The organism is Leifsonia sp. 71-9 (assembly GCF_001898805.1).
Lineage (GTDB): Bacteria > Actinomycetota > Actinomycetes > Actinomycetales > Microbacteriaceae > Leifsonia.
Map to the genome: position 1 here is coordinate 158231 of NZ_MKVJ01000020.1, position 54846 is coordinate 213076.

Genomic DNA, 54846 nt, shown 5'->3' on the forward strand with positions numbered 1-54846 from the left:
ACGCGGCGTTCGACCTGGTGACGAGCCGGCATCCCGCCACGATCTGGTGGGACGAGATCGCGCGCGTGCTCCGGCCGGGCGGCACGTATTTCGCGCAGCACGTGGGCCCGGCGAGCGCGTTCGAGCTGATCGAGTTCTTCCTCGGCCCGCAGCCGGAGGCGCGGCGCGGCCGGCACCCGGACGACGAGACGGCCGCGGCCCGGGCGGCGGGTCTCGAGATCGTGGACCTTCGCACGGCGCGCCTGCGGATCGAGATCTTCGACGTCTCGGCCGTGGTCTACCTGCTGCGCAAGGTGATCTGGTGGGTGCCGGGGTTCGAGGTGGAGCCGTACCGCGACGCGCTGCGGCAGTTGCACGAGCGCATCGCGGCCGAGGACCCGTTCATCGCGCACTCGACCCGGCACCTCATCGAGGCCCGGCGTCGGTGACCGCCCGTACGATGACAGCCATGACCCAGAGCGCCCCCGAACCGTTCGTCGTCGCCGACGCCGCCGCGTGGCGCGCGTGGCTCGACCGCCACGAAGGCGACTCCGACGGGGTCTGGCTCGTGCTGGCGAAGAAGGGCACGACCGAGCCGACGACGCTGACGTACGCCGAGGCGCTGGACGAGGCCCTGTGCAGCGGCTGGATCGACGGGCAGAAGCGCAGCCTCGACGCCGCCACCTTCCTGCAGCGGTTCACCCCGCGACGCACGGCCTCCCTCTGGTCGGAGCGCAACATCGGGCTCGTCGCGGCGCTGACCGCCGACGGCCGGATGCGACCGCGCGGGCAGGCCGAGATCGACCGGGCGAAGGCGGACGGCCGGTGGGAGCGCGCGTATGCGGGCGCCTCCTCCGCCCAGGTGCCGGACGACCTCGCCGCCGCGCTCTCGGTCTCGCCGTCGGCCGCGGCGCTGTTCGCGACGCTCAACGGGACCAACCGCTACGCCGTGCTGCACCGGATCATGACGGCCTCCAACGCCACCACCCGCGCCAACCGGCTCGCGAAGCTGGTCACGATGCTCGAGCGCGGCGAGACCCCGTACCCGCAGTAGGCCACGAGCGGAACGCGAGCTCGAGGGAGGGGAGCCGCTCCCGCGCGAACACCGCGGTGAGGATGCGGTCGCCCAAGTCGACGCCGAGCCCGTAGACGTGCGCATCCGTGTCGACGCGCATGCCCGGCCGGTCCACGCCGTCGACGCTGACCGGGATACCGTGCTCGATCGACCGGTCGGTCGCGGCCCCGAGCAGCTCGCCCGGGAACTCGTCCGGCGCCGCGCGCACCCTCTCGTCGCGGAAGGCGTTCATCAGGATGTAGTTCACGTGCTCGACGAGCGCGAAGGCCGGCGTGAGCCACCGGACCTCCGCCGGATCGACGACGTGGGTGGTGCGGACCGCATCCCACAGCAGGGGGTATCGCATGCGCTCGCGTGCCCGCAGCATCCACTCGGGGAGCGGGCGCACCGGAGGGGCGTCGAGATCGGCCCGCACGGCGTCGGGGAGGTCGGCGAGGTTGGCGGGGTCGGACCGGTCGGCGGGATTGCGCCAGAACGTGTACGAGAAGGTGGCCTCGGTCAGCGTGGTGGCCCCGTCCATGGTGTGCGACGTGGTGCTGACGGCGGTCTCGTCGATCGCGTCCTGCGGCACCAGGGTGAGCAGCGGCACGGGGAACGCGCGCGCGATCTCGTCGGGGCCGGGAGGCTCGGGCAGGTCGAGCGGATCGATGCTGTCGTCGAAGTACACCCGTCCAGTCTGTCGGCGGCGAGGCTCGGAGGGCAGATCCGGCGGGATCGTCCACGCGTGTAGGAACGGTGCTAGCATCCCGTATCACGGATCGTATACAGCGCTGTCCCGAATCCGAGTGAGGTGCTCCTCGTGCTCAGCAGTCCCGTACCCGCGACGCCCGGCCCCGCCCGTGAGCCCAATCGCGTGACGACTTCCATCGCGCGCACGTTCAGCGACTTCCGGCAGGCGGTCTCCGACTCGTTCGTGCCGCTGGAGGTGACCAGCTCGCGGCCCGATCCGTTCTGGGGGAGGATCCGGCGGGCCGGTGCCGACGAGGTGCACGTCTATGAGGTGAGCGCGGGCGAGCACGTCGTCGAGCGGACGCCCGAGCTGATCGCCGGCTCCGACCGGCACTACTACAAGCTGAGCCTGATGCTCTCGGGCACCGGCCTGCTGATCCAGGACGACCGGGAGGCCACCCTCCAACCCGGCGACCTCGCCGTGTACGACACGAACCGGCCGTACTCGCTGGTGTTCGACGACGACTTCCGCACGATGGTCGTGATGTTCCCGAAGCACCTCATCGCCCTGCCGCCGGACGTCGTCGCCCAGCTCACGGCCGTGCAGATGAGCGGGCGGAGCGGCGTCGGAGGCATCATCGCGCCGTTCCTCGCCCAGCTCGCCGGCAACCTGGAGCAGCTCTCGGGGCCGACCGGCGCGCGGCTCGCGCACACCGCCCTCGACCTCGTCACCACGATGTTCGCCAACGAACTGGACCTGACCGGTGCGCTCGACCCGCACCAGGCGCTGATGCAGCGCATCCGCACCTACATCGACGCGAACCTCGCCTCCACCGACCTGGGGCCCGCGCAAATCGCGGCCGTGCACTTCATCTCGACCCGGCACCTGCACGGCTTGTTCCGGGAGCAGGGGACGACGGTGTCGTCGTGGATCCGCTCCCGGCGGCTCGACCGCTGCCGGCGCGACCTGGTCAACCCGATCTACGGCGACCGGCCGGTCGCGGCGATCGCGGCGCGCTGGGGCTTCGTGGATGCGGCGCACTTCAGCCGGGTGTTCAAGGCGGCGTATGCGGAGTCGCCGAGCGACCTGCGAGCAGCGGCGGCGGCCGGGACGCACCTGGGCTGACCCGGGGTCGAGCCCGCCTCGCGTTGCCGCGGAGCCCGCCTCGCGTTGTCGCGGAGGGAAGGGCGCTTGACGCCCAGAGCACGATCCCGCCCGCGGCATTGAGGCGCCCGCCCGGGCGCACGCACGATGGGGTCGGCCCGGGCGATGCGGCACGGGCGGAGACGGAGACCCGATGCCCGGCAGCGCCCTTCCCCCGATGGACCTCCCTGCGGTCAGCAGACAGGTGGTCTTCTCCGCCCGCGGTGTGATCGAGACGGCCGAGCAGACCGTCCCGGCGCTCGGCCCCGGCGACCTCCTGCTGCGGGTCGCCCTCGTGGGGGTGTGCGCCACCGACCTGCACCTCCTCGCCGGTCACATCGGCGACCCGTTCCCGCTCGTGCCCGGGCACGAGTTCGTGGGCGAGGTCGCGGCGATCGGGGACTCCGCCGCCGCCGGACGCGGGCTCGCCGTCGGCGACCACGTCGCGGTCGAGATGCTGCTGCCGTGCCGCTCCTGCGCGCGCTGCCGGGAGGGCCAGTACAACCTCTGCGAGGCCGACGACCCCGCGAACGGGCGGCCGCACGGGCGCCAGCTGGGCGTCAACATCCCGCGCACCGTCGCCCCGGGGATGTGGGGCGGCTACGCCGAGCACCTGTTCGTCCCGGCCGAGGCCGTCGTGCACCGCCTGCCCGCGGCGATGCCGTGGCAGCGCGCCGTGCTGGTCGAACCGCTCGCGGTCGCCTGCCGCGCCATCGCGCGTGGGCGGGTTGCGCTCGGCGAGAGCGTCGTGGTGATCGGGCCGGGACCCGTCGGCATCCTCGCCGCCGCGGCCGCACGCTCGGCGGGAGCCGGGCGGGTGATCGTGGTCGGGACGCGCGCGAACCGGCTCGAGCTCGCCCGCGCGTTCGGCGCCGACGCCGTCGTGAACTCCCGCGAGACCGACGCGGTCGAGGCGGTCCGGGAGGCGCTGGGCGGCTCCCTGGCCGACGTCGTGATCGAGATCGCCGGTGCGACGGCGGCACAGGAGCAGGCCGTGCGGCTCGTGCGCCGCGGCGGCCGGGTGGTGCTCGCCGGCGCCTGCGGAGCCGACGCGCCCGTGACCTTCCGCGCCGACGAGGACCTGCTGACCCGGGAGATCGACGTGCTGCCCTCGTTCCTCTCGGCCGGCGGCTTCGAGCCCGCCATCCGGCTCCTCGAGCGCGGCGACTACGACTACGCATCCCTGGTGACCCACCGGTTCGGCCTCGACGAGGTGCGCACCGCCTACGACACGATCGAGAGCAGGGACGACGGGGTGCTGAAGGCCGTCATCGACCCCGCCGTCGGGGTGGCGGCGCGATGACCGGCGCGACGAACGCTCGGGAGCGCTTCGCCGGGCGGGTGGCCGCCGTCACCGGCACGACCAGCGGGATCGGGCGCGGGATCGCGTCCGCGCTCGCCGCGGAGGGGGCCCTCGTGTTCGGGCTCGACGTCGAGCCGGGCGGCATCGGCGAGCACATCCCGTGCGATGTCTCGGACGCGGAGAGCGTCGCCCACGCGGCGGCCGACCTCTTGGCGCTCAGCGGAGGACGGATCGACCACCTCGTCGCGAACGCCGGCATCCGCGGCTCGAACACGGCCGCCGAGGACGTGCCGATCGGCGCGTTCGACGCCGTGCTCGCCGTGAACCTGCGCGGCGTCTTCCTCACGCTGCAGGCGTTCGCGCCGGCGATGCTCGCGGCCGGGAGCGGCAGCATGGTGGCCGTCGCGTCGATGTCGGGCAACCGCGTCGTCAACGTGCCGCAGCGCACGGTCGCCTACAACACGGCGAAGGCCGGTGTGACCGCGATGGCGCGCACGCTCGCCGTCGAGTGGGGGCCGCGCGGGGTGCGCGTCAACACCGTGTCGCCCGGATACGTCTCGACGCCCCTGCTGGAGGCGGACTCCGCCCTCCACGGACAGTGGCTCCCGAACACCGTCCCCGGCCGCTTCGCGACGGTGGACGAGATCGCGGCGGGCACGCTCTACCTGCTCTCCGACGACGCCGGCTACTGCCACGGCACCGACCTGCTCATCGACGGCGGCTACTCGCTGCGCTGACCCGCCCACGCCCCTCCACGAAAGGAACACCATGACCGACACCACGACGAACGACCTCCACGACCCCGCGACCGACGAGTGGCGCACGTACGACGAGTTCGCCGCCGGCATCGACACCTACCGGCTGCCGAACACCGACCTGACCGGGACCTCCCTGGTGCTCACCCTCGACGACGGCTCGACGCTGTCGCTGGCGTTCGAGGCTGACGCGGTGGTCTGGTCGGCCAGCGCCGCTCTCGGTGTGGGCGCGACGGAGGGCCGCGACCCGTACGACGCGGTGGCGGCGCGGGACGATGTCGTGTTCGTGAACCTGCCGCTGACCAGCGTGGAGCGCGAGGCGATCACGGTCGTGTACTCGACCGCCAGCCACCGCGCGCTGGTCGCGCACTCCGTGATCGGCGAGGAGGAGGTGGAGGGCACGCCCCGCGTGCGCCAGACCTTTCACGCCGCGGTCACCGACGGCGGAGACCCGACCGGAGAAGTGCCCGCACCCTCCCGCGACCTGATCGGCAAGCGCAACGTCTACCGCTACAGCCCGCACCACCTCTACGAGCACGTCTACGTGTCGTCGCAGCGTTACGCCTGGCAGTGCCTGGAGGGCGTGCAGCGCGGCCACGGCGACATGGACCTCTCGACGGTGTGGAAGTTCGCCGACGGCCTCTACCTGTTCTGCTTCCGCGAGTTCCGCATCGCGGTCGCCAGCGTCTGGCTGCACGACCTCGGCTACGACCTGCGCACGACCGGGATCTTCCTCGGCCTGAACGGGGCGGGGGAGTCGGAGCACTCCCGCGCCGGCGGCCACATCTACCCGCTCGGCTCCGTGTCGTACCCCGACGCGCAGCCGGTCTGACCTGCACCGCCCGCCCCGAACCGGAAGACGACCATGACCTCCAACCGCGACATCATCGCCGCCCACTACGCCGCCAGCGACCGCGGCGACCTCGAGGGGATGCTGGCCCCGCTCGCCCCCGACGCCCGCTGGACCGAGATGGCCGGGTTCCCGTACGCGGGCACCTACATCGGCCCCGAGGAGGTCGCCGCCGGCGTCTTCGCGCGCATCGCGGCGGAGTGGGAGGGCTACACGGCCGCGATCACCGAGCTCGTCGACGGCGGGGACACCATCGTCGGCCTCGGCACGTACAGCGGTACCCACCGCGAGACCGGCCGGTATTTCGAGGCACGGGTGGCGCACGTCTGGCGGCTCGCGGACGGCCGCGTCGTCGCGTTCGAGCAGTTCACCGACACCGCGAAGGTGCGAGAGGCCCTCTCCTGAGCGCCGGATCCGGCCGCGGCAGCCGCCGGGCGAGCACTGACGGGCAAGAAGGGTGCCGGGACAGGCAACTCGCCGGGTAGCGCCCGGCCATAGGTTTCACACCGAGATGCCACGACGAAGTGGTCGTGGCGCAACCCGAGAGGCAGGGAAGCGCATGAGGAAACACCTGTTCTACGCCGCAGCGGCGGTCGCGGCATCCGCGGCACTGGTGCTGAGCGGCTGCAGCGGCGGCGGGGGAGGCGACGCGTCGTCCCCGATCGTGGTCGGCTCCGTCAACACCAAGAGCGGCCCGGCGACCTTCCCCGAGGCGGCGCAGGCCGCAGCGGCCGTCTTCGCCGCCCAGAACGCCAAGGGCGGGATCAACGGCCACAAGATCGACTACAAGGCGCTCGACGACAAGGGCGACCCGGCCACGGCCTCCGCCAACGCCCGCGAGATCGTGGGCAGCGACGAGGCGGTCGCGATGGTCGGCTCGGCGAGCCTGATCGAGTGCGAGATCAACGCCAAGTACTACGAGCAGCAGAAGATCCTCTCCATCCCGGGCGTCGGGGTGGACACCGGCTGCTTCGACAGCCCCAACATCTCGCCGGCCAACGTCGGCCCGTTCAACGACATGACCCTCACCCTGTACTGGGGCTCGGAGGTCGCCAAGCTCGACAACATCTGCGTCCTCCTCGAGATCGCCGGCAGCACCCGTCCCGCCTACCAGAAGGCGATCGACAAGTGGACCGCGATCACGGGCAAGAAGCCGCTCTACATCGACGACACCGTGCCGTACGGCGCCAGCGACTACACGCCGTACATCGTCAAGGCCAAGGACGCGGGCTGCAAGGCCCTCGCGATCAACCCGGTCGAGCCGGACGCCATCGCCCAGGTCAAGGCGGCGAACGCGCAGGGCTGGAACGACGTCACCTGGCTCTACCTGACCAGCGTCTACAGCGACAACTTCGCCAAGGCGGTCAGCGACGCCGGCGCCGGGATCTACGTGCCGGCCGAGTTCTACCCGTTCACCGACGCGTCCAGCGACATCAACAAGGACTGGCGCGACCTGATGACGAAGAACAAGATCCCGCTCACGTCGTTCTCGCAGGGCGGCTACCTGGCGGCGAAGTACTTCATCCAGGTCGCCGAGGGCATCAAGGGCGACATCACCCGCGAATCGGTGACCAAGGCGCTGCACGACATGAGCGCGATCACCAACCCGATGGTCGGAACGCCGTACACGTTCGGCACCGCCACGGTGCACGACGGCAACACCGCCGGCTGGCCGATCAAGCTCGTCACGGGCACGAACGCCTGGGAGCTGAACGGCGACGACTGGATCACCATCCCCAAGAAGTGACCCCGGTGGGGCCCGCCGACCGGGCGGGCCCCATCCCGCGTCGTCGCCATCCCCCCGCCCCCGACCCGAAAGGAGCCCCGATGCTGCAGGGCGCCCTCGCCGGCCTCGCCGCCGGCGGACTGTACGCCGTGCTCGCGGTGTGCCTCACCCTCATGGCCCGCCTCGTGCGCGTCGTGAACTTCTCGCAGGCCGCGACCGGCATGTTCGGCGGCTTCGTGGCCGTGTGGCTGGTCAGTCAGGCCGGCTGGCCGATCTGGCTCGGCTCGCTGGTCGGCGTGCTGATCGGCGGCGCGCTGAGCGCCCTGATCGGCCTCATCATCGCCACCTGGCTGCCGGAGGCCGACATCACGACGCGCTCGGCCGTCACGGTCGGCCCGCTGCTGATGCTGATCTCCCTCTCGTTCATCCTGTTCGGCAACAAGCCGCAGCCGTTCAGCCCGATCCTCTCCGGGCCGGCCTTCTCGGTCGGCGGAGTGGTGGTGAGCCAGGTCACGGTCGTGACGGTGGTGCTCGCCGTCGTGGTGGCCGTCGCCTGCCGGATCGTGCTGGTGCGCACCTCCATCGGCACCAAGCTGCGGGCGCTCAGCGAGCGGCCCACCACGGCCGAGCTGATCGGCATCCCGGCCCGCCCGTTGAGCGTCGCCGTGTGGGCGGTGACCGGGCTGATCTCGGCGCTGGTCATCATCATCGTGGCGCCGTCGCAGTCCAACGACGCGACGAGCCTGTCGATGCTCATCGTCCCGGCCTCCGCGGCCGCGCTGCTCGGCGCGTTCCGCCGGCTCGACCTCGCGGTGGTCGGCGGCCTCGTGCTCGGGTTGCTGAGCGGCCTGGTGGCGCAGATCGACGCGGTGTCGTTCGTCCGCAACTTCCTGCCGTTCCTGTTCATCGTCGGATTCCTGCTGTGGATGCAGCGCAAGGAGGTGTGGGATGCGGCGCGTTAGCGGCATTCCGGCAGCGCGGATCGCCCTGCCGTTCATCGTCGGGGCCGTCGGCCTGGCCGCGGGCTACCTGCTGAGCGTCGGTCTCTCCGGCTACTTCGTCTTCCTCGCCGTCAGCGCCGTCGTCGCGGCCATCGCGATCCTCGGCCTCGGCATTGTCACCGGCAGTGCCGGGATGATCGCCCTCTGCCAGCTGACCTTCGCCGCCGTCGGCGCGTGGATCGTCTCCCTGCTGAACACGTTGGAGGCGCCGGGCGGGTTCATCGTCTGGCTGATCCTCGGCGGTCTCGCCGCGGGCGTCGTCGGCGTGCTGGTCGGCCTCCCCGCCCTCCGCCTGCGCGGCGTCAACCTCGCGGTGGTCACTCTCGGCTTCGCGGCCGCCGCCGATGTCACGCTGGTGCAGATCCAGTTCCCCGGCTCGACCGACGGCATCTCGGTGCTGCGGCCGGACGCGTTCAGCGACGACCGGTCGTACTTCTTCTTCAGCGTCGTGGTGCTCGTCATCTGCGGCATCGCCGTCTACTTCCTGCAGAACGGCCGGTGGGGCTCCAGCTGGAAGTCTGTCGCGTTCTCGGAGCGCGGCACGGCCTCGGTCGGCGCGAGCGTGCGCGGCGCCAAGCTCACGGCCTTCGCCGTCAGCGCCACGCTCGGCGGCATCAGCGGCGGCCTCATCGCCGGCCAGGTGGGGCTGCCGTTCGCGAGCAGCTTCACGCCCATCCAGTCGCTCGCCCTCTACGTGCTCGCGATCATGTCGGGCGCGTACCTGATCGACATGGCGATCTTCGGCGGCATCGTCTGGATCGCCGTGCCCGAGCTGCTCAAGCGCTGGGGCATCCCGCAGGACTGGGGCTTCGTGATCTTCGGCGTGCTCGGGGTGCAGGCGCTGACCAGCGGCTCGAACCTCGGCCAGGGGATCCGCAACGCGTGGTGGAAGCGGCAGGCGGCCAGACGTCCCGTCGTCGCCGCGGCCGCCGCCGTCGAACCCGAGCCCGCGTCGCCCGTCGCACCGGCTGCCTCCACCCCTCCTTCGTCGGGAGCGCCGGTGCTGGTCGTCGAGGACCTCGGCGTCGCCTTCGGCCAGGTGAAGGCGCTGAACGGCGTGAGCCTGGAGGTGCGCGAGAACACCATCATGGGGCTCATCGGCCCGAACGGCGCGGGCAAGTCGACCTTCGTCGACGCGGTCACCGGCTTCCTCCCGCAGCACACCGGCACGGTCAGCCTCGACGGGCGCGACCTCGGCGGGCTCTCCGCGAGCAAGCGCGCGCGGCTGGGTCTGCGGCGCACCTTCCAGCAGGACCGCGTGCCGCCGACGCTGACGGTCGAGGCGTACGTGCGGTTCGTCGCGCGCCGCCGGCTCACCGCCGCCGAGATCGACGAGACCCTCGCCTTCTTCGGCTGCCCCGCCTCCCGCACGCGGCTGCAGAGCGTCGACGTCGGCACCCGGCGGCTCGTGGAGGTCGCGGCCAACGTGCTCGCGCAACCCCGCATCCTGGTGCTCGACGAGCCGGCCGCCGGCCTCTCGCACGAGGAGCACGTCGAGCTCGGCGAGCGCCTGCTGCAGGCGCCCGAGCGGTTCGGGATGTCGATCGTGCTGATCGAGCACGACCTCGACCTCGTGCGGTCGGTGTGCTCCAGCCTCACGGTGCTGGACTTCGGTGAGGTGCTGGCCAGCGGCCCGCAGGCGGAGGTGCTCGCCGACCCCGCCGTCATGAAGGCGTACATGGGTGAAACGGAGATGCTGTGAACGCGCTCGTCCTGGATTCCGTCGCGGTCAGCCGCGGAGCGGGCCCCGTCATCAGCGGCGTCAGCCTGCGCGTCGAGCCGGGCCGCATCACGGCCCTGGTCGGTCCGAACGGCGCGGGCAAGACCAGCCTGCTCGAGTCGATCTCCGGTGTCGTCGCGCCCAGCGCCGGCACGATCAGCGTCGACGGCGAGTCGATCGCGAAGCTCTCCCGCGTGCAGCGCGCCCGCCGCGGCATCGTGCACATCGAGCAGGGCCGGGCGATCTTCCCGTCCCTCACCGTGCAGGAGAACATCCGGCTCACCGCGGGCTCGCAGCAGGGCGTGGATGAGGCGCTCGCGCAGTTCCCGGAGCTCGAGAAGCGGCGCACGAGCGCCTCCGGCCTGCTGTCGGGCGGCGAGCAGCAGATGGTCGTGCTCGCGCGCGCCTTCGCCTCGAAACCACGGTTCCTGCTGATCGACGAGATGTCGCTCGGCCTGGCGCCGGTGGTGTTCATGCGCCTGCTGCCGATGATCCGGCAGTTCAGCGAGTCGGGGGTGGGAGTGCTGCTCGTCGAGCAGTTCACCCACCTGGCCCTCGGCGTGGCGACGGACGCCCTGGTCGTCGCCGGCGGACGGGTCACCTTCGAGGGCGAGGCGTCGGCGCTGCAGGCGTCGCCCGAGGTGCTGCACCGCGCGTACCTCGGGGGCTGAGCGGGGGAAGAGCTGAGCGGGCCGCGTCTCCCCGGGCGCGGCCCGCTCGTGTTTCAGGCGTCCAGCGCGATGGTCGGCACGTCCACGATGTGGGCGCCGCCGTCGGCGACGATCGTCGCGCCGGTGATGTAGGACGACTCGGCCGAGCCGAGGAAGCGGATGACGGAGGCGATCTCCTCGGGGTGTGCGGGGCGGCCGAGCGGCACGGCGGCGGTGACGATCCGATACCCCTCCTCGCGGCTGGACAGCCCGGCGGCGCGGGCGAAGTCGTCCATCTCCTCGTCCGCCATCGGCGTCTGCACCCAGCCCGGGCAGACCGCGTTCACGCGCACGCCGAAGCGGCCGTAGTCGCGGGCGAGGGAGCGGGTGAGGCCGATCAGGGCGTGCTTGCCCACGGTGTAGCCGGCGACGCCCGGTCCGGCGAAGAGTCCCGCGAGCGAGGAGACGACGACGATCTGCCCGTGCGACTCGACCAGAGGCGTCAGCGCGGCGCGGGCGAGGACGAAGGCGGTGGTCACGTTGGTGCGGAACGACAGCTCCCACGCGGCGTCGTCGGTCTCGTCGACCGTGCCGAGGCCGTGGCCGCCCGCGTTCGCGACGACCACGTCGATGCGTCCGAGCTCGGTCACGATGCGGTGCACGGCGGCCTCCGCATCCTCCCGCACGCTCGCGTCCGCGACCACGGCGAGACCGCCGGTCTCTGCGGCCACCGCTTCCAGGGGGCCGGGCCGGCGGCCGACGAGCACGACGCGCGCCCCCTCGGCGGCATAGCGGCGGGCGGTCGCGGCGCCGATGCCGGTGCCCCCGCCGGTGATGACGACGACCTTGCCGTCGACGGATGCTCCGCGTGAGGACACGGCGGCCTGCTTTCTCTCGGTGATCGGTGGGCTCGGGTCAGGCGGGGAAGGAGGAGCGGGCCAGGTAGCCGAAGTCGGAGACCAGCGCGTGCCCGTTCACGGGACGCGACGCCGGTGAGGCGAGGTACAGCACGTGCCGCGCCACCTCGTCCGCGGTCTGCACGGGGAAGTCGGCACCGGCGAAGCCGCCCGGCCCGACCTCGAGATCGGCGCGCGCCATCGGGGTGTCCACGATCGAGGGGCAGACCGCGTTCACGCGCACGCCGTCGCCGGCGAGGTCGACCGAGAGCGCCCGCATGAGCTGCAGCACGGCGCCCTTCGAGGCGTTGTACGGCACCATCCCGGGCGCCGCGACGAAGCTGGAGTCGGAGGCCAGCAGCACGATCGCCGGCGCGGCCGAGCGGCGCAGCTGGGGGAGGGCGTGCTTGACGAGGAGGAACGGGCCGGTCACGTTGACCGCGAGCACGGCGTTCCACGCGTCCAGCGCGATCTCGTCGACGGGGGAGCCGAAGGGGCCGGAGACGCCGGCGCAGGCGACGACGACATCCACCCCGTCGAGGGCGGCGGACGCCTCCGTCACGGCCGCCTGCACGGAGGGCTCGTCCGTGACGTCGACGACGAGCGCCACGGCCCCGTCGATCCCGGAGGCGCGCAGTTCGGCCTGCACCGCGCTCAGCCCCTGCTCGTCTCGGTCGAGCAGCGCGACGCGGGCGCCCTCGCGCGCGAACGCCAGCGCGGTCGCCCGGCCGATGCCGCTGGCCGCGCCGGTCACGATCACCGACCGGCCGGCGAGTCCCAGCTCCATCGTCGTCCCCCGTCCCGTGTCGCGGTCACTCGCCGGCGAGGAGGAAGGCGGCGGCCTTCTCACCGATGAGCACGCTCGGGGCGTTCGTGTTGCCGGTCGTCACGCGCGGCATGATCGACGCGTCGGCGACCCGCACCCCGCCGACGCCGTGCACACGAAGGCGCGGGGTCACGACCGCCAGGTCGCCGACGCCCATCGCGCAGGTGCCGACCTGGTGGTGGTAGGTGACGACGGTCGAGCGCACGTAGTCCTCCAGCTCGTCGTCCCCGACCTCCGGGCCCGGGTAGAGCTCGGTCGCGCCCCAGGCCGCGAGCGCGGGGCGGGTGCCGATGCTGCGGCACTGACGCACGGAGGCGACGAGCGACGCGACGTCGTCGGCGTGGCCGAGCGCGTCCAGGTCGATCAGCAGCGGGTCGTGCGGGCCGGGGCCCGACAGGGTCACGCTGCCGCGCGCCTTCGGCGAGACGATGCCCGCCATCAGCGAGAAGCCGTCGGCCGGGCCGGTCATGCCCTCCTGGTACATCGGCACGGAGAAGTGGATGGGCTGGGTGTCGGGCACCTCCCTGTCGGGGGTGCTCTTCCAGAACAGGTGCGACTGCGTCACCGAGACGCCCTCGCGCGGTGCGCCGACCTCCTTCTCGGTGGTGAAGATCACCGGCGAGAGGAGGTGGTCGTGCAGGTTCTTGCCGACGCCCGGGAGGTCCGCCACCGGGGCGATGCCGAGCGCCTCCAGCTCGGCGGCCGGGCCGATGCCGGAGCGCAACAGGATGCGGGGCGAATCGAGGGCACCGGCGCACAGGATCACCTCGTCGGCGCGCAGCTGCTGCACCTCCCCGCCCTGCTCGAACTCGACGCCCACGACGCGCGGGGCTCCGTCGTCGCCGGGCTCGATCAGGAGGCGGTGCACCCAGCAGCCGGTGCGCACGTCGACGCGGTCGCGCACGGGCTTGAGGTACGCGAGGTAGGTGTTCAGCCGCTGGCCGTCGCGCACGGTGATCTGCTGCTGCGAGACGCCGTCGAGGTGGTCGCCGTTGTAGTCGGGGTTGTGCTCGAGGCCCTCCTCGACGGCCGCGGCGATGATCGACTCCTGGATGGGGTCGAGCGGATAGTCGTCGGTCACGTCGAGCAGACCCTCGGCGCCGTGCAGTTCGGAGGCGCCGCCGGAGAACCGCTCGATGGCGCGGTAGACGGGCAGCACGTCGTCCCAGCTCCAGCCGTCGTTGCCGAGCGCCGCCCAGTGATCGAAGTCGGCGGGCGCGCAACGCACCCAGATCATGGCGTTCAGCGAGTGCGAGCCGCCGAGCACCTTGCCGCGCGGCAGGTGCAATTGTCGGCCGGCCGCATGCTCCTGAGGGACGGTGAAGTAGTCCCAGTCGTCCGGGCTGTGCCACAGCTCGCCCATGCGGCTCGGGTCGTGGATGGCGGGGTTCGTGTCCTCGCCGCCGGCCTCAAGCACGGTCACCGCGATCCCGGCGTCGGCCAGCCTCCGGGCGACGACGGAACCCGCCGACCCCGCGCCGATCACGATCACGCTGCGTACACCGTTGGTCTGCATCCGGACGCCTCTCCCTCGAGTCGTTCCGAGACTCCCATGCGCCGCCGGGCCCGCGGAACGGCGGCCGGCCGGACCTTCGCGGACGGTCAACGGGCGTGCCGCCGCGGTCAAGGGCGGCCGCGGCTGCGGCGCGCGGTCGAGGCGCGCGGTCGGACCGCCGACCGTCACTCGGTTGCACCCGTTCGCCTCCGCACGGCACGATAAGGCGCGGAGGTGATGACGTTGTCTCGCCGTAGACCCCCGATGGCCGCGCGTCTCATCGCCGTCCCCTCCATCCCCGTCGCCGCCGCGGCGCTGGCCGGCGCCGCACCCGCGCCCGGCAGCCAGCCGTGGCTCGTCGTCGGGCTCGCCTTCTTCGGGGTGGCCGCCGTCGGGATGCTCGCCGCGGTGGGCATCAAGATGCGCCGCACGCCGAAGCCGCCGCAGCAGCGGCCGCCGGCGCCGCCGGTGCCGCCTGCGCCGCGGGACGGGCGGGGGCGGGACGGTGACCAGGATCCGTCTCCGGACCCGGATTCCGAGGCGCGTCCGGAGGCGGGGACGCCACCGGAGGACCGGGAGCCCTAGCCCTCGGTCGCGTTGTACCGGGAGAGCATCCCGGCGAAGAGGGCGAGCTCGTCCGCCGACCAGCTGGTCAGGCGCTCGTCGAGGGCCGCTCGCACGTTCACCGCGGCACGGTCGAGCAGTTCGCGGCCGCGGTCGGTGATCGCGAGCGCGTGGCCGCGGCCGGTCTCCGCGTCGGCGCCGGCGATCAGGCCGAACTCCGCGAGCGCGCCGAGCTGGCGGGAGACCGTCGAGCGGTTGAGCTGGAAGTGCCCCGCGATGTCGACGGCACGGCAGCCGGGGTTGGCGCGGATGTACGAGAGCAGCGACTGGTCGACGAACGACAGGGCTTCGTCCTCGCGGCGCACCCGTGCCGTCCCGCGGCGGGCGATCGTCGTCAGCTCCACCTGGATGCGCTCGACGGCGGCGCTCCTGTCAGCACTCTCAGGGTCTCGGACGGCCATACGCCCCAGCATAGCGGTTGCATTGTGCAACAATTGATGTTGCTCAATGCAACCTCGATCCGTAAAGGTGCCATGTCCAACCACCGCGTCGTCCCGATGACCGTCCCGCCCCGCCCGTCCTTCTGGCCGGCCGCCGCCTTCTGGAAGGCGCTCGGGACGCACCTGCTCATCCCGCTCTTCCTCGCGACCGGGATGGCCCTCGCCTACCTGGGCGCGTTCCACCAGCCGGAGCCGCACGACCTCCCGATCGCGATCGTCGGCGACACCCCGACCGCGGAGGTGTTCGCGCAGAAGCTCAACGACGCCGCCCCGCAGAAGCTCGACGTGACGACCGTGAAGGACGAGGCCGCCGCCCGCACCGCGGTCGAGAAGCGGGACATCGCGGCCGCGTACGCGACCGACGCCACGCACGCCACGATCATCGTCGCCTCCGCCGCGTCGGAGACCACCGCCTCCGCCGCCGAGAAGCTCCTCCTCCCGATCGCCTACCAGCAGCACCTGCCGGTCACCGTCGACGACGTGCGCCCGGTCGGCCCGCAGGACGGCACCGGCCAGGGGCTGTTCTTCCTGCTCGTCGCGCTGAGCGTCGGCTCGTACGCGAGCGCCATCGCGGTCGCGGCCGTGACGGCCCGCATCGCCATCGGCTGGCGGTTCGCCGTCGCCGCCGCGACCGCGCTGGTCGTCGCGGGGGTCGGCGTCGTCGTCGCCGGCCCGATCTACGGCGTGCTCTCCGGCAACGAGTGGAGCATCTGGCTCCTGGCGGCCCTCTACGTCTTCGGCATCGTGACCATCGGGATCGGGCTGCACCCCATCCTCGGCAAATGGACGACCCCCGCGCTCACCCTGCTGTTCGTGATGCTCAACTTCACCAGCTCGGGCGGGATCTTCCAGGCCGTGCTCTCCCCGGCCCTGTTCGCCGGACTCAACACCTTCTGGAACGGCGCCGCGTGGCTCGACGCCGCCCGGGCGCTCACCTACTTCCCGGGGGAGGCGTTCGGGTTCGCCGGGCTGCGGCTCGCGCTCTGGGCGACCGCGGGCATCCTGCTCATCGTCGTGACCCACGTCGTGAGCGCCCGGCGCCGCCAGCTCGCCGACGAGTCCCGCCTGGTCACCCCCGCCGAAGAGGAGGCCGTCGTAGCGGCGTAGTGCTGCGCGGGTTCTCGCGCGAACTCGTGCCGGCTCGGCGGCCGTGGTCAGCGGGTCAGGAGGTCGTCGGCCGTCTGGTCGGGGAGGACCACGCTGACCTGGGTGCCCCACGGGTCGGCGGCGACGATCGAGCGGCCGTCGTCGGCGAAGGGGAGGCGGTGGTCGCGCAGGCGGGCGGCCAGGGCATCCAGCTCGGCGCGGGCCGGGACGGTGATCGCCACCTCGCCGAGGCCGAGGCTGGCCGCGCGCGGGCCGGAGCCGGCGCTGTTCCAGGTGTTCATGGCGATGTGGTGGTGATAGCCGCCCGCGGAGGCGAACAGGGCGCCGCGGACCTCGCTCATGGTGGCTTCGAAGCCGAGCGCGTCGACGTAGAACGCCTTGGCGGCGGCGATGTCGCCGACCTGGAGGTGCACGTGGCCGACGGTGCCGTTCAGTGCGGAACCGGCAGCCAGGACCTCCGGCGCCAGATTGGCCTGCAGGTACGCGTTGGGGTCGAGCCAGGTGGTGTCCATCAGGATCTGCCCGCGCTCGTGCTTCCAGGTGTCGCGCGGGCGATCGGTGTAGAGCTCGACGCCGTTGCCCTCGGGGTCGGTGAAGTAGAAGGCCTCCGAGACGAGGTGGTCGCTGGAGCCGACGAAGCGGCTGCGCGGGTCCTGCGCGGCGCGGTAGACCGTGGCGGCGAGGTTGGCGGCGTCGGGGAAGAGGAAGGCGTTGTGGAACAGTCCGGCCTGGCGCGGATCCACCGCGGGCAGGTCGGGCGTGTGGATGAGCGACACCATCGGCACGCCGTTGCGGCCGAGCACGCGGTGCACCTCGCGACCGCGGGCGTCGGCCTTCTCGTCGAGCGCCTCGAAGGCGAACGCGGCGGAGTAGTACGACGACATCAGCTCCAGGTCGCCGACGCGGAGGGTGGGGGCCGCCATGTGGGTGGAGGCGTCGAGCAGCTGGTCGGTGGTCATCGCGGAGTCCTCGATCGGGAGAATGGTTGTCGTGTCAACCAAATGGTAACGCGTTTTAGTTGACGCTTCAACTATCGGTGCCCTCCCGCACGCACATTCGGCACGAATGTCACGAAACGGCGAGCGTTTCACGACATTCGTGCCGAATGTGTGCGGGGCGGAGGCGGGGCGATTTACATGTCGCGGTAGCGCTTGGCCGCGGCGAGGGCCTCGCGCAGGCCGTCGGCGTCGAAGCGCGTGACGTAGCCGGGGGTGTCGCGCTGGATGCGCCATCCCTCGGCGAGCGGTCCGATGTCGACGGCGTCGAAGCCGAACTGGTCGATCAGCGCGGCGACGCGGTCGCGGGCCTCCGCGTCGTCGCCGGCGACGACGAGCGCGCGGCGGCCGGGGGTCCCCGCGGCCTGGCCCTCGGTGGTGAGGGAGGCGGCGCCGATGTGGTTGAACGCCTTCACGACCTTCGAGGTCGGCAGGACGGCCTGCAGGCGCTCGGCGACGGTGGTCGACTCGTCGTCGAGCTCCGGGATGTTGCCGTCGCGCTGCGGGTAGTAGTTGTCGGTGTCGATGACGATCTTGCCCGCGAGCTCGGCGACGGGGAGGGTCGCCTCGGCCGCGAGCGGCACGGTGACGACGACGAGGTCGCCGGCCGCAGCCGCTTCGGCGGGCGTCGCCGCGCGCGCCTGCGGGCCGAGCTCGGCGACGAGGTCGGAGAGCGTCTCGGGGCCGCGCGAGTTGCTCAGCACGACGCTGTAGCCGTGGGCGACCGCGAGGCGGGCGAGCTGGGAGCCGATGTGGCCGGAACCGATGAGTCCGATGGTTGTCATACTCGGGCGAACCGGTGCGGGGCACGCAGCATTCCCGGACCCAGCGACCTCACGCGCAGAGGCCGACGCCCGCCGAGGTCAGGATGACGGTGCGGTTCTGCGCCGCGACGGCGTCGGAGTACGCGCCGCTCGCGTCCGTCTCGGGCCGCCAGCCGCACCAGTCGTGCCCGACGCCGGCGGTCGTGAGCTCGGCCGCTGGCACGCCGAGGCCGACGAGCGCCGTCTTCACGGCCTCCGCCCGGCGCTGCGACAGCGCGAGGTCGGCGGTGTTGCTCGTGGCCTGGTCCTTGGAGGCGGTGCCGGTGATGGTGACGACCTGGCCGTTCTGCTGGATGGCGGGGACCAGCGACGCGAGCGTCTGCTGCGCGGCGGCCGGGTCGGCGAACGTGGCCGTGTCCTTGGTGAAGCGCAGCTCGCTGTCGCGGATCACGACGGGGTGCGACCAGTCCGTCTTCGTGGCGACGGCCTCGACGGGCACCGGCGTCACCGCGGGCAGGCCGGTCGTCGCGCCGCCCGAGGCGGGCTCCGGCAGCAGGGAGAGCGTGCCGCCCGCCGCCTTCACGACGGCGGTCCAGATGGCCTCCAGATTGCTGCGGGCCGGGATGGTGAGCGGCTGCTGATCGCCCGCGGTGTCGCCCATCCCGGACCAGTAGACGGTGACGCCCTTCAGGTCGGTCGGCAGCAGGTTGCGGGAGGTCAGATCGGCGACGACCTGCGCCGGGTCGGCCGAGAGCAGGCCGCTGCCGGCGAAGTCGAGCGGGTCGGTGGTCTGGAGGCCGCTGCCGACGACGAGCACGCCCATCGGGTTCTTCCCGAGGTTGCGGGCGGCCTGGTCGATCGCGCCGAGGAAGTCGACCTGCGGGTTCGCGGCCTTCAGCCCGTCGATGTACTGCGTGATCTGGGTGAGCTTGGTGCGCTGCTCGTTCTGGCACACGATCGCGTCCTGCGCGGTGGAGCCGATGAGCGTCGTGCCCATCACCTGCGGGGTGCCGGAGGGGATGACCACGGTGACGCTGCCGTTGCTCGCGCCGACGGCCTTCAGCTGGCTGGTGCCCGAGGCGGGCAGGGCGGTCGTGGGCGCGTTGGCGGTGCTGCCGGCGACGACGCCCAGGTTGCGCGGTGCGGACTGGTCGCACGCCTGGCCGGACGCGGTCGCCGACGAGCAGGCGGTGAGGCCGGCCGCGAGGGCGAGCACGCCGGCGACGGCGAGAGCGGTGCGGATGCGGGGGAGAGTGGGCACGAGTGCTCCTCGAGGTCAGGGCTGGGCAGGCCAGGCGGGGTGCTCGGCCGGCGGGGTGGAGGCGGCGTGCGCCCCCGGTCCCGCCTCGACCGCGGCGCTGCTGCGCCGGGCCTTGAGCTCGCGGATGATCTGGCTCGTGCTCTCGGGGTCGCGCTCGCGCTGGGCGAGGCGGACGCCGAGCTGCGCGCGCACGACGTCCACCCGGGAGTGGAACGTGACCCGGGCCCCGGTGTAGCGGACCGCGTCGTGCGAGTCGAGCTGGTAGGCGAGGCGGGTGGCCTCGGCGGCGGCTACGGCCTCCCCGCGGAGCTTGTCGCGGTGAACGCGCAGCTGCTCGGCATGCGCGTGCGCCTTCTCGGCCGCGGTGAGCAGCGGCTTGGTCGTCATCCACGCGATCACGAAGCTGACGGCGCCGGAGGTGGCGAGCACGCCGAGCATGAGGAACGCCATGATCGTGTCGGGCGCGGTCCACGAGAACGTGGGCGCGGCGGGAGCGGTGTCGCCGCCGACGAGGCCGGTGAGGCCGCCGGACGAGGACGCGTCCATCCCGGCCTTGATCCGGGCCACGGTGATCGCGGCCAGCAGCGCCGCCCACACCAGGGACAGCGCGATGGCGGCGGGGATCCATCCCCTCGCCATGACGCGCGCCTGCACGCGGCGCAGGATGATCGCGACGGCATGCGGCAGCGTCACCACCGCGAGCGAGATGCCGAGGGTGATGACGTACATCTGCAGGCCGATCGAGCCGTACTGGCTGTCGTTGCGCAGCAGCAGCGTGAGGGCCTGCGAGAGCAGGATGTAGTCCACCGCGAGCATCGCGACGAGCAGCACGTACACGAAGACGTGCGCGACGAGGGAGAGGTGCCCGACGGTCGGGCGGTGGCGGGGCGGGCGGGTGACGATGTCCCTGGCCATGGTCGTCCTTCCTGTCTCAGGCGTAGTTGTGGAGCTGGGGATCGCTCCCGAGCAGACGGGCGTCGAGGCGCTGGGCGGCCTCGTCGGCGCGGAGGATGTCGGCCTCCGTGCGCTCGAGGGCGCTGCGGATGAGCTCCTCGCGCGCCTGCGCCTCGGCGACCCGCGCGGAGCACACCGCGATGTTGCGCGTGCGCTGGCGCTCGAGCTCGGCCGCGCCGGCGCGCTCGAAGGCGGCGAGCTCGTGCTCGAAAACCTCCAGCGTCTCGACGTCGACCGCGTCGCGCAGCCTCCGCAGCCGCCAGAGCATGCGGCGCTTCAGCCGCGAGACGTTCGGGACGCGGTATTCGGTGAGCCGGTCACGCTTGGCCATCGGCGGTTCCCCCTTGCCAGTGTTCGATTGCGTCGGTGCGCGTGGTCAGCCAGTCGGAGCGCCGCAGTTCGGGCGTCCCCTCCCGGCCGGGGTCGCGGTCGACGGCGTCGCGGGGCAGGGCGGCGCGGTAGGCGCCCCAGTAGACCGCGATCTTCTCGTCGGACCGGTCGAAGTGCCGGGCGGCGCGCAGCCGGGCGGCGGTGAAGCGGGCGTGGATGACCGCGGCGAGCTCCTCGGCGCGGCGGTGCCGCCGGGCGATGCGGCGCTCGAGGCGGCGCAACTCGGCGTAGGCGGGACCGTCGCCGACGGCGATGCGGGCGTGGTCGCGCTCGGCGGCCGGGAGGGCGTCGAGCCGGTCGTCGAACGCGTCGAGATCGGTGCGCACGGCCGCGGTGAGGAGCCGGTGCTCCGTCAGCTCGCGGCGCACGCGCCGGTGGAAGCGCTGCTCCTCCCGGCGGGCATAGGCGTTGGCACGGGCCTGGAGCGCCGCGACGGTGGGCGGCGCGCCGGCTTCGGGTGCGGGCGCGCCGCGCAGCGCCTCGGCATCGTGCCGTGCGCGTTCTTCCAGGCGGCGCCGGGTCAGCGGACCGACCCTGAGCGGCTGCGTCGTCATAAGGGGGGAGCGTAAGGAGGGGCTCTGGGGGAAACCCATGCGGCGGTCGAACGTTTCCTGAAAGTGACCGAACCGTGACCTCCCGGTGTCGCAGCCGTCCCGGCCCCCGCCTCGTGAGAGCCGAATGTAAAGAAACGGTAAGAGCACCCTGAATCCGCGGTGGAACGGGGACGCCGTGCCCGCTGCCCCCGACGACCTGATGCCTCTGCTGTCCCGCCTGGTCACTCCTCAGACAAGCTGACAAGGGAGGCGCCCCGTCGGATACACTCGGCGCATGCCCGTGCTCCGCGCCCCGCTCGCAGACCAGGCCGCCGACGCGCTCCTGGAGCGCATCCGTGCGGGTGAATGGACCCTCGGCCAGAAGCTGCCGGGCGAGACGACGCTGGCGCCGCAGCTCGGGGTCGGCCGCTCGACGGTGCGGGAGGCGATCCGCCAGCTGGCGGGGCGCGGCGTCCTCCAGTCCCGTCAGGGGTCCGGGGTGTTCGTCACCGCGCTCGACGCCCCGGAGGACTGGGATGCCGTCCTGCGCCGGGCCGACATCGTCTCGGTGATCGAGGCGCGCATCGCGATCGAGTCGGAGGCCGCCGCGCTGGCCGCCGAGCGCCGCACCCCGCAGCAGCTGCGCGCCCTGCGCCGCGCCCTCGACGCCCGCAGCCGGCTCGGCGCGGAGCTCGAGGCGCACGTGGACGCCGACACGGCGTTCCACCGTGCGATCGTCGCCGCCGCCCACAACGACATCCTCGCCGAGCTGTTCGACGGGTTCGTCCCGCGGCTGCGTCAGGCGATGGTGGAGATGCTGCGCCTGCGTCCGCTCGCCGACGAGGACGCGGACCACGAGGCGCACCGCGCCCTGCTCGACGCGATCGCCGACCGCGACGCCGTCTCCGCCTCCCGCCTCAGCCGCGACCACCTGACCTCGATGAAGGAGCGCCTCTCGTGATCTCGCCCGACGCCCCCGCCGTGCTCGAGCTGCGGGAGGTGACGTTCCGGCGCGACGGGACGCACATCCTCGACGGCATCGACCTGACCGTGCGCGCCGGCGAGCACTGGGCGCTGCTCGGCCCGAACGGGGCGGGCAAGAGCACCGTGCTCGGCTTCTGCGGCGCGCTCACCTTCCCGACCTCCGGCACCGTCGACGTGCTCGGCCGCCGGCTGGGGCGGGTGGAGCTGCAGGAGCTGCGCCGCCACATCGGGCACGTGAACCCGCGGCATCCGGTCCGCTCGCCCCTCACCGTCACCGAGGTGGTGCTCACCGGCCTCACCGGCACCCTCGAACCGCCGATGCGGTGGGAGGCCACCGCCGCCGAGATCGCGCGAGCCCATGTGCTCCTCCACTCCGTCGGTCTCGACTCCCGCCGCGATGCCCGCTGGCCCACGCTCTCCCAGGGGGAGCGCGGCCGCACCCTGATCGCCCGCGCCCTGATCGCCGACCCGCAGCTCCTGCTCCTCGACGAGCCGACGACCGGCCTCGACGTCGCGGCGCGCGAACAGCTGCTCGAGACGATCGACGGCCTCGCGCACACCGCGCCCGACCTCGCGTCCGTGCTGGTGACGCACCACCTGGAGGAGCTGCCCGAGACCACCACGCACGCGCTGCTGATCTCCCACGGCCGCATCGTCGCCACCGGCCCGATCGAGCAGGCCGTCACGACCGAGACCGTCACCCGGGCGTTCGAGCACGCCATCCGCGTCGAGCGCGCGGAGGGGCGCTGGAGCGCCCGGGCGGTGCGGGAGCGGGCGACGGCCGGGTAGACCTCAGCCCGCGCGCCGCTCGACGACGGCGCGCTCGACGTCCTCCTGCACCAGCTCCATGTTGAGCTGTGCGGCGGCGAAGGCCGCGCCCGCGGCGGCGGCGCCGACCTGGGCGAACGGGTCCGTCACGTTGCCGGCGGCCCAGACGCCCGGGACGGCGGTGCGGCCGGCCGGGTCGGCGGGCAGGTGCTCGCCCATGCCAGACGGGTGCTCCGCGATCGTCAGCCCGAGGCCGGCGGCGAAGGGGAGCCGCACGAGCGACGGCGACGCGATGGCGATCGTCGCGCGCGGCACGACGCTCCCGTCCTCCAGGCGCACGCCGGTGACCCGGCCGTCGGTCGACTCCAGGACCGCGACCGCGCCGTCGACCACGCGGATGTCACGCGCGGCCAGCTGCTCGCTCTCGTCGGCGCCCGGCACGGGGAAGCCGTTCGTGAACAGCACGACGTCGTCGCTCCACTGCCGGAACAGCAGGGCCTGGTGCACGGCGCGCGGACCGAAGGCGAGTACGCCGATGGCGGTGTCGCGCACCTCCCAGCCGTGGCAGTAGGGGCAGTGGACGACGTCGTGCCCCCAGTGCTCGCGCACGCCGGGGAGGTCGGGGAGGTCGTCCACGAGCCCGGTCGCGATGAGCAGCCGGCGTGCGCTCAGCTCGTCGCCGCCCGCGGTCACGACGAAGCCGTCGCCGTCGGCGCGCGCGTCCGTGACGGTGGCGCTCCGGACTTCGCCGCCGTATCGGCGCACCTCCGCGCGGCCCTGCGCCGCGAGCTCGGCGGGCGGCACGCCGTCCCGGGCGAAGAGCCCGTGCACCGCTGCGGCGGGGGCGTTGCGGGGCGCCCCGGCGTCGAGCACCAGCACGGTGCGGCGAGCGCGGGCGAGCATGAGCCCTGCGCTCAGTCCGGCGGCGCCGCCGCCGATCACGATCACGTCGAATCCCTCGTTCTGCATGGTCCGATCCTCAATCCGGTCCTCCACGCTGGCAAATATCCTTGCCGGAATGGCAAAATCGAAGGATGAGCGACGACCGGGACCACGCCCTCGACGGCGTCGGCACGCGGCTCCGCACCCTGCGGACCAAGCGCGACCTGACGCTGACCGACCTCTCCGAGACCACCGGCATCTCGATCAGCACCCTCTCCCGTCTGGAATCGGGGACGCGGCGGCCGACCCTCGAACTGCTGCTCCCGCTCGCCCGCGCGCACGGGGTGACGCTCGACGACCTCGTCGATGCACCGCCGACCGGCGACCCGCGCGTGCACCTGCGTCCGCAGCGGCTCCACGGTCGCACGGTGGTGCCGCTCACACGCCGACCCGGCGGCATCCAGGCGTACAAGATGGTCATCCCGGCCGGCCCCGACATCCCCGAGCCGGATCCGCGCACGCACGAGGGCTACGAGTGGCTCTTCGTGCTCAACGGCCGGCTGCGCCTCGTGCTCGCCGAGCACGACCTCGTGCTCGAGCCGGGCCAGGCCGCCGAGTTCGACACGCGCGTGCCGCACTGGTTCGACCGGGCGGACGGGGAGAGCGTCGAGTTCCTCAGCCTCTTCGGCAAGCAGGGCGAGCGGATGCACGTGCGGGCGCGGCCAGTCGGAGGCACGGCGGACTAGGCTGTTCGTTCGTGCCCGACTACGCCATCGCCGACGACGGGGCGCGCATCGCCTTCGCCGAGCGGGGGACCGGCGTCCCCGTCCTCCTCACCGCCGGCCAGGCGACCGGGATGCACGGCTGGGGGCCGTTCGCCGACGCGCTGGCGGAGGACTTCCGCGTCATCGTCTTCGACCATCGGGGCATCGGCGCGAGCGATCTCGGCGACGCGGGGCATTACACGACGCGTGCGTTCGCCCAGGATGCCGTCGCCGTGCTCGACGCGGCCGGCGTCTCCGCCGCCCACGTGGTCGGTCATTCGATGGGCGGCCGCGTCGCCCAGTGGCTCGCCGCCGACGACCCGGAACGGGTGCGCCGCCTGGTGCTCATCGCGACCACGGCGAGCGACCGATCGGGCAAGAAACGCGACCCGGCCGTGATCGCCGACCTGCTCAGCGGCGACCGGGCGCGGATGACGCCGCTGTTCTTCGACGCCGACTGGGCGCTCGCGCATCCCGAGGTCGTGGATGCGTTCTTCACCCGCGTCGCCACGCGCGAAGCCCTCCGCGGTCACTTCGCCGCGAGCCGGGACCACGACGCCCGGGAGGTGCTGGCCGCGATCCGCGCCGAGACGCTCGTGCTCCACGGCGACCACGACGCGCTGACCCCGCTCGCCCAGGCGCGGCCCCTCGCCGAGGCGATCCCGCACGCCACCCTCCGCGCCTTCGATGCCGGCCACGGGCTGCACCTCGACACCCCGGAGGTGGTGGAGGCGGTGCGCGCGTTCCTGTTCCCGGTGCCGCCGCCGCGGGCGAGCGTCAGGCCGCGACCGTGAACCGTCCGTCGCGGGCGGCCTCCACGAACGCGGCGTAGTCCTCCTCGGCCTGATCGGCGTAGGCCGACGACCACCGGGCCACGGCGCGCGGGAAGCTGTCGCCCGAACCGAGATACCCGGAGACGAAGGCCGCCTTGGGCGACCGCGCGTGCGCCCGCGCGAGCACCACCGCGCAGATGCGCGCGTAGTCCCTGAACTGCGCACCGTTCATCGCCGGGATCTCGAACGACGCGTTGCGGTTGCGGAACAGCCGCAGATAGAAGGTGAAGCCGCCCTCCTTCAGGAACCCGAGGAACGGGTCGGAGACGGCCTGCAGGATCCGCTGGCACGCCACCACGCGATAGCCCTGCTGTTCGGGGAACAGCGCCGGGTCGAGGTAGCCCGGCAGCGGGGTGACGCCGCCGAACTGCTCCACGACGGAGGCTCCGGCCTCCTTGAGCTGGAGGATGAGCGTCTCCTCCGCCGGGCCGCGCAGCGCCAGGATGAAGCACCGCGTGCCGACGCTGCCCACGCCGACGACACGGCGGGCGACATCCAGCAGCCGGTACTGCGAGAGCAGCAGGGCCACGTTCGGCGGGACCGTCTCGCGATAGCGGTGGAAGGCCGCGTCGGCGAGCGCCCGGATCTCGGGTTCCGCCCGTTGCAGCACCGGCGGCCGGTCGACGAACCGCATCCCTCCGGCGCCGTCGTCCTCGAGTGCACGCCGGACCACGCGCTGGCTGGTGCGCTTGCCGGAGGCGACAGCGACCTCCTGGATCATCCGCACCGTGTCCGGCTGCAGCCGGCGCCGGCGCTCGTTCACCGAGGTCGGCCGGAAGTAGCGCTCGCGCAGCGTGCTCTTCAGGGTGCGGGCGAGCCAGTCGCGATAGCTGGCCGCGGCCTCCTCCGCGATGCCGACGAGCTCCTGCTCCGGTGCCCCGAGCGAGCGACCCGCGACGACGACGCTGCAGAGCAGCCGCTTCAGGTCCCACTCCCACGGACCGACGGTCGCCTCGTCGAAGTCGTTGATGTCGAACACCATCGCGTTCTCGGGGGAGCGGAACATGCCGAAGTTCGACAGGTGCGCGTCGCCGCAGACGACCACCTCGGCGCCGGTCGTCGGGCCGGTGGCCAGGTCGGCCGACTGGATGGCCGCGGTGCCGCGGTAGAACGAGAACGCGTCGGTGCCCATCCGCTGCACCCGCAGGTCGACGAGCCACTGCAGGCGCGCCTCGTGCTGCGTCGCGAGGATGCCCAGCGGGTCACGGCCGGGGGACGGGCTGTACTCGGCGTGCGCGGAGCGCGGGACGCTCTCGCGCATCCCGCGGCCGGCCTCGCGGAGTTCGTCTTCGTCGAGCGGCGTCTCGGCCCGGTAGCCGACGGTGTCGATGTCCATGCTGCACCCTCCTCGCGTCGTGGCGAGCCGCCGGCGCGCGTCGGGATGCGCTCGCGGGCGCGCTCAGCCTAGTGCCGGGGCGGCCGATAGGTTAGACCCCGTGGAGGACTGGATCGAGCACCGCCGGGCGGACGGCGAACGCGTGGGCTGGATGCGCCCGGAGGGCGAGGGATTCGTGCCCGTCGACCTCCTGGGCCGCGAAGTCTCGGGCGCCGTCGACTGGCTCACCGCCGAGGAGACGCTCGACGGCATCGGGATCGGCTACCTCGCCGACCTCTACGAACTGCGCCTGGACGACGGCAGCTGGCTGCGCGTGCGCCTGGCCGAGGTCTCGCCGAACCGCATCGTCGCGAAGCAGGACGACTTCGGCGCGGTGGGTGCGCCGCAGCTGTACTACACGCTGCCCTTCCCGCTCCCGGAGACGCTGCGACCGCTGTCGCGCTGAGGCGCCGTGAACCAGACCGCGAGCCGCCGGGCGATCGCACCGATCTCCTCGATCTCCCCGGCAGCGACGGCCGGGATGAGGTCGAACTGCGCGTCCTCGTCGTACCGCTGTTCGCAGCCGTTGAGCTGCAAGAAGAGCACGCAGAGGACCCATCCGGTGCGCTTGTTGCCGTCCAGCAGGGCGTTGTTGCGCAGGAGCGAGTGCAGCAGCGCCGCGCCCTTCGCGTGGACGTCGGGGTAGGCGTCGCGGCCGAACAGGGTGGCCGCCGGCCGTGCCGGGTCTGGTGCGCCGCGCGCCGCGCTCGTAGCATCGCGGGGGACGGGGAGGCTCCCGGGAATGGACGCGACGCGATGATCCCGCTGACGATCGGAACCCTGGTGGAGGCGCCGGAGCGCCCCGCCGTGATCGACGCCTCCCGGTTCAACCGGCACACGTTCTGGTGCGGGCAGAGCGGGTCGGGCAAGACGTACGCCCTCGGCGTCGTGCTGGAGCAACTGCTCCTCGAGACCGAGCTGTCGATGGCCGTCCTCGACCCGAACGCCGATTTCGTGCACCTGGCCGAGACCCACGACGACGCCGATCCGGAAACGGCCGCTCGGTATGCCGATGCCGACATCCGGGTGTTCCACAGCAGCACGATGCAGGAGCCGCAGCTGCACACGCGCTACGTGGATCTCAGCGTGCGATCGCAGGCCGCCGTCGGGCGTCTGGACCCGATCGAGGACGAGGAGGAGTACAACGCCCTCCTGCATCTCGACAAGAGCGCAGCGCACTTCGAGAAGAGCGCCTTCCTCGACGCGCTGTCGCGCTCCGACGACCCGGCCCGACGGCGTCTGGGACTTCGGATCGACAACCTCGAGATCCTGGACTGGCCGCTCTGGTCGTTCGGCCGCGCCTCCACGGTCGACGCGCTCGACGAGCGTCCGCGGGCGACCGTCCTCGATGTGGGCGGCTTCTCGCACGTCAGCGAGCCGCAGGCGGCCGCCCTGTGCGTGCTGGAGCATCTCTGGGAGCACCGGATGGACCGCCGCCCGCTGCTCATCGTGATCGACGAGGCGCACAACTTCTGCCCGCCCACCGCCCGCAACGACATCGAGCGCCAGCTGACCGAGCAGATCATCCAGATCGCCGCCGAGGGGCGGAAGTTCGGGCTGTGGCTGTTCCTCTCCACGCAGCGCCCGTCGAAGATCCACCCGAACGTGCTCTCGCAGTGCGACAACCTCGGGCTGATGCGCATGAACGCTCCGCGCGACCTCGCCGAGATCGCGGACGTGTTCGGCTTCGTCCCGTCGTACCTGCTCGAACAGTCGCCGACGTTCCGCAAAGGCGAGGCGCTCTTCGCCGGCGGGTTCTCGGACGAGCCGCAGCTGGTGCGGGTGGGGCGCCGGCTCACGGTGGAGGGTGGCGGCGATCTGACCGTGCAGGCGAGGGCGGCGGGATGAGCGGCGAGCCCGACCCGTCGATGGACCTGAACCAGTCCGACGACCAGACCGTCCGCGTGCAGCGCGCCCTCTGGCGGCACTGGGGCACGCCGGCGGCCATCTACGGGACCATCGTGTACGCGAGCGTCGTGGCCGCGTCGTCGCTCGAGGACGACCACCCCGACTCGGCCCTGCGGATCCTGGCCTTCAGCCTCATCAGCATCGTCGTGTTCTGGCTCGCCCACGTGTACTCGACCGCGCTCGGGTTCCACGGCGATGCGGCCCACGTGCGGGACCGCCTGCGCGACTCGCTGCGGCATGCCATGGCGGAATCGGCCGGGATGCTGGAGGCTGCGGTCATCCCGAGCGTCCCTCTGCTGCTGGCGACGCTGGGCGTGCTGGACGCCGAGACGGCCGTCACGATCGCGCTCTGGCTGGCCGTGCTCATGCTGGCGCTTCTCGGCTACCTGGTCTTCCTCGTCCGAGGCCGACCGATCGGGATCTGCCTCCTCGGTGCCGTGGTCACCGGGCTGTTCGGGGTGCTCGTGATCCTGTTGAAGATCGCCCTGCACTGAGGCCGCGCCTGTCGCATCCCTCCCTCAGAACGCCGCGATCCCCTTGCCGATGAGAACCACGCCGATCACGAGCAGCAGCACCGACATGACCGTCGCGTTGTTGCCGACGAGCCAACCGCGGAGGGAGTCCAGCGGCCCGCGGATGCGATCCGCGGCCAGCAGGTAGCCGATCACCGGGATCGCGACGGAGCTGGCGGCGACGATCACGAAGATCACGATCACGACGATGTCCGCGCCGACCGACAGCCCGGCCGTGCCGATCGCGACGCCGGCGCCGGCGGCGAGCAGCAGGTTCTTGGGGTTCACCGCGGCCAGGATGAACGCGAGGCCGAGGCTGCGCCCGGCCGTCATCTGGTCGATGGCGGCCATCCACTTCGGCAGCGCCGCGGTCTCGCCGGGCTTGGGCCGCGAGCGCCACTGCCGCAGCGCGAGGAGGAGCAGGAGCACGCCCAGGACGATCTTGATCGTCCCGCCGATCGGCTGCGACGCGTCGGGGTCGGCGGCCGGGATGAGCCCGGACAGCAGGGTGAAGACGACCACCGCCACGATGATGCCGAGCAGCCACCCGAGCAGGAAGCCGACGCTCGTGCCGCGCGCCTTCGGCGACAGCAGCATCAGGATCGCCGCGATGATCGGAATCGGGCTGATCGCGATCCCCAGTGCCAACGGAAGCGTGTCTCCGATCGCTCCACCCATGTGTCAGTCCTTTCGTCGGTCGTCGTGGTGAACCCTGTGTTCCGTGCGCTCCGCCTTGCGGGCCGCGGACTCCTCTTTCATGAGCACCCTCGTCTCGCTCAGATCGCCGATCGCCGCCCGCCAGACGCGGGCACGCGGGTCGGAGTCGATCAGCACCGCGCGCACCAGGAGGGTGAGCGGCACGGCGAGGATGGCGCCGAGCGGCCCGAGCACGACGGCCCAGAACAGCACGGAGAAGAACGTGAGGGTCTGACTGAGCGCCACCGCGTTGCCGACGACCTTCGGCTGGACGATCGACTGCACGACCGCGTTGATGATCCCGTAGACCACGATCACGGCGACGACCGTGCCCCAGCCGCCCGTCAGGTAGCCGAAGACGAGCGGGGGGACGATCGCGATGAAGTACCCGACGTTCGGGATGTAGCTGCACAGGAAGGCGAGGATCGCCCAGAGCAGCGCGGCCGGCACGCCGAGCAGCCAGAGCGCGAAGCCGTTGATCACGCCCTGCACCAGTCCGAGCACGGTGGTGACGACCATGTAGCGGCGCACGCTGTGCGCGAAGCCGCTCATCGCGTAGACGAGGTTCGGGCGGGTCGGCTCGAGCTGCCGCAGCAGCGTCGGGGTGTAGGCCGCATCGGCGGGCATCAGGATGAGCATCGTCAGCACGACCACCCCGAACGACAGGAACCCGAACGCACCGCCCAGCAGCCCGGTGAAGAAGTCGAGGAACTTGGCCGGGTCGAAGCCGGACGCGATGGTCTTGACCTCCTGCGGGCCGACTCCGATGCTCTGGAGCCACGTTCCGATGTCGGCGCCGATCTGCTCGAGCTGGCCCTTGTACTGCGGCAGCATGCCCACGAACTGCGCGAGGGCGACGATGAGGACGGCCGCGAAGCCCGCGAGCAGGGCGAACACGGTGAGCGCGACCGCGCCGGTGGCGACGCCCTCCGGCGTCCCGTGCCGGGTGAGCCACACCCGCACCGGCTGCGCGCAGATCGTGAGCACGAGAGCAAGGAGGGTCGGGGCCAGGATGCTGCCGATGGCGGCCATCCCGAACGCCACGACCACCGCGGAGGCGAGGGCCAGGAGGATGCGCACGCCGCGTCCCGTGCCCGCGCCGGTGCCGTCGCCGCCGGAGTCGGTCGCGGTGGGCGGTGCGGGTTCCGGCGCCTTCGCACGGCGGTGGAACGGCCACCACTCAGGGGCGGGCATGATCGTCCGCGTCCGTGCGGAGCGCGGCGAGCGCCTCCCGGTTGGTCTCGAAGTAGCGCACGCCGTCGCCCAGGCACAGGTGCTCGATCCGCTCCCGGATCCCCGGGCGGACGCGCGAGAGAGACAGATCGGCGTTCTGCCGCTGCAGGAACTCCTGCAGCCCCTCCCACGACTCGGCACCGGTGACGTCGATGTCGGTGACGGCCTCCATGTCGAGCACGAGGTGGGCGGCGCCGGCGGATTCGACCGCGCCCTCGACCGCCTGCTGGAACACGGTGCTGTTCGCGAAGAAGAGCGGAGCCGCGAGCCGGACCACGATGACGCCGGGCGCGGTCTGCTCGCCGCTGGGCGCCTCCGCCAGCAGTGAGGCGTTCGGGTCGCCGTCGGCCTTGAGCGTGTCGATGGGCGGGTTCGCGGCACGGCGGGTGACGTTGATCACGGCCAGCACGAAGGCGATGACGATGCCCGCGATGGGGCCGATCAGCAGGGCGCCGAGGAAGCAGACCGCGCCGATCACGAACTCGAAGCGGTCCAGCCGCCAGAGCTGGGCGAAGTCGCGGATGCCGAGGAGCGGCACGACGGCGACCGCGACGATGGTGCCGATGGCGGGGGAGGGGACGTCCTCCAGCAGCGCCGTGCCGAAGATCAGGAGCAGCAGCGTGCCGAGCGCGGTGATCAGCGTGGGCAGCTGGGTGCGGGAGCCGGCCTGGTCCATCGCCGCGGTGCGGGAGGTGGAGGAGCCGACCGTGAAGGCGCCGGTGACGCCCGCGCCCAGGTTCGCGACGCCGAAGGCGAAGAGGTCGCGGTTGGGGCGCGTCGGGTAGTCGCGCTTCTGGCCGTAGGAGCGGGAGACGAGCAGCCCTTCGCCCATCGTGACCATCGTGAGCGCGATCGCCGACGGCACGAGGGCGAGCCAGTCGGTCCACGCGATCACCGGCCAGGTGAAGGTCGGGGGTCCGGCATCGACCTTGCCGAGCACGGAGACGCCCGCCTTCTGGGCGTCGGTCAGCACGACGACGATGGTGCCGACGATCAATACGATGAGCGCCCACGGGACGGCCGCGGCGATCCGCCGCCCGACGAGCAGGACCACGAGCGCGCCGAGGGAGATGACGAGCGACCAGATGTTGAGCTTCGGGAGACCCGTGATCAGGCCGCCGAGCTTCTCGAGGAACTCGCCGCCGCTGTCGATCTTCACCCCGAGCATCTTCGCCGCCTGCGACACCAGGATGTCGAGCGCGAGGCCGCCGACGAAGCCGATCAGGATGGGCTTCGAGAGGAAGTTCGCCAGGAACCCGAGCTTGAAGAACGAGCAGAGCAGGAAGAGCACGCCGCCAATGAGCGCCTGCGCGAGCGCGAGGACGATGTAGTCCTTGCCGCCGGCCACGGCCATGCCGCCGAGGGAGGACGCGACGAGCGCGGCCGCCGCAGCGTCCGGCGACGCGACGAGCTGGCGCGACGAGACCGTGAGCGCGTACAGCACCGCCGGCACGACGAGGGCGTACAGGCCGGCCGTCGGCGGCAGCCCGGCGATCTGCGCGTACCCGATGTTGAGCGGGATGGCGATGGCGAGCAGGGTGATGCCGGCCAGCACCTCCTGCAGCCAGGTGCTGCGGTTCAGACCCGCGAGGGGCCGGATGCGCGACGGCGCCGGCGACCGGGTGGCCGTCGGCGCCGCCGATGCGGATTCGGGCACGTCAGCTCACCTCTCCTGGTCGGATGACGTACCGGATGCTCACGCCGTCGGCGCCGCCGGCGGGGTGGGGGCTGCCGGTGCCGCGGGAGCAGCCGGGGCGGCGTGTGCGCCCGCCGCGGGCTGGTGGCCGAGGGCGACAGACTTCAGGTGGTCGAACTCCGCCTGGTTGATGGTGCCCGCGTCGAGCAGGGCCTTGGCCTTGGCGATCTCGTCGGCCGGGCTCGCCGCCGCCACCTGACGGATGTACTGGTCCGTGGCCGACTGCACCTGGCGCGCCTCCTTCTGGCTGCGCTCCGCCATCCCGGGACCGCGCGCGATCAGGTAGACCAGCGCCGTGAGGAACGGCACGAAGATCAGGAAGAGGATCCACAGGGCCTTCCACCAGCCGTTGAGCTTGTGGTCGCGGAACAGGTCGCTGATGATCGAGAACAGCGCGAACAGGTACGCGATGAACGCGAAGCTCCAGAAGAAGAGCCAGATGATGTTCCAGAAGTTGTCCCAGAAAGACATGTCGTTCCCCTCCTTGCCCGGGTCGGTCGTGACCCTGGGTGTGGCCTGAGAGTAACGCCGCGCGGGAGCGCGCGTCTAGAGCCGTGTGGCCCCGCGGCGTTCTGCGCGGCGGCGCGCATCCTCGTGCGCCTCGCGCACCAGGTCGAGCACGGCGCGGAGGGTGCGCTCGCCGGGGAGGACGACCGCGACCCAGCCGTACGGTCCGTACACCGGGTGGGGGAGGAGCACGTCGACGGCGGCGGGGTCGTGCGGCCCCTCCCCGACGAGGGCGGCGAGGCGATCGCGGCCGACGTGGATGTTGACCCGCCAGCGTCCGCCGCCGAGCCGGGAGAGGGTGTCCTCGGGGTAGTCCTTCGTCACGATGGTGGCGTACGGCTGCGTGTTCTGCGGGACCCGGCCGTCCGGGGCGAAATAGAAGAAGGAGTCGCCCCAGGCGAGCTCGGGGGAGCCGTCCCCCGACTCCGGCTGGAGCACGAGCGAGCCGTCCAGGCGGCGGACGGCGGCGACGATCCGGTCCATACTGTGGGTGTCCATGGTTCAAGTGTCCGATTGAAGTGCTTATGGAGGGTTCGTGACATCCATCGCCGCCGTCGCGACGGCCTCGGGCTACTCCCGCCAGCAGATCCGCGACCTCGAGCGGCTGGGCGTCATCCCGCCGGCGGAGCGCGGTCCGAACGGCTACCGGAGGTTCACCGCGACGCACGTCCGGGCGCTGCGGGTCTACCGCGCCGTCGCGGCCGCGGTCGGCCCGGTCGATGCGCGGCGCGTGCTGCGGGAGGCGTGGACCCTCCCGCTCGCCGAGGCTGCTGCGCTGCTCGGCGCGCTGCACGTCGGCCTCGCGCGGGAGCGGGAGCAGGCGCAGGCCGCACTCCACGCCCTGCGCTCGATCCGCGCGGAGGGGAGCGGCCGCCGACGGACCGACGACGTCGCCCTCACCATCGCCGAGCTGGGCGACGCGCTCGGTGTGCGGGCCTCCACCCTCCGGTTCTGGGAGCAGGAGGGGCTCGTCTCCCCGGATCGCGTCACCTCGCGCGGAGCCAGGAGCTACCCGCCCGCCGCCGTGCGGGAGGCGCGGATCGTCGCGGCCCTGCGTGCCGCCGGCCACGGGATCCCCGCCGTCCGCTCCACCATCGACGCCGTCCGCGGGTCGGCGGACCTCGGGGACCCGGAACGGGCGCTCGCGCAGCGGATCGAGGCGCTCGCGCAGCGCACGCTGGCGCTGCTGGAGGCCGGTGCGGACGCCGCCGCGCTGCTCCGAGAGCGCGTCTAGACGGTCGCCGGAGGCCCGGCTAGCCTGCGGACTAGTTCGATCGCCGCCGGCAGGACGAGGGAGGGATCCATGACGACCGCACCCTCCACCGTCCGGCGGCCCTGGCTGCTCCCGACGCTGGCGGGGTACCAGCGCGGTTGGCTCGGCCGCGACATCGTCGCCGGGATCTCCGCGGGCGCGGTCGTCGTGCCGCAGGCGATGGCGTACGCGACCATCGCCAACCTCCCGGTCGAGGTCGGCCTGTACACCGCGATCGTGCCGATGCTCGTCTACGCGCTGCTCGGCGGCTCGCGCGCGATGAGCGTCTCCGCCACCTCCACCATCGCGACGCTGACCGCGACGACGCTCGTGTCGGTGGGCGTCGTCGCGAACTCGGACCAGATCCCGCGCGACCTCGTCACGCTGACGCTGCTGGTCGGCGCGATCCTGTTCGTCGCGAGGCTGCTCCGCCTCGGCTCGCTCGTCGAGATCATCAACCGCCCGACCCTCCTCGGCATCCAGGTCGGCGTCGGAGCCACGGTCGCGGTCGGTCAGCTGCCCAAGCTGCTCGGGGAGACGACCGCGCCGACGGGCGAGGGATTCGTCCGGTCGATCAACGCCGTCATCGCGGCCGTCCCGCAGGCGAATCCGTGGACGGCCCTGCTCGCGGTGTGCTCGATCGCGGCGCTGTTCCTGTTCAAACGTTTCCTGCCGCGGGTTCCCGGGCCGCTGATCGTCGTCGCCGCCGGCATCCTGCTCGTCGCCTTCGGCGGGGCGAAGGAGGCCGGCGTCGAGCTGATCGCGCCGGTCGGGCAGGCGTTCCCGCTCCCCGTGCTGCCCTCGTTCGATCACGTGTTCCAGCTCATCCCGGGCGCCCTCGCCATCGCCGTCATGGCCTTCCTCGAGACGGCCGCGGTGGCGCGCGGCATCCGCGACCTCGACGATCCCCGCATCGACAGCAACCGCGAGCTCTTCGCCATCGGCGTGGCCAACCTCGTCGGCGGCTGGTTCCAGGCCCTCCCTGCCGCGGGCGGTTTCTCCCAGAGCGCCGTGAACAAGGCCGCGGGGGCCCGGTCGCAGGTGGCGGCCATCGTCACGGTGGTGCTCGCCCTGCTGATCGGGCTGTTCCTCGGGCCCATGATCAGCCTCCTACCGCAGGCGACGCTCGCGGCACTCGTGTTCGTGGCCGTCTTCGGCCTGATCGACGTGAAAGATCTGGCCCTGCTGTGGCGCATCAGCAAGCGCGACTTCACCATCGCAGCCGTCGTCACCATCATCGGCTTGACGGCGGGACTGCTCGCGGCGGTCGCCGTCGGCGTCCTGTTCACGCTCGTCCTGGTCCTGGCCGCCATGAACAAGCCACGCATCCACGCGGAAGCCGCCGCCGACGGCCACATGGCCGTGACGCTGCTCGGCCCGCTCTACACGGCCAACGTCCTCGCAACCGAGCAGGCCGTCCTCGACGCCGCCGACGCCGCCGCCCAGGTGGCGACGCTCCACGAACTCACGCTCGACTGCTCCACCCTCCAGGACATCTCGATCACCGTGATCCTGGCGTTCCGCGACCTCGACCGTGAGCTCGCGGGCCGCGGAGTCCGGCTCCGCGTGCGCGGCCTGCCCTCCGCGGCGCGGGAGATCGCCGCGCGGACGCCGTGGTTCCAGGGGCTGGAGGCGGACGGGCGGGTGGTCTAGGCGGGCGCGGGTGGGGCGAGCTCGGGTGGGGTCGTGCGGCCTAGTAGTCGATCTTGACGCATTCGCTGCTGATCTGGATCGTCATGTTGGTCAGGCTTGCGCTGAAGGAGAGGCCGGCTCGCATCTCGTCGGTGGAGACGGGGCCGATTTGGCGGACGTGGTATCCGAGGTCTTTCCAGTGGGCGCGGACCTTCTCGGTGACGGCGTCGGGGTCGAACGTTTCTGGATCGACGCGTTGTTGCACGAAGATCGAGTACTGCTCGGCGGTGGCGGGCATGTCACAGGCACCCATCGCCCAACCCGAGCGGTTCTTAGGGTCGAATACGGTCGGGGTACTCCGCTGTCCAGCCATTCGCCGCCGACGAACTGTGCGAGGTCGCCGGTTTGAGCGAGGGTCTCGGTGAGGAGCTGGTCGACGGTCTTAGAGGAGAAGCCCTCGGGGTGGCTGAGGACGTCGCCGTCGCCAGGCATGGTCATGTTTCCTCCTAAGGATGCGCAGCCGCCAAGGGTCGCGGCGATCGTTACGGCGAGAATGGTTCGAATGGTGCGTGATGTCATCGCCGTTTGGCGCCTTCTCCGGGTGCGGTGGCTCCGCCGTCGATTTGCCGTCGAGGCCGAGGCCGCGGGAGACGCGAGCGGCATTGTGCAGGGCCTCGGTCGCGTCGTCCGGTAACTCTGGCCCCTACTCGCTTGCGGAGCCTCCGTATACGGTCGGACTGTGCCCGTCGGTACACTCAAGCATCCTTCTGACTCAATCCCATGAGACGCATTCGCTGTACACGAGTATGTCCATGGCTTTGGTACTCGCGCTGAAGGAAAGTCCGGAATTGTTGTGGAGCGCGACGTTGATGGAGCGGAGACCATCCGCATCGGCTGTCGCAGGACCGATCTGGCGGATCTGAGAGCCGAAGCCCTCCCAACTCGCGCGGACCTTTTCAGTCATGGCGTCGGGGTCTAGGTCGGTCTCGGGGCCGGCGAGTTGTTGGACGTGGATGGTGAATTGCGCCAGGGCCGACGACACGTCGCAGGCTCCCAGCGCCCAGCCCGTCCTATTGCGCGGGTCAAAGACTCTGGGTGGGACGCCGGTGTCCAACCATTCGCCGCCGAGGAGTTCGACCATCTCGTTAGTCTGCATAAGCGCTTCGTCGAGTAAATGGCTTTCCGGTTTCGAAGCGCTGGCCGACGGGGAAGGGCTGTCGTCATGGGGATCTGTCATGGTACCTCCTTGTGGAGTGCAACCGGCCAGCAGGGTAGCAATAAGGGTTGCAGTGAGAGTGGTTCGGATCCTGCGCGCTGTCATCGCCGCTTCGCGCCTTCTCCGGGACGGGTGGCTCCGCCATTGATCTTGTTGTCGAGGCCGAGGGATGCCGCGGCCGCGTTGTGTACAGCTTCGGTGCCCTTATTGAGGTAACCATGGCCGCCTGAGGCGTGCGGTTCGGTGAGGGTGCCGTTGTCTTTGCCGTATCCGAGTGTGTCGTGTCCGTCGGTAGGGGCGAGGCCCTCCGATGGGTCGCCTTCGGAGGAGAACCCCCGAGCGCCGAATTGTGCCTCTCGCGGGTCTGCGCGGCCGGAGAAGTCGCGTCCCATCCAGGCCACACCGTCGCGGGAGGACTCGCTTGCGTAGACGTGCTGTCCGCCGCCATCCACGTGCAGGTCTTTCACCCCGCGGATATCGCTTTCGATGCCGGCCGAGGCCAGGAACACCACGGATTGGACGTTGTGGTTGATATCGCTGACGGCATTGCCGACCACGGTGGTGCCGTAAGAGTGCCCGATGACCGCGGTAAACGGGTCAGAGTTTCCTCCGAGGATGCTGCTGGCCGCCCATTGACCGTCTAGTTCGCGGGTCAACCGGGCGGCACCTGCGCGGGCGAAGTCGCCGTGGAGTACCGAACCCATGTCGGGTGGGGCGTACCCGATCCATGCCACGACCATGTGGGCCACACCGGGTTCTGTCAAGAATTGCTCGTTGAACACATTCAGTGCACCATTGGTCCAACCTGCGAGGCGGTCGGGCTCTCCGAGCGCACTGTTCATGCCGGGAACCATCCACGTGACTTTCCCGTCCTTCTCGGCCCTCGTGTCGCCGACCGCGACCCCGGCCAAGGGTGGGTCGTTGTGAAGGTGATAGGAGAGCAGCCCTCGCGGTGGTGTCAGCTGTTTGGCGAGTTGCTCGTAGTCCAACAGCGGTCCCGAGAGCTTGTTGACGCCGAGCGCCTTCAGGATGTCCTGCAGGACGATGCCTTGCGGTGAGTCGGGGCTGATGGTGGGGTCGGCGAGATCGCGGGTGAATTGGATCATGTTGGCGTGGATGCGGGTGTCGGCGTCCAGGCCGGGGAGGTTGCCGATGATGGTGGGGACGGCTTGGCACCACTGTTCCCGCTGTTCCGGGGAGAGCTTCTTCCACCAGGTGGCCACGGCTTCGGCTTCCGGCGGGTTGTCCCAGAACTGTTGCATCAGCCCGGGGTTCTCGGCCAGGAGTGCGGCGAACTGGTCGGGGCTGAGGGTGCCCAGCAGGTCGATCGACCCGGAGGTGGTGGCATCCAGACGGGTGAGGGTCGTGAAGGTGGTGGTGAACCGGGCCGATTCCCATTCGGCGGTGTCGCGGAGAGCTCCGTGCAGGGTGGCTTCCATCTCGCGGGCGAAGAGGTCTTCGGCGGTGTGGAATTCGTTCTGCGCGGTGCGGGCGCGGGAGCGCGCGTCGTCCAAGCGTTGCTGGGCGTCGTCCAGGTGGACGCGGGCGACCATCAGGTCCGCCTCGATGTCCCCGGCGCGACGGCGTAACGACGCCGTCGCCTCCGCGGCGACCACCTGGTCGCGGGGGGAGGCCGATGGGGAGCTGTGCTGCTGGGTCAGCAGCAGTCCGAGCAGGGCGGCATGGTCGGCGGTGAGCGTGCCGACCAATGCCTGCGCCCGTTCCAGGTCTTCCTGCGCCTCCACCGCCGACTCCAACGCCAGATCGGCGGCGGACTGGGCCGACTGCATCGCCCCCGCCCACCGGTGTGAGGCGTCCGCCGCCGCCTGGTGCTGCTCTGCCGCGGTCTGGGCTGCCTGCGCCAGCCGCAGCAGGCGGTCCCGGAAGGCGTCCGCCGCGATCCCGGACCACGCCGGGGCCGCGAGCATCCCCTGCGCCTGGAGCATCCGCTGCCTTTTCCCGTGCAGCCCCTCGGCCAACGAACGTAACTCGTAGATCAGTTCCTGCACCGCCTCCTGCTCGCCCGGGGTCGGGTCCTCCTCGAACAGAACCGGTGACCAGTCCCGGTACTCAGAACGCACGAACGTCCACCGCGAATGCGTCCGCGTCAGCGGCATCCCGGCCCTCGAACACGTCCGCCGCGGAACCCAGCAGTCGTGCCAACGCGTCCAGACCCACGCTCACCGTCGACCGGCCCGGACCCCAGTACGACTCGAACCGATCCACCGTGCTCACCGCACGCCCGCCCCCGAACCGACCGGCCGTCACCTTCGGATCGGTGCCCCGGCCATCAGGCGTCAATTCACTGCGCGCCTCCCGCAGCATCGCGGTGTCGACCGCGACCACTCCACCCATACCATCCCCGAATCCTCAATGAGAAATACGATATCGATGTCCAGGATGGAAAATCAAACGAGGTGTGCGGATATCACGCTCAAGGATTAGGCGCGGCAGGCGGCTCCAGCCCACTCCAGCACCCGCAGCGCCCGGAGGGTCTGCCACCGGCTGGGCTCGCCGACCCGCTCCATCGTGATGGTCGTTCTGCCGGGGATGACGGCCTCCAGCGTCCAACGGCCGTCCGCGCCGCGCTTGCTCTCGACGAGCGCGACGGCCTCCGCGACCCGCTCGTCGGCGGGCGCGCCGGCCGCGCGCAGGTGGTCGAGCCCGCGGAGCACGTCGTAGCGCCAGTAGGTCGGGAAACGGAAGGTCAGCCAGTCCTCGTCGATCAGGGAGCCGTCGCTCTTGCGTCGCAGCAAGCCGCGCTCCAGCAGGTATGTGTGTCCGCGGGCGAGCTCCGCCGAGACGTCGGTCGGGCCACCGGCGTCGCGGTAGGCGGCGAGCCCCTCCAGCGCGCAGATCGTCGAGTGGAACGAGGACGGCGCGGTGCGGTCCTCGGAGTAGCAGTTCCAGCCGCCGTCGTCGTGCTGATCGGCGAGCAGGAGGCCGACGATCCGTTCGCTGGGGGAGCCGAAGGCCGCGCCCGCGATCAGCACGCGGCCGTTGATGCAGGGCTCGACCTCGCCCTCGAAGAACGGGCTGTGGCCCCACTCCTCACCCCAGTCGACGTTCTCGCGCACGCGCTGCAGCGCAGCCGACATCCGCGGAGCGTCCGGCTCGGCGCCGAGCGTTGCGAGGAGGAGCAGGGTGTCGTCGGTCGCATCCCAGTCCTCGGGCTTCCACACCGCGCCGCCCCAGGTTCCAGCAGCGTCCTGGGCGTCCAGCAGGGCCGCACCCCAGCCCTCGGACTCGACGGCGGCGCGGTCGGCCGCCCACGCCCGAGCGGGCTCGTGCAGGAGGTCGCGCCGGGTCTGCCAGCGGATCGAGGGATCGCCGTCGAGGAGCCACGCGGTCACGTCCACGGCGCACACGCTACTCCGCGAACGACTGCGTTCCCAGCACGCTCAGCAGGGCCAGCTTCTCGGCCGCCTCGGTGTGCGGGGGCGCGGTCAGCACGAGCAGGCACTGCGAGAGGTCCTCGGTGAAGAGGGCCTGGCAGTCCAACTCCAGCGCGCCGAGCTCGGGATGGAGGAGGGTCTTGTGGTCCTCGAAGCGGCGCGCCACCTCGTGCCGCTCCCAGATCGCCGCGAACTCCGGGCTTTCGCGCAGCAGCGCGCGCACCACGTCGCCCGCGCGGGAGCGCTCGCCCAGCGCGCCGTACGCATCCCGCAGCGAGGCGACCTGCGCCCGGCTCTGCCGGTCCCGGTCGTCCTCCGGATACATCGAGCGGGCCGACTCGGGATGCGCGAACCAGCGGTACACCTCGCTGCGCTCCAGCCCGGTGAAGCCCGAGCGGTCGCCGAACAGCGCCACCGCCATCCGGTTCTGCACGAGCGTCTCTCCCAGGTTGGAGAGCACCATCGCCGGGCTGTCGTCGAGCCGGTCGAGCACGCGGAGAAGCGCCGGCGGAACGTGGGCGCCGCCGAGGCGGTCCGGGGTGTTGTGGCCCGCGATGCGATGGAGGTAGTCACGCTCGTCCGCGGTCAGCCGCAGGGCGCGGGAGAGGCTCGCGAGCATCTGCTCGCTGGGCTGCGGGCCGCGCTGCTGCTCGAGGCGGGTGTAGTAGTCGACCGACATGGCGGCGAGCAGTGCGACCTCCTCGCGGCGCAGCCCCGGCGCGCGGCGGCGGGCACCGACGGAGAGCCCGACGTCGGCGGGCTGCAGCGCCTCCCGGCGGCGGCGGAGGAAATCGGCGAGGGCGGTGCGATCCATCCCTCCATCATGCGCCGCGTCCGCGCCGCGAACCAGGGATCGCGGATCCCCCGATCACCGGGTCTCTCCCGGTCGGCGGCGTCACCGCCGAGGCTGAGGGCATGGACATCACAGGAAACACCATCTTCATCCCGGGAGCGACCAGCGGCATCGGCCTCGCCCTCGCCGTCGCCCTGCACGACCGCGGCAACACGGTCATCGTGGGCGGACGCCGCACCGAGCTGCTCGAGCGGATCGCCGCCGAGCACCCCGGCATCGACACCGTCCGCATCGACACCGCCGACGCCGAGAGCATCCGCACGGCCTCCGCCGCCGTGATCGAGCGCCACCCCGAGCTGAACGTGCTGGTCGCCATGGCCGGCATCATGCGCGTCGAGGACTGGCGCAGCCCCGCCGGCTTCGTCGAGACCGCGGAGGCGATCGTCACCACGAACCTGCTCGGCCCGATCCGGCTTATCGGCGCGTTCATCGAGCACCTGCAGACCCGGCCGGACGCGACCATCGTGACCGTCTCGTCCGGCCTCGCCTTCGCGCCGCTCGCCGTGACGCCGACCTACAACGCCACCAAGGCCGCCATCCACATGCTCAGCGAGAGCATCCGCCTCCAGCTCGCCGGAACCTCCGTGCGGGTGCTGGAGCTGGAGCCGCCGGCGGTGCGCACCGGTCTGATGCCGGGCCAGGAGGACAGCCCTGTGGCCCAGCCGCTCGACGAGTTCATCGACGAGGTCATGGGCCTCATCGAGACGCAGCCGGAGGCCACCGAGCTGCAGGTCGAGCGCGTGAAGTTCCTGCGCTACGGCGAGGCCCGCGGCGACTACGCCCAGGTCGTGGCGGCACTCAACGCCGCCGACCCGCACGGCAAGGCGCCGGCCGAGGCAGCCCGGACCGACGCGGCCTAGCTGTCGCTCGCGGGCCGCGCGCGGCGCTGCCGCCGTCCCCACCCCCGGCAACTCCGGAGAATTCTGTTACCGCAGCCCGAATCGCCGTCCGAACGGCGAGGTGAGCGGCGCGGCGCGGCGGAGCTCCGGAGTTCCGGGGGCGCGTGCCGCTGCCCGCGCACGGAAGCCGGTGCGCCGTTCCGGTGTCGGCCGGTGCCGCGCCGGTCAGGTTGCCGGTGCTCCGGTGTTGGCTGCCGCCGCGCCGGTCAGGTCGCCGGAGCTCCGGTGCCGGCTGACGCTGCATCCTCAGCTCGCCGCAACTCCGGTGCCGGCTGACGCCGCGCCGCTCAGGTCGCCGGAACTCCAGCGAGCCGGGCGCGGCGGCGCCGAAGCTCCGGAGTTCCGGTGCAGCGGCATGCGGGAGGGCGCGGGCCTCGCGGCCTAGCGGTCCCGGCGCTCGACCGTCAGGGCGAGCCAGGCGGCGAGGTCGGCGATCGCCGCGTCCACGTCGTCCCGTACGGCGGGTGTGAACGGCTCGTCCTCGTGCACGGCGTCGACGCGGAGGATGCCTGCCTTCCGGTCCGCCGTGGCGTCGAGCTTGCCGACCAGGCGGTCGTCGTGGAGGATCGGCAGCGCGAAGTAACCCCAGCGGCGCTGGGCGGCGGGCTTGTACATCTCCAGCAGGTATTCGAAGCCGAAGAGGTCCGAGGCGCGCACGCGGTCGTGCACCAGCCGGTCGAAGGGGGAGAGCAGGGCGGTGCGACCCGCGAACGGCGCGCCGACGGCCTCCGGATCGACCCGCCAGTCGAGGTCGCTGCCCTCCACCCGCACCGGCTCGCCGGCGTCGCCCACCAGGACGGCGCGGGCGATGCCGAGCGCTCGGAGGCGGCGGGCGTCCCGCAGCGGCTTGGCCTGCGCCTCGGGCACGATCTCGACGCCGGCCGGGTAGACGCGCTCGGCGACGTCCCAGGTGCGCTGACGCCCGATGCGGCCCGCGACCGCCACCTCGCCGCGGCCCTGCAGCAGCTCGAGCATCCTGGTCACGTTCTGGTTGTGGGTCCAGCCGCTCGACTGCCACGGCACGGCGGCCGTGTTGGGGATGTCCTTCGACAGCAGAGGGCCCTCGGCGCGCAGCCGGGCGAGCAGGTCGACGCGGAAGGCGTCGTTGGCCGTCAGCCAGGCCGCCCAGGCGGGGACGTCGTCCGGCCAGCGCGACATGCGGTCGAGGTGGAGGCCGAGGTCGGAGACCGCGCGGACCATCGCGAACGGCGGCTGCTTCGGGTCGTCCATCGCCTTGACCTCGTAGAGCAGCCGGTCGGTCTCGAGGGCGGTCTGCACCTCCCCTGGACGGAACGCGGGGCCGAGCCGGGTGAAGGCGATCAGCTCGGCGCTCGGCGCGACCGCGGCGGTCGGGTCGAGCTGCAGGAAGGTCAGGTGCTCGACCAGCGGCACCAGTCCCTCGGGTCTCGTGGCGTCGAGGCGCTGGGCGCGCACGGCGATGCGGCGGGCCTCGTCGCGGGAGAGGATCATGCGGCTCCCGCCCCGACGATCTGCTCGGCGAGCAGGTCGCCGACGAGCGGCCCCATCGTCAGACCGGCGGCGCCGAAGCCGGCGTTGACGTAGACGCCGGGATGCCCCTCCAGCTCCCCGACGGAGGGCAGCTCGCCCTCGGGCAGCGGGCGGAGTCCGACACGCGTCTCGATCACGGTCGCGTCGGCGAGGCCCGGTGCGACGGACAGCGCATCGGCGAGCACCTGCTGCTGGCCGGCGGCCGTCACTCGGGCATCGAATCCCGAGCCGGTCTCGCGGGTCGCGCCCACGACGACGCGGGAGTCGTCGAACGCCACCAGGTAGTGCGGGGCGACGGGATGGACGGACGGCCAGTCCCGCGTGTCCACGCCGTCGAGGCGCAGGTGGGTGATCTGCCCGCGCTGCGGTTCGACGGGAACGCGGGCTCCGAGGCGGTCGAGCACGCGGTTCGTCCACGCACCCGCCGCGACGACCAGCGCGTCCGCGTGCAGCTCGCGCTCCTCGATGCGGGGGACGCCGTCGGCGCCCAGGAAGACGGTGCCGTCGACGCGCTGCGCGCCGTGCGCCTGCGCTCCGGCGAGCAGCCCGGCCCGCAGCGCGCGGCCGTCGACACGTGCGCCGCCGGCGATGTGCAGAGCGTGGAAGCCGTCGCCGAGCGGAGGGAAGAGGTCGCGTGCGGAGGCGGCGTCGATGCGGCGCACCACGCCGATCGTGCGGGCCTGCGGCGCCCGCGCGGCGATGCGCTCCTCCGCCGCGTCCACGACGGAAGCCTCTCGGTTGACGATGAGGGCACCCGAACGGCGGAAGCCGATGTCGTCGACACCGACCTCGGCCAGCCGCTGGATCAGCTCCGGGTAGTAGTCGGCGCTCGCCGAGTACAGCTCGTAGAAGTCCCCGTCGGCGACCGAGCTCCACGGCTGGATGATGCCGGCGCCCGCGTCCGTCGCGCGCCCGGTCAGCCCGGCGTCGGCCACGGTGACGGCGATGCCGCGCCGGGCGAGAGCGAAGGCGGTCGCCGCTCCGGCGACGCCGCTCCCGATCACGAGGACGCTCGACGCGGTACCGGCTCCGCTCATCGGGCGGCCGCCTCGGCGATCGCCGCCCCGAGGTCCTCCGGACGCGTGAACATCGGCCAGTGTCCGGTCGGCAGCTCCACCACGTCGTAGCGGTCGAGTGCGCCGAGCTCGCGGCAGAACTCCGCGCCCGCGTCGATCCAGCGGCGCAGGTCGGCCTCCCCGAACTCGCAGGCGATGACGGTCGCGGGCACGGCACGGCGCCGGGCGTCGTCACGGAGCTCGATCGCCCCGGTCACCACGCCGCCCGGCTCGGGGACCGCGCTGCGGCGGAAGGCGTCGCGGAGGGCGTCGTCGAGATCGACCAGGTCCTCGTCGTCGAAGTCGTCCCAGTCCGGCAGCGGCACCTCGCCGTCGACCGGGGTCAGCCCGCTCGGGATGACATCGCCCGGCGCGAGCGGGGACGAGTCGACGAACACGATGCGGGCCACGCGATCGGGACGGGCGTCGAGAGCAGCGTTCGCCAGCGGGCCGCCGCCGGAGTGCCCGACGAGCACCACGTCGCGCGCGGCCGGATCTCCCGCGGCGTCGACCGCGGCGGTGATCGCCGCGACGTGCTCGGCGACGCCGATGCCCGCCCGTGGCGACGTCACCGCCTCCAGCCCGGGAAGGGTCAGGGGATGCGTGCGATGGCCGGCCGCCTCGATCACCGGCGTCACCCGCTCCCACGCGCTCGCGTTCAGCCAGAATCCGGGGACGAGGACGATCTCCATGCCCCGACGGTACTCCGGGCCGCGGACATCCGGCCGGGCCGCGCGCGCCGCACGTCGAGGGAGGCACTGTCGCAGCCTCCCTCGCCCGCGCCCCGCGGCCTACTGTTGGCGCCATGACCATCGATCTGACACTGAACAACGGCGTCGTCATGCCCGCTCTCGGGCTGGGCGTCTTCCAGAGCCCGCCGGAGGAGACCAGCGCGGCCGTCGAGACCGCCCTCGCGGTCGGCTACCGCCACATCGACACCGCGGCCGCCTACCTGAACGAGCGCGAGGTGGGGGAGGGGATCCGCCGCTCGGGCCTCGACCGCTCCGACGTGTTCATCGAGACCAAGGTGTGGGTGACCGACTACGGCCGCGACGAGACGCTGCACGCGTTCGAGAAGGCGACCGGCAAACTCGGCGTCGACCGGCTCGACCTGCTCATCCTGCACCAGCCCGTTCCGAGCCGCTTCGAGACGACCATCGCCGCCTACCAGGCGCTCGAGACCCTGCTCGCCGACGGCCGCGTGCGCGCGATCGGCGTGAGCAACTTCACGCCCGCGCACCTCGACCGCCTGCTGGCCGAGACGGAGATCGTCCCCGCCGTCAACCAGGTGGAGCTGCACCCCTACTTCTCGCAGCCGGACGTGCGCCGCGCCGACGAGCAGCACGGCATCGTCACCCAGGCCTGGTCGCCGATCGGCGGCATCACCTTCTACCCCGGCTGGGGCGAGAAGCGGCGCAGCGTCATGGACGACCCCGAGCTCGCGGCGATCGGCGCCGACCACGACAAGAGCCCCGCGCAGGTCATGCTGCGCTGGCACCTGCAGGAGGGGCGCTCCGCCATCCCCAAGTCGACGAACCCCGAGCGCATCGCCCAGAACTTCGACGTCTTCGACTTCGAGCTCTCCGACGACGAGCTGGCCCGCATCGACGCGCTCGACACCGGCGAGCGCAGCGGCCCCGACCCCGACGTCCTCCGCGAGGAGCTCTTCCAGCGCGTCATCCCGGAGGCGTGAGCGGTCGGCGCCGGGGGCTTGCCGTAACTCCGGCATGCGGCTTCGCCGCGCCGCTCAGTTCGCCGTAACTCCGGCGATCGGGCTCGGGCGTCCTGATCTCACCGGAGTTCCGGAAGGCTCGGGGCGCGGGTAGGCCGGGCGGCCCGCGTCACCTGGATCGCCGGAACTCCGGCGATCCAGGGCATGTGGGCCGAACTTGCCGGAGTTCCGGTGGGGTGAGCGGCGCGTCGCGGCCGGTGTCCGGAGTTCCGGAGGCCGGGCAGCGACGCGGATGCGCGCGCGGACGCAGGTGCGTGCGCAGACGCCCCGTGGGCGCGGAGGCACGCGCACGCGTCCGTCGGCTCAGGAGGCGTCGTGCCAGGACCAGATGTCGTCGCCGCGCAGGGTGGCGTCGGCGCCGCCGTCGTCGTAGATCACCTGGCCGGCCATGTGCGTGTTCCCCACGCTCGTCAGCCAGATCAGGAGGTTGGCGATCGACTCCGGAGGCTGGTGGTAGTTGAGCGGCATCGGCACGGACGCGTCGACCATCGCGGCGCCGTCGGGCGTCGCCAGCAGGTCGGCCGTCATCGGGGTGACGACGGTGCCCGGAGCGACCGCGTTGAGCGGGATGCCCGATCCGGCCCAGGCGTCCGAGATCGACTCCCGGCGCACCCAGCGGGCGAGCGCGCGCTTCGACGACGGGTAGACGATGTAGCCGGTCATCGGGTCGTCGGTCACGTAGCCCTGGGCGATCTCGAGCGCGCGCTGTTCGTCGCCGGCGAGCGCGGCCTCCACCATCTCGGGGGAGTTCTGCTGCAGCGACGCCATCGACGAGACGACGGCGGCGCGCGGGGCGTCGGACTCCCGGAGTGCCGGGAGCAGCGCCTCCAGCAGCTCGGTGACGCCGAAGTAGTTGACCGAGATGGTCTTGGCGATCGGTGCGGAGATGCCGGCGCAAGCGATCACGGCGTCGACGCGGCCGCCGGCGAGCGCGATCACGGCCTTCGCGGCCTCGGAACGGCCGGTGCGGGTGGAGAGGTCGGCCTCGACCTCGGCGCCGCGCAGGTCGACGCCGATGACCTTCTCGCCGCGCTCGCGGAGCAGGGCGGCCGTGGTGGCGCCGATGCCCGACGCGGATCCGGTGACGACGTAGGTGCGTGTCATGTCATGTCCTTTCTACGGGTGAACATTATTGACAGACTACGCCAAAAAAGGATGCGCAGTGCTAGTGTCGCCGCCGTGACCGATTCCGCCGACCGCACGCCCGCCTCCCGCGGCCGGGGCCGCCCATCCGTGGTCGACCATGACGCCGTCGCGGAGGCCGCCATCCTGCTCTGGACCGAGCGCGGCTACGAGCAGACCACCTGGCGCGACCTCGCGGACGCGACCGGCGTCAGCGAGCGCACCCTGCTGCGCCATTTCCAGACGCGCGCCGCCATCGCCTGGACCGGGGTGGATGCGGCCCGCGAACGGCTCGCGGCCGCGCTCGCCGCCGCGACGCCGGACGAACCGCTCGCCGACGTGCTGCGCCGCGCCGTCGTGAGCTCGGTCTCGCACGACTCGGTGCGCCGTCTCGGCTCGCAGTGGGCGACACTGGTCTCCACCGAACCGGAGCTGGCCGCCTTCGGGCAGCGCAGCAACCTCCCGTGGACCGCCGACCTCGCCGACCACATCGCCGCCCGTGTGCCGGAGGCGCCGCGCGCCGTCGCCAACGCGGTGGCCGCCGCGTACGAGGCCGCGAGCCGCTCGGCGCTCATCGACTGGGCAGCGGGCGACGCGGGCGACCCCGCCGACGCGGTGGATGCCGCCCTGCGCTGGCTGCGCGTCGACGCCGCCGAGGCCGCCGAGGCCCCAGGCGCCGCCGACGCGGCCGAGGCCCCGGACGCAGCCGACGCCCCGGACGCCGCCGCCGACGCCGACCCCGCTGCCGACGGAACGAGGAGAAGATGACCACGACCCCCGCACTCGAGGTCTCCGCGCGCGACCTCGATGACCTCCGCCGCCGCGTCCGCGAGACGCGCTGGGCGCAGCCCTGGCCGGTCGGCGGCTGGGAGGCCGGCGCCGACCAGGACGAGCTGCGGCGGCTCGCCGCCTACTGGGCCGACGGTTTCGACTGGGAGGAGCAGCGCCGCCGGATCGAGAGGCTGCCGTGGGGGAGCACGACGCTGGACGGCATCCCGCTCGCCTACCTCCGGTTCGACGCCGAGGGCTCCGATGGTTCGGACCGTCCCGCCCGCCTCCCGATCGTGCTGACGAACGGCTGGCCGAGCAGCGCCCTCGAGCTGGTCGAGGTCGCACGGCGCCTGGCCGCCCCGTCGCAGTTCGGGGGCGACGCGGCGGACGCGACGACCGTGATCGTCCCCGCGCTCCCCGGCTTCCCCTTCTCCCCGCAGCGCGCCAGCCACGACGACCAGACGCACGAGCTCTGGCATCGGCTGATGACCGACGTCCTCGGTTTCGACCGGTACGCCGCGCACGGGGGCGACCTCGGCGCCGGGATCACGTCCCGGCTCGCTCAGGCGCATCCCGAGGCCGTCGCGGGCATCCACCTGCTCGCGGTCGCCGCGCCGGCCCACGTCGACGAGACGACGCTGACGGACGAGGAGCGCCGCTACCTCGCCGCGGTGCAGGCCTGGGTCGCGGAGGAGGGCGGGTACCAGCACGAGCAGCAGACGCGCCCTCTCACGCTCGCCCCCGCGCTCTCCGACTCGCCCGTCGGCCTGCTCGCATGGATTCTGGAGAAGCACCGCGCGTGGAGCGATTGCGCCGGGGAGGTCTCGCGCGTCTTCAGCGACGACTACCTCCTGACGCTCGCCTCCCTCTACTGGTTCACGAACTCCATCGGGACGTCGTTCCGTCCGTACTGGGAGTACGCCGCGGGGAGGACCGTCCGGGTGGAGCGCGTGAGCGTCCCGACGGCGGTCGCCGTCTTCCCGCACGATCTCACGCAGCCGCCCCGGAGCTGGGCGGAGCGCTCGTACGACGTGACCCGGTACACGGCGATGCCGCGCGGCGGCCACTTCGCCCCGCACGAGGCGCCGGAGCTGCTCGCCGCCGACATCGTGGAGTTCCTCCGGTCGCTGGTCTGACGCCGAGCGCTTCGACTGCCTAGCGCTTCGCCTGCCGAGCGCTTCGCCTGCCGAGCGCTTCGACCGCCTAGCGCTTCGACGCGCTCCGGTCGTTCGTCCCGTACAGCGCCGCCGCGATGAGGAGGGGCTGGAACGCCAGCCGGATCAGCCGCTTGCGGTCGGTGTCGAGGCCGAACGCGCTGCGGTGGTGCTGCCACTGCGAGACGTTGCCGGGGAACACGGCCGTGAAGAACGCTGCGGCGATCCAGCCGACGGTGCTCCGGCTGGCGAGTCCCTTCCGCTGCGGGGTGACGGCGAGCGCGGTTCCGAGCGCGATTTCGACCACTCCGGAGGCGAGAACGGTCGTGTCCGCGTCGAGCGGGACGAAGTCCGGCACCTGGGCCTGGAAGTCCTTTCGGGCGAAGGTGAGGTGGCTCACCCCGGCGAAGACGAGGCCGGCGCCGAGGAGGATGCGCGCGGTAGTGCGGGCGGCGCTCATGCGGCGGCGTTCTGGACGGTGGAGGCGGGGTGGGCGGTGGAGGTGGGGGAGGCGGGGATACGTCGCGTCATACCCCGATGCAACGCCGTCCGCGCGTTCTCTGCAAGCGGACAGGGTCGCGGGCGTGCTGCCGGAATATCCTCCGACCGGATTCGTTGAACTTGAGTGCACACCACTCAACTTTAGAAACAGGAGATCACGTGCCCGAGAACTTCACTCCCGAGAGCGGCGGAGCCGGCTCGTTCGACGAGTTCCTGGCCCGCTACCTCGCGGGTGAGCGTGCGCGCGCCGCGCGCTCGATCGACATCAGCCGGTTCTTGAGCCGGCGCACGCAGGAGATCCTCGCCGAGGCGGGCCGCTTCGCTCTGGAGCACGGCCACCGCGAGCTGGACGCCCTGCACATCCTGCGCGTCATGGCGGGCGAGGAGCCGGCCGCCGACGCGATGCGCGGTATCGGGGTCGACCCCGCGCGCGTCGTGCTCGCGGCCGAGCAGCGCCTCCCCGCTTCGGGCGAGATGGTGGATGCGGACGCCGCCTCCATCACGACCTCGGCCCAGCGCGCGCTCTTCCACGCCTACCAGGTCGCCCGTGCCTCCGGATCGACGTACATCGACCCTGAGCACCTTTTCTTCGCGCTCGTGATCGGCCAGGACGCCCCCGCCGGGCAGGTCCTGCAGGCCGCCGGCGTGACCGCGGACGCCCTCACCAACGCCATGCGCCAGACCGCCACGGTCGGCGCCGGGGGCATGGGCGAGCCCGAGGCCGCCGAGGACGAGTCCGACACCCCGATGCTCGACCGCTTCGGCACCGACCTGACCGAGCTCGCCCGCGAGGGCCGGCTCGACCCGGTCGTCGGCCGGCTCGACGAGATCGAGCAGACCATCGAGATCCTCTCCCGCCGCACCAAGAACAACCCGGTGCTGGTCGGCGAGGCCGGCGTCGGCAAGACCGCGATCGTGGAGGGTCTGGCCCGCGCGATCGTCGCCGGCGACGTCCCCGAGCAGCTGCAGGACAAGAAGGTCGTCACGCTCGACCTGGCCGGTATGGTCGCGGGCACCCGTTACCGCGGCGACTTCGAGGAGCGCCTCACCGCGCTCATGGACGAGATCAGCGCCGGGACCGACGAGCTGATCGTCTTCATCGACGAGCTGCACACCGTCGTCGGCGCCGGAGGCTCGGGTGAGTCCGGCGGCATGGACGCGGGCAACATCCTGAAGCCCCGCCTGGCGCGCGGCGACCTGCACCTGGTCGGCGCGACGACGCTCAAGGAGTACCGCCGCATCGAGAAGGACCCGGCCCTCGAGCGCCGCTTCCAGCCGGTGACCGTCGGCGAGCCCAGCGTCGAGGACGCGGTGCTCATCCTGCAGGGCCTGCGCGGCGCCTACGAGGAGCACCACGGCGTGCGCTACACGGACGACGCCCTGCGCGCCGCCGTCGAGCTCTCCGACCGGTACGTCTCCGACCGCTTCCTGCCCGACAAGGCCATCGACCTGATCGACCAGGCCGGCGCGCGTCTGCGCCTGTCGCTGGGCAAGCGGGTGGATGCGTCCGCGCTGATGCAGAAGCTCGCGACCCTGGAGTCCGAGAAGAACTCCGCCGTCGCCGGCGAGCACTACGAGGAGGCGTCGCGCCTGCGCGACGAGATCGAGACCGTCCAGCACTCCCTCGACGAGCTCGGCCGCGCCCCGCGGCCCGACGCGGTCGTGGGCGAGCCCGAGATCGCGGGCATCGTCTCCCGCGCCACCGGCATCCCGGTGTCCCGCATCGGCGACGCCGACCGCGAGCGTCTGGCCCGGCTGGAGTCCGAGCTGCACGAGCGCGTCATCGGCCAGGAGGACGCGGTCACCGCGGTCGCCAAGGCCGTGCGCCGCAACCGCACCGGGCTGGGCGACGAGCGCCGCCCCGTCGGCAGCTTCCTCTTCCTCGGCCCCACCGGCGTCGGCAAGACCGAGCTGGCGAAGTCCCTGGCCGGGTCGCTCTTCGGCGACGAGAAGGCCATGCTCCGCTTCGACATGAGCGAGTTCGGCGAGCGCCACACGGTCGCGCGCCTGGTCGGCGCCCCTCCCGGGTACGTCGGCTACGACGAGGCCGGCCAGCTCACCGAGCGCGTGCGCCGCAACCCGTACTCGGTCGTGCTGTTCGACGAGATCGAGAAGGCCCACCCCGACGTCTTCAACCTGCTGCTGCAGGTGCTGGACGACGGACGCCTGACCGACGGTCAGGGCCGCACGGTCGACTTCCGCAACACGGTCGTCATCATGACCTCCAACCTCGGGTCGGAGTTCCTCGCCTCCCGCAGCGGAGCCCTCGGCTTCGTCGCACCGGGCGCGGACGGCTTCTCCTCCGAGAAGGACCTGCGCGACCGCGTGATGGGCAAGCTGCGCGAGGCGATGCGGCCCGAGTTCCTCAACCGCATCGACGAGATCGTGCTCTTCCGCAAGCTGGACGCGGAGCAGCTGCGGTCGATCGTGCGCCTGCTGCTGACCGCCACCGAGCACCGCCTGGCCTCCCGCGGCATCGCCTTCGAGACCACCGCGGCAGCCGTCGAGTGGATCGCCGACGCGGGCTACGAGCCCGAGTACGGCGCCCGCCCGCTCCGCCGCGTCATCCAGCGCGAGGTGGACGACCGCATTGCCGACCTGATGGTGACCGGCGAGGTCGCCGAGGGCGGCACCGTGGTGGTGGATGCCGTGGAGGGCGAGCTGCGCGTGAGCGCGCGGTCCGTCTTCGCCGCGGCCGCCTAGCCCGCACCAAACGAATAGTCACAACACGCCGCGTCCGCATCTGCGGGCGCGGCGTGTTGCGTCCGATGGATGGCTACGCCGACTCCCGCACCACGCGGGAACCCGTGGTCGGCTCCGCGACCGGCTCCAGGCCGATCGCGACCCGCGCCGCGTGCGCGCCGAGCCGCTCCGCCTCCACGTGCAGCGTGGTCAGCGCGGGCGCCCACAGCGCCCCGTACTCGCTGTCGCCGAAGCCGATCACGGCGAGGTCGCCGGGGGCGGCCAGCCCGAGCTCTGGCAGTGCCGAGAGGATGGCGAGCGCCGTCTCGTCGTCGACGGTCGCGATGGCCGTGGCCTCAGGATGCCGCTGCCGCAGCTCCGCGATCGCGCGGGCCGTCGAGTCGCGGTCGCTCCCGGTCGTGACGACTCCGGCCGCGGTGAGCCCGAGGCGCTCGGCCGCCTGCGCGAGGTGCGGCAGCCGGTCGTGCGGAACGTCGGAGTGCGGCCCCGGCGCCCCGAACGCGACCACCGCGTGCCCGCGGTCGCGCAGGTGCGCGAGCTGGGTGAGCGCGTGCGACGCCAGCCCGTAGACCCAGCCGCCCTCGGGCGCCGCCGGGTTCACGTGGCGGAACGGTCCCGAGATGTCGACGACGGCGCGCGGCGACACCGCCGCGATCGCCGACTGCAGGGCGTGGTCGTGGGTGCCGTGCTGCACCAGGAGGCTGTGGTCGTGGGCAGCGAGCTCCGTGCTCATCCCGAGGATGAACCCCTCCAGGATCGGGCCGCCGCGCCGTGCGCCGACGTCGAGCAGCACGACGCGTGACGTGCCCTCGCGCAGAGCCCGCGCGACTCCGTGCGGCACGTAACCCAGGGCGCGCGCCGCCTCCCGCACCCGCTCCTGCGTCTCGGGCCGGATCACCTGGCCCGGCGTGCGGTTGAGCACGAAGCTGACCGTCGCGGGGGAGACGCCGCTCGCCCGCGCGACCTCCTTGATCGTCACGCTCACGGCCCGATCCTAACGTGCACTAATTCGATTTAGTAACTACCGTGACCAGAACCGATCGAAGGAGCATGCAGTGAAATCCATCCGAGTCACCGGCGTCGACACCAACGAGTGGGTCGACATCGAGAAGCCGACCGCGGGACCCGCCGACGTCCTGCTCGCGATCAAGGCGTGCGGGATCTGCGGCTCCGACGCGATGTACTCGCACTTCGGCGGCATCCCGCCCCGACAGGGTGCGACCCCGCTCGGGCACGAGCCGGCCGCAGAGGTCGTCGAGGTCGGAGCCGACGTGCAGGGGATCACCGTCGGCGACCACGTCGTCATCGACACGATGGCCTTCACCGACGGGCTCCTCGGCTCGGGCGGCGCACAGGGCGCCCTCTCGGAGTTCGTCGTGGTCCGGGATGCGGTGCTCGGCCGTCAGCTGCGCGTCATCCCGAAGGACATCCCGTGGGACGTCGCCGCGCTCAACGAGCCGATGGCCGTCGCCTACCACGCCGTCAACCGCACCGACCCGAAGGACGGCGACAAGGTCGTCATCTTCGGTGCCGGCCCGATCGGCCTGGGCGCGCTGCTCGGCTACCGCCGCCGCGGCGCGTCGCACATCGTGGTCGTCGACATCCTCCCCGCCCGGCTGGAGAAGGCGCTCGAGATCGGCGCGGACGCCGTGATCAACTCAGCCGAAGAGGACCTCGCCGCCCGCCTCGTCGAGCTGCACGGCGACGCCGCCACCGCGATGGTGCGCGGCGTCCGCC

The 54846-nt window shown here is 72.2% G+C and carries 58 protein-coding genes and 1 pseudogene (2 of these 59 only partly in view); 28 read left to right on the forward strand and 31 right to left on the reverse strand.

The window, feature by feature from the left end:
* Nucleotides 1-428 (forward strand): annotated as a pseudogene (locus tag BGO91_RS15755) (SAM-dependent methyltransferase); it begins 298 nt to the left of the window's first position.
* Between the two features lie 20 nt (nt 429-448).
* On the forward strand, nt 449-1033 hold the full coding sequence (locus BGO91_RS15760; protein WP_290473669.1) for a YdeI family protein: 585 nt from the start codon (nt 449-451) through the stop codon (nt 1031-1033).
* Here the strand turns inward: BGO91_RS15760 and BGO91_RS15765 are convergent.
* Nucleotides 993-1721, reverse strand: coding sequence for a hypothetical protein (locus BGO91_RS15765; protein WP_290473670.1), 729 nt, complete (start codon nt 1719-1721; stop codon nt 993-995). The genes BGO91_RS15760 and BGO91_RS15765 overlap by 41 nt on opposite strands.
* Nucleotides 1722-1907: 186 nt before the next feature.
* On the opposite strand from BGO91_RS15765, the gene BGO91_RS15770 reads away from it, so the two are divergent.
* From BGO91_RS15770 to BGO91_RS15810, 9 genes are all read left to right on the forward strand, one after another.
* Entirely contained in the window at nt 1908-2849 is a 942-nt protein-coding gene (locus tag BGO91_RS15770) for a helix-turn-helix domain-containing protein (protein ID WP_290473671.1), read from the forward strand.
* A 172-nt stretch (nt 2850-3021) separates the two neighbouring features.
* Nucleotides 3022-4170 (forward strand): zinc-binding dehydrogenase, encoded by a 1149-nt coding sequence (locus tag BGO91_RS15775; protein ID WP_290473672.1) that lies wholly within the window; start codon nt 3022-3024, stop codon nt 4168-4170.
* Nucleotides 4167-4907 carry an SDR family oxidoreductase gene (locus BGO91_RS15780; RefSeq protein WP_290473673.1) on the forward strand — a complete coding sequence of 247 codons (741 nt, stop codon included), beginning with the start codon at nt 4167-4169 and terminating at the stop codon, nt 4905-4907. The genes BGO91_RS15775 and BGO91_RS15780 overlap by 4 nt, the downstream gene beginning before the upstream one ends.
* Before the next feature lie 31 nt (nt 4908-4938).
* Complete coding sequence (locus tag BGO91_RS15785) at nt 4939-5757, forward strand: MoaF C-terminal domain-containing protein (RefSeq protein WP_290473674.1); 819 nt, start codon at nt 4939-4941, stop codon at nt 5755-5757.
* Between the two features lie 33 nt (nt 5758-5790).
* On the forward strand, nt 5791-6180 hold the full coding sequence (locus BGO91_RS15790) for a nuclear transport factor 2 family protein (RefSeq protein ID WP_290473675.1): 390 nt from the start codon (nt 5791-5793) through the stop codon (nt 6178-6180).
* A 154-nt stretch (nt 6181-6334) separates the two neighbouring features.
* Nucleotides 6335-7522 (forward strand): ABC transporter substrate-binding protein, encoded by a 1188-nt coding sequence (locus BGO91_RS15795; protein ID WP_290473676.1) that lies wholly within the window; start codon nt 6335-6337, stop codon nt 7520-7522.
* 80 nt (nt 7523-7602) lie between these two features.
* Nucleotides 7603-8463: a branched-chain amino acid ABC transporter permease gene (locus BGO91_RS15800; RefSeq protein ID WP_290473677.1), complete on the forward strand. Its 861-nt coding sequence runs from the start codon at nt 7603-7605 to the stop codon at nt 8461-8463.
* Nucleotides 8450-10204, forward strand: a complete 1755-nt coding sequence (locus tag BGO91_RS15805) for an ATP-binding cassette domain-containing protein (RefSeq protein ID WP_290473678.1) — start codon at nt 8450-8452, stop codon at nt 10202-10204. Before BGO91_RS15800 ends, BGO91_RS15805 begins: the two co-directional genes overlap by 14 nt.
* Nucleotides 10201-10893: an ATP-binding cassette domain-containing protein gene (locus tag BGO91_RS15810; protein WP_290473679.1), complete on the forward strand. Its 693-nt coding sequence runs from the start codon at nt 10201-10203 to the stop codon at nt 10891-10893. The genes BGO91_RS15805 and BGO91_RS15810 overlap by 4 nt, the downstream gene beginning before the upstream one ends.
* A 53-nt stretch (nt 10894-10946) precedes the next feature.
* On the opposite strand, the gene BGO91_RS15815 is transcribed toward BGO91_RS15810, so the two are convergent.
* The 3 genes from BGO91_RS15815 to BGO91_RS15825 are packed head-to-tail and all read right to left on the reverse strand — an operon-like array spanning nt 10947 to nt 14110.
* A complete protein-coding gene (locus BGO91_RS15815; RefSeq protein WP_290473680.1) occupies nt 10947-11750 on the reverse strand; it encodes an SDR family NAD(P)-dependent oxidoreductase in 804 nt (267 codons plus the stop codon).
* 37 nt (nt 11751-11787) lie between these two features.
* Nucleotides 11788-12555 carry an SDR family oxidoreductase gene (locus BGO91_RS15820; RefSeq protein WP_290473681.1) on the reverse strand — a complete coding sequence of 256 codons (768 nt, stop codon included), beginning with the start codon at nt 12553-12555 and terminating at the stop codon, nt 11788-11790.
* 25 nt (nt 12556-12580) lie between these two features.
* Nucleotides 12581-14110 (reverse strand): FAD-dependent oxidoreductase, encoded by a 1530-nt coding sequence (locus BGO91_RS15825; protein ID WP_290473682.1) that lies wholly within the window; start codon nt 14108-14110, stop codon nt 12581-12583.
* A 243-nt stretch (nt 14111-14353) separates the two neighbouring features.
* On the opposite strand from BGO91_RS15825, the gene BGO91_RS15830 reads away from it, so the two are divergent.
* A complete protein-coding gene (locus tag BGO91_RS15830) occupies nt 14354-14674 on the forward strand; it encodes a hypothetical protein (RefSeq protein WP_290473683.1) in 321 nt (106 codons plus the stop codon).
* Here the strand turns inward: BGO91_RS15830 and BGO91_RS15835 are convergent.
* Complete coding sequence (locus tag BGO91_RS15835) at nt 14671-15114, reverse strand: MarR family winged helix-turn-helix transcriptional regulator (RefSeq protein WP_290473684.1); 444 nt, start codon at nt 15112-15114, stop codon at nt 14671-14673. The two genes, BGO91_RS15830 and BGO91_RS15835, sit on opposite strands and share 4 nt — an antisense overlap.
* Before the next feature lie 72 nt (nt 15115-15186).
* On the opposite strand from BGO91_RS15835, the gene BGO91_RS15840 reads away from it, so the two are divergent.
* The gene (locus tag BGO91_RS15840) at nt 15187-16260 is read left to right on the forward strand and encodes a hypothetical protein (RefSeq protein WP_290473685.1); all 1074 of its coding nucleotides are present in this window, start codon (nt 15187-15189) and stop codon (nt 16258-16260) included.
* 47 nt (nt 16261-16307) lie between these two features.
* Here BGO91_RS15840 and BGO91_RS15845 read toward each other — a convergent pair whose 3' ends face one another.
* The 6 genes from BGO91_RS15845 to BGO91_RS15870 form a co-directional block, all read right to left on the reverse strand.
* Nucleotides 16308-17219, reverse strand: coding sequence for a VOC family protein (locus BGO91_RS15845; protein WP_290473686.1), 912 nt, complete (start codon nt 17217-17219; stop codon nt 16308-16310).
* 173 nt (nt 17220-17392) lie between these two features.
* Entirely contained in the window at nt 17393-18040 is a 648-nt protein-coding gene (locus BGO91_RS15850; RefSeq protein ID WP_290473687.1) for an NAD(P)-binding domain-containing protein, read from the reverse strand.
* 49 nt (nt 18041-18089) lie between these two features.
* Entirely contained in the window at nt 18090-19280 is a 1191-nt protein-coding gene (locus BGO91_RS15855; protein WP_290473688.1) for an OmpA family protein, read from the reverse strand.
* A gap of 15 nt (nt 19281-19295) precedes the next feature.
* Nucleotides 19296-20195: a hypothetical protein gene (locus BGO91_RS15860; protein WP_290473689.1), complete on the reverse strand. Its 900-nt coding sequence runs from the start codon at nt 20193-20195 to the stop codon at nt 19296-19298.
* A gap of 16 nt (nt 20196-20211) precedes the next feature.
* Entirely contained in the window at nt 20212-20565 is a 354-nt protein-coding gene (locus tag BGO91_RS15865) for a hypothetical protein (protein WP_290473690.1), read from the reverse strand.
* Nucleotides 20552-21178 carry a hypothetical protein gene (locus BGO91_RS15870; protein ID WP_290473691.1) on the reverse strand — a complete coding sequence of 209 codons (627 nt, stop codon included), beginning with the start codon at nt 21176-21178 and terminating at the stop codon, nt 20552-20554. Before BGO91_RS15870 ends, BGO91_RS15865 begins: the two co-directional genes overlap by 14 nt.
* A 274-nt stretch (nt 21179-21452) precedes the next feature.
* Here BGO91_RS15870 and BGO91_RS15875 point away from each other — a divergent pair, with 274 nt between their 5' ends.
* Nucleotides 21453-22118, forward strand: coding sequence for an FCD domain-containing protein (locus BGO91_RS15875; protein ID WP_290473692.1), 666 nt, complete (start codon nt 21453-21455; stop codon nt 22116-22118).
* Nucleotides 22118-22930 carry an ATP-binding cassette domain-containing protein gene (locus BGO91_RS15880; protein ID WP_290473802.1) on the forward strand — a complete coding sequence of 271 codons (813 nt, stop codon included), beginning with the start codon at nt 22118-22120 and terminating at the stop codon, nt 22928-22930. Before BGO91_RS15875 ends, BGO91_RS15880 begins: the two co-directional genes overlap by 1 nt.
* A 3-nt stretch (nt 22931-22933) precedes the next feature.
* On the opposite strand, the gene BGO91_RS15885 is transcribed toward BGO91_RS15880, so the two are convergent.
* Nucleotides 22934-23878: an NAD(P)/FAD-dependent oxidoreductase gene (locus tag BGO91_RS15885; RefSeq protein ID WP_290473693.1), complete on the reverse strand. Its 945-nt coding sequence runs from the start codon at nt 23876-23878 to the stop codon at nt 22934-22936.
* Nucleotides 23879-23943: 65 nt separating this feature from the next.
* Between BGO91_RS15885 and BGO91_RS15890 the strand changes: the two genes are divergently transcribed.
* The gene (locus BGO91_RS15890; RefSeq protein WP_290473694.1) at nt 23944-24537 is read left to right on the forward strand and encodes an XRE family transcriptional regulator; all 594 of its coding nucleotides are present in this window, start codon (nt 23944-23946) and stop codon (nt 24535-24537) included.
* A gap of 11 nt (nt 24538-24548) precedes the next feature.
* A complete protein-coding gene (locus BGO91_RS15895) occupies nt 24549-25349 on the forward strand; it encodes an alpha/beta fold hydrolase (RefSeq protein WP_290473695.1) in 801 nt (266 codons plus the stop codon).
* On the opposite strand, the gene BGO91_RS15900 is transcribed toward BGO91_RS15895, so the two are convergent.
* Nucleotides 25333-26724 carry a DUF2252 domain-containing protein gene (locus BGO91_RS15900; RefSeq protein ID WP_290473696.1) on the reverse strand — a complete coding sequence of 464 codons (1392 nt, stop codon included), beginning with the start codon at nt 26722-26724 and terminating at the stop codon, nt 25333-25335. The genes BGO91_RS15895 and BGO91_RS15900 overlap by 17 nt on opposite strands.
* Before the next feature lie 151 nt (nt 26725-26875).
* Between BGO91_RS15900 and BGO91_RS15905 the strand changes: the two genes are divergently transcribed.
* Complete coding sequence (locus BGO91_RS15905; RefSeq protein WP_290473803.1) at nt 26876-27169, forward strand: hypothetical protein; 294 nt, start codon at nt 26876-26878, stop codon at nt 27167-27169.
* Here BGO91_RS15905 and BGO91_RS15910 read toward each other — a convergent pair.
* Nucleotides 27118-27600, reverse strand: coding sequence for a Fic family protein (locus tag BGO91_RS15910; protein WP_290473697.1), 483 nt, complete (start codon nt 27598-27600; stop codon nt 27118-27120). The genes BGO91_RS15905 and BGO91_RS15910 overlap by 52 nt on opposite strands.
* On the opposite strand from BGO91_RS15910, the gene BGO91_RS15915 reads away from it, so the two are divergent.
* Entirely contained in the window at nt 27571-28611 is a 1041-nt protein-coding gene (locus BGO91_RS15915) for an ATP-binding protein (protein WP_290473698.1), read from the forward strand. The two genes, BGO91_RS15910 and BGO91_RS15915, sit on opposite strands and share 30 nt — an antisense overlap.
* A complete protein-coding gene (locus BGO91_RS15920; protein ID WP_290473699.1) occupies nt 28608-29165 on the forward strand; it encodes a hypothetical protein in 558 nt (185 codons plus the stop codon). The genes BGO91_RS15915 and BGO91_RS15920 overlap by 4 nt, the downstream gene beginning before the upstream one ends.
* Before the next feature lie 24 nt (nt 29166-29189).
* On the opposite strand, the gene BGO91_RS15925 is transcribed toward BGO91_RS15920, so the two are convergent.
* The 5 genes from BGO91_RS15925 to BGO91_RS15945 all read right to left on the reverse strand — a co-directional run bounded on the left by BGO91_RS15925 (nt 29190) and on the right by BGO91_RS15945 (nt 33813).
* Complete coding sequence (locus tag BGO91_RS15925) at nt 29190-29861, reverse strand: GAP family protein (RefSeq protein WP_290473700.1); 672 nt, start codon at nt 29859-29861, stop codon at nt 29190-29192.
* Between the two features lie 3 nt (nt 29862-29864).
* Nucleotides 29865-31073, reverse strand: a complete 1209-nt coding sequence (locus BGO91_RS15930; protein WP_290473701.1) for an AI-2E family transporter — start codon at nt 31071-31073, stop codon at nt 29865-29867.
* A complete protein-coding gene (locus tag BGO91_RS15935; protein WP_290473702.1) occupies nt 31060-32769 on the reverse strand; it encodes a SulP family inorganic anion transporter in 1710 nt (569 codons plus the stop codon). Before BGO91_RS15935 ends, BGO91_RS15930 begins: the two co-directional genes overlap by 14 nt.
* A 39-nt stretch (nt 32770-32808) precedes the next feature.
* On the reverse strand, nt 32809-33279 hold the full coding sequence (locus BGO91_RS15940; RefSeq protein WP_290473703.1) for an SHOCT domain-containing protein: 471 nt from the start codon (nt 33277-33279) through the stop codon (nt 32809-32811).
* A gap of 75 nt (nt 33280-33354) precedes the next feature.
* Nucleotides 33355-33813, reverse strand: coding sequence for a DUF6194 family protein (locus tag BGO91_RS15945; RefSeq protein ID WP_290473704.1), 459 nt, complete (start codon nt 33811-33813; stop codon nt 33355-33357).
* Nucleotides 33814-33850: 37 nt separating this feature from the next.
* Here BGO91_RS15945 and BGO91_RS15950 point away from each other — a divergent pair, with 37 nt between their 5' ends.
* The gene (locus BGO91_RS15950; RefSeq protein WP_290473705.1) at nt 33851-34549 is read left to right on the forward strand and encodes a MerR family transcriptional regulator; all 699 of its coding nucleotides are present in this window, start codon (nt 33851-33853) and stop codon (nt 34547-34549) included.
* A gap of 69 nt (nt 34550-34618) precedes the next feature.
* Nucleotides 34619-36220 carry a SulP family inorganic anion transporter gene (locus BGO91_RS15955; RefSeq protein ID WP_290473706.1) on the forward strand — a complete coding sequence of 534 codons (1602 nt, stop codon included), beginning with the start codon at nt 34619-34621 and terminating at the stop codon, nt 36218-36220.
* 40 nt (nt 36221-36260) lie between these two features.
* On the opposite strand, the gene BGO91_RS15960 is transcribed toward BGO91_RS15955, so the two are convergent.
* The 6 genes from BGO91_RS15960 to BGO91_RS15985 form a co-directional block, all read right to left on the reverse strand.
* Nucleotides 36261-36497 (reverse strand): hypothetical protein, encoded by a 237-nt coding sequence (locus BGO91_RS15960; RefSeq protein ID WP_290473707.1) that lies wholly within the window; start codon nt 36495-36497, stop codon nt 36261-36263.
* A gap of 474 nt (nt 36498-36971) precedes the next feature.
* The gene (locus BGO91_RS15965) at nt 36972-37436 is read right to left on the reverse strand and encodes a hypothetical protein (RefSeq protein ID WP_290473708.1); all 465 of its coding nucleotides are present in this window, start codon (nt 37434-37436) and stop codon (nt 36972-36974) included.
* 80 nt (nt 37437-37516) lie between these two features.
* On the reverse strand, nt 37517-39496 hold the full coding sequence (locus BGO91_RS15970) for an alpha/beta hydrolase (RefSeq protein WP_290473709.1): 1980 nt from the start codon (nt 39494-39496) through the stop codon (nt 37517-37519).
* A complete protein-coding gene (locus tag BGO91_RS15975) occupies nt 39486-39761 on the reverse strand; it encodes a hypothetical protein (protein ID WP_290473710.1) in 276 nt (91 codons plus the stop codon). Before BGO91_RS15975 ends, BGO91_RS15970 begins: the two co-directional genes overlap by 11 nt.
* Nucleotides 39762-39856: 95 nt before the next feature.
* Nucleotides 39857-40774 carry a hypothetical protein gene (locus tag BGO91_RS15980; RefSeq protein ID WP_290473711.1) on the reverse strand — a complete coding sequence of 306 codons (918 nt, stop codon included), beginning with the start codon at nt 40772-40774 and terminating at the stop codon, nt 39857-39859.
* Nucleotides 40775-40784: 10 nt separating this feature from the next.
* Nucleotides 40785-41624, reverse strand: a complete 840-nt coding sequence (locus BGO91_RS15985; RefSeq protein ID WP_290473712.1) for a helix-turn-helix transcriptional regulator — start codon at nt 41622-41624, stop codon at nt 40785-40787.
* A gap of 101 nt (nt 41625-41725) precedes the next feature.
* On the opposite strand from BGO91_RS15985, the gene BGO91_RS15990 reads away from it, so the two are divergent.
* The gene (locus tag BGO91_RS15990) at nt 41726-42523 is read left to right on the forward strand and encodes an SDR family NAD(P)-dependent oxidoreductase (protein WP_290473713.1); all 798 of its coding nucleotides are present in this window, start codon (nt 41726-41728) and stop codon (nt 42521-42523) included.
* 420 nt (nt 42524-42943) lie between these two features.
* Here the strand turns inward: BGO91_RS15990 and BGO91_RS15995 are convergent, their stop codons facing one another.
* Genes BGO91_RS15995 through BGO91_RS16005 form a run of 3 tightly spaced genes read right to left on the reverse strand, consistent with a single transcriptional unit; the run spans nt 42944 to nt 45818 of the window.
* Nucleotides 42944-44032, reverse strand: coding sequence for a crosslink repair DNA glycosylase YcaQ family protein (locus tag BGO91_RS15995; RefSeq protein ID WP_290473714.1), 1089 nt, complete (start codon nt 44030-44032; stop codon nt 42944-42946).
* On the reverse strand, nt 44029-45108 hold the full coding sequence (locus tag BGO91_RS16000; protein WP_290473715.1) for an FAD-dependent oxidoreductase: 1080 nt from the start codon (nt 45106-45108) through the stop codon (nt 44029-44031). The genes BGO91_RS15995 and BGO91_RS16000 overlap by 4 nt, the downstream gene beginning before the upstream one ends.
* Nucleotides 45105-45818, reverse strand: coding sequence for an alpha/beta hydrolase (locus tag BGO91_RS16005; RefSeq protein ID WP_290473716.1), 714 nt, complete (start codon nt 45816-45818; stop codon nt 45105-45107). Before BGO91_RS16005 ends, BGO91_RS16000 begins: the two co-directional genes overlap by 4 nt.
* Before the next feature lie 113 nt (nt 45819-45931).
* Between BGO91_RS16005 and BGO91_RS16010 the strand changes: the two genes are divergently transcribed.
* Nucleotides 45932-46819 carry an aldo/keto reductase gene (locus BGO91_RS16010; protein ID WP_290473717.1) on the forward strand — a complete coding sequence of 296 codons (888 nt, stop codon included), beginning with the start codon at nt 45932-45934 and terminating at the stop codon, nt 46817-46819.
* A 342-nt stretch (nt 46820-47161) separates the two neighbouring features.
* Here the strand turns inward: BGO91_RS16010 and BGO91_RS16015 are convergent, their stop codons facing one another.
* Nucleotides 47162-47962, reverse strand: a complete 801-nt coding sequence (locus tag BGO91_RS16015; protein WP_290473718.1) for an SDR family NAD(P)-dependent oxidoreductase — start codon at nt 47960-47962, stop codon at nt 47162-47164.
* 75 nt (nt 47963-48037) lie between these two features.
* On the opposite strand from BGO91_RS16015, the gene BGO91_RS16020 reads away from it, so the two are divergent.
* Both BGO91_RS16020 and BGO91_RS16025 read left to right on the forward strand, forming a co-directional pair.
* Nucleotides 48038-48748, forward strand: coding sequence for a helix-turn-helix domain-containing protein (locus BGO91_RS16020; RefSeq protein ID WP_290473719.1), 711 nt, complete (start codon nt 48038-48040; stop codon nt 48746-48748).
* Nucleotides 48745-49887 (forward strand): epoxide hydrolase family protein, encoded by a 1143-nt coding sequence (locus BGO91_RS16025; protein WP_290473720.1) that lies wholly within the window; start codon nt 48745-48747, stop codon nt 49885-49887. Before BGO91_RS16020 ends, BGO91_RS16025 begins: the two co-directional genes overlap by 4 nt.
* Before the next feature lie 67 nt (nt 49888-49954).
* Here the strand turns inward: BGO91_RS16025 and BGO91_RS16030 are convergent, their stop codons facing one another.
* Nucleotides 49955-50365, reverse strand: coding sequence for a hypothetical protein (locus tag BGO91_RS16030; RefSeq protein WP_290473721.1), 411 nt, complete (start codon nt 50363-50365; stop codon nt 49955-49957).
* A 200-nt stretch (nt 50366-50565) separates the two neighbouring features.
* Between BGO91_RS16030 and BGO91_RS16035 the strand changes: the two genes are divergently transcribed.
* Nucleotides 50566-53109 (forward strand): ATP-dependent Clp protease ATP-binding subunit, encoded by a 2544-nt coding sequence (locus BGO91_RS16035; RefSeq protein WP_290473722.1) that lies wholly within the window; start codon nt 50566-50568, stop codon nt 53107-53109.
* A 73-nt stretch (nt 53110-53182) separates the two neighbouring features.
* Here the strand turns inward: BGO91_RS16035 and BGO91_RS16040 are convergent, their stop codons facing one another.
* Nucleotides 53183-54094: a LacI family DNA-binding transcriptional regulator gene (locus BGO91_RS16040; protein WP_290473723.1), complete on the reverse strand. Its 912-nt coding sequence runs from the start codon at nt 54092-54094 to the stop codon at nt 53183-53185.
* Nucleotides 54095-54164: 70 nt separating this feature from the next.
* Here BGO91_RS16040 and BGO91_RS16045 point away from each other — a divergent pair, with 70 nt between their 5' ends.
* Nucleotides 54165-54846, forward strand: the 5' portion of a protein-coding gene (locus BGO91_RS16045; protein WP_290473724.1) for a zinc-binding dehydrogenase. It continues 335 nt past the right edge of the window; 682 of the gene's 1017 nt are visible here — the first part of the coding sequence; it begins with the start codon at nt 54165-54167; its stop codon lies off the right edge, out of view.

What these genes read in the sequence shown, in the direction of transcription:
- BGO91_RS15830 (WP_290473683.1), top strand. Translation starts at nt 14,354, where the DNA reads ATGGCCGCGCGTCTCATCGCCGTCCCCTCCATCCCCGTCGCCGCCGCG.
- BGO91_RS15865 (WP_290473690.1), bottom strand. Translation starts at nt 20,565, where the DNA reads ATGGCCAAGCGTGACCGGCTCACCGAATACCGCGTCCCGAACGTCTCG.
- BGO91_RS15985 (WP_290473712.1), bottom strand. Translation starts at nt 41,624, where the DNA reads ATGGATCGCACCGCCCTCGCCGATTTCCTCCGCCGCCGCCGGGAGGCG.
- BGO91_RS15990 (WP_290473713.1), top strand. Translation starts at nt 41,726, where the DNA reads ATGGACATCACAGGAAACACCATCTTCATCCCGGGAGCGACCAGCGGC.
- BGO91_RS15930 (WP_290473701.1), bottom strand. Translation starts at nt 31,073, where the DNA reads ATGCCCGCCCCTGAGTGGTGGCCGTTCCACCGCCGTGCGAAGGCGCCG.
- BGO91_RS16005 (WP_290473716.1), bottom strand. Translation starts at nt 45,818, where the DNA reads ATGGAGATCGTCCTCGTCCCCGGATTCTGGCTGAACGCGAGCGCGTGG.
- BGO91_RS15890 (WP_290473694.1), top strand. Translation starts at nt 23,944, where the DNA reads ATGAGCGACGACCGGGACCACGCCCTCGACGGCGTCGGCACGCGGCTC.
- BGO91_RS15960 (WP_290473707.1), bottom strand. Translation starts at nt 36,497, where the DNA reads ATGCCCGCCACCGCCGAGCAGTACTCGATCTTCGTGCAACAACGCGTC.
- BGO91_RS16015 (WP_290473718.1), bottom strand. Translation starts at nt 47,962, where the DNA reads ATGACACGCACCTACGTCGTCACCGGATCCGCGTCGGGCATCGGCGCC.
- BGO91_RS15875 (WP_290473692.1), top strand. Translation starts at nt 21,453, where the DNA reads ATGCCCGTGCTCCGCGCCCCGCTCGCAGACCAGGCCGCCGACGCGCTC.
- BGO91_RS15775 (WP_290473672.1), top strand. Translation starts at nt 3,022, where the DNA reads ATGCCCGGCAGCGCCCTTCCCCCGATGGACCTCCCTGCGGTCAGCAGA.
- BGO91_RS15840 (WP_290473685.1), top strand. Translation starts at nt 15,187, where the DNA reads ATGTCCAACCACCGCGTCGTCCCGATGACCGTCCCGCCCCGCCCGTCC.
- BGO91_RS15795 (WP_290473676.1), top strand. Translation starts at nt 6,335, where the DNA reads ATGAGGAAACACCTGTTCTACGCCGCAGCGGCGGTCGCGGCATCCGCG.
- BGO91_RS15940 (WP_290473703.1), bottom strand. Translation starts at nt 33,279, where the DNA reads ATGTCTTTCTGGGACAACTTCTGGAACATCATCTGGCTCTTCTTCTGG.
- BGO91_RS15845 (WP_290473686.1), bottom strand. Translation starts at nt 17,219, where the DNA reads ATGACCACCGACCAGCTGCTCGACGCCTCCACCCACATGGCGGCCCCC.
- BGO91_RS16025 (WP_290473720.1), top strand. Translation starts at nt 48,745, where the DNA reads ATGACCACGACCCCCGCACTCGAGGTCTCCGCGCGCGACCTCGATGAC.
- BGO91_RS15870 (WP_290473691.1), bottom strand. Translation starts at nt 21,178, where the DNA reads ATGACGACGCAGCCGCTCAGGGTCGGTCCGCTGACCCGGCGCCGCCTG.
- BGO91_RS15820 (WP_290473681.1), bottom strand. Translation starts at nt 12,555, where the DNA reads ATGGAGCTGGGACTCGCCGGCCGGTCGGTGATCGTGACCGGCGCGGCC.
- BGO91_RS15800 (WP_290473677.1), top strand. Translation starts at nt 7,603, where the DNA reads ATGCTGCAGGGCGCCCTCGCCGGCCTCGCCGCCGGCGGACTGTACGCC.
- BGO91_RS15885 (WP_290473693.1), bottom strand. Translation starts at nt 23,878, where the DNA reads ATGCAGAACGAGGGATTCGACGTGATCGTGATCGGCGGCGGCGCCGCC.
- BGO91_RS16030 (WP_290473721.1), bottom strand. Translation starts at nt 50,365, where the DNA reads ATGAGCGCCGCCCGCACTACCGCGCGCATCCTCCTCGGCGCCGGCCTC.
- BGO91_RS15850 (WP_290473687.1), bottom strand. Translation starts at nt 18,040, where the DNA reads ATGACAACCATCGGACTCATCGGTTCCGGCCACATCGGCTCCCAGCTC.
- BGO91_RS15825 (WP_290473682.1), bottom strand. Translation starts at nt 14,110, where the DNA reads ATGCAGACCAACGGTGTACGCAGCGTGATCGTGATCGGCGCGGGGTCG.
- BGO91_RS15785 (WP_290473674.1), top strand. Translation starts at nt 4,939, where the DNA reads ATGACCGACACCACGACGAACGACCTCCACGACCCCGCGACCGACGAG.
- BGO91_RS15760 (WP_290473669.1), top strand. Translation starts at nt 449, where the DNA reads ATGACCCAGAGCGCCCCCGAACCGTTCGTCGTCGCCGACGCCGCCGCG.
- BGO91_RS15945 (WP_290473704.1), bottom strand. Translation starts at nt 33,813, where the DNA reads ATGGACACCCACAGTATGGACCGGATCGTCGCCGCCGTCCGCCGCCTG.
- BGO91_RS15805 (WP_290473678.1), top strand. Translation starts at nt 8,450, where the DNA reads ATGCGGCGCGTTAGCGGCATTCCGGCAGCGCGGATCGCCCTGCCGTTC.
- BGO91_RS15900 (WP_290473696.1), bottom strand. Translation starts at nt 26,724, where the DNA reads ATGGACATCGACACCGTCGGCTACCGGGCCGAGACGCCGCTCGACGAA.
- BGO91_RS16000 (WP_290473715.1), bottom strand. Translation starts at nt 45,108, where the DNA reads ATGAGCGGAGCCGGTACCGCGTCGAGCGTCCTCGTGATCGGGAGCGGC.
- BGO91_RS15860 (WP_290473689.1), bottom strand. Translation starts at nt 20,195, where the DNA reads ATGGCCAGGGACATCGTCACCCGCCCGCCCCGCCACCGCCCGACCGTC.
- BGO91_RS15835 (WP_290473684.1), bottom strand. Translation starts at nt 15,114, where the DNA reads ATGGCCGTCCGAGACCCTGAGAGTGCTGACAGGAGCGCCGCCGTCGAG.
- BGO91_RS15995 (WP_290473714.1), bottom strand. Translation starts at nt 44,032, where the DNA reads ATGATCCTCTCCCGCGACGAGGCCCGCCGCATCGCCGTGCGCGCCCAG.
- BGO91_RS15965 (WP_290473708.1), bottom strand. Translation starts at nt 37,436, where the DNA reads ATGACAGATCCCCATGACGACAGCCCTTCCCCGTCGGCCAGCGCTTCG.
- BGO91_RS15920 (WP_290473699.1), top strand. Translation starts at nt 28,608, where the DNA reads ATGAGCGGCGAGCCCGACCCGTCGATGGACCTGAACCAGTCCGACGAC.
- BGO91_RS15790 (WP_290473675.1), top strand. Translation starts at nt 5,791, where the DNA reads ATGACCTCCAACCGCGACATCATCGCCGCCCACTACGCCGCCAGCGAC.
- BGO91_RS15925 (WP_290473700.1), bottom strand. Translation starts at nt 29,861, where the DNA reads ATGGGTGGAGCGATCGGAGACACGCTTCCGTTGGCACTGGGGATCGCG.
- BGO91_RS16010 (WP_290473717.1), top strand. Translation starts at nt 45,932, where the DNA reads ATGACCATCGATCTGACACTGAACAACGGCGTCGTCATGCCCGCTCTC.
- BGO91_RS15955 (WP_290473706.1), top strand. Translation starts at nt 34,619, where the DNA reads ATGACGACCGCACCCTCCACCGTCCGGCGGCCCTGGCTGCTCCCGACG.
- BGO91_RS15905 (WP_290473803.1), top strand. Translation starts at nt 26,876, where the DNA reads ATGCGCCCGGAGGGCGAGGGATTCGTGCCCGTCGACCTCCTGGGCCGC.
- BGO91_RS15780 (WP_290473673.1), top strand. Translation starts at nt 4,167, where the DNA reads ATGACCGGCGCGACGAACGCTCGGGAGCGCTTCGCCGGGCGGGTGGCC.